The following is a 57671-nucleotide window of genomic DNA, read 5'->3' as shown; positions in this document are numbered from 1 at the left end:
CCGCGAACTGTTTGTGCGCCACGATGCGGTGTGCGTGCTGCCGTACGACCCGTTGCGCGATGAAGTGGTGCTGATCGAGCAGTTTCGCGTTGGTGCACTGGACAAGGTCGACAACCCCTGGCTGATCGAGATGGTGGCCGGGCTGATCGACAAGGACGAGCAGCCCGAGGAAGTCGCCCACCGCGAAGCTGAAGAAGAAGCAGGCCTGACGTTCAGCGCCCTGTGGCCGATGACCCGCTACTTTCCGTCGCCCGGCGGCAGTGACGAATACGTTCACCTGTTCCTCGGCCGTTGCAGCAGCGAAGGGGCAGGCGGCCTGCATGGCCTGGAAGAAGAGGGCGAGGACATCCGCGTGCGCGTGTGGTCGTTCGAGGATGCCTTGCAGGCGGTGCGCGACGGGCGCATCTGCAACGCGGCGACCATCATTGGCCTGCAATGGCTGGCGCTGAACCGTGACGAAGTACGAGGTATGTGGAAGTGAACCTGCTGCGCGAGCGTTATCGGGTCGACCTGGTCGGGCTGCAGGCAGCCTGCGAGGCCAACTACGCCCGGCTGATGCGCCTGTTGCCCGACATGCGCACCACCCAGAGCTCGCGCCGCATCGGCATGACCCAGGGCGACCAGATGCTCGGTGTGCTGGTACTCGACGTGGTGCTGGCCTGCCCGTACACCACCACCCTGCACGTGCGCCAGGAGCACAGCCTGCCGTGGTTGCCGGTGCCGCACCTGGAAGTGCAGGTGTACCACGATGCACGCATGGCCGAAGTGGTCAGTGCCGAACACACCCGGCGCCTGCGCAGCATCTACCCCTATCCCAACGAAGCCATGCACCAGCCGGACGAAAAGGCCCAGCTCAACCTGTTCCTCGGTGAATGGCTGAGCCATTGCCTGGCCTGTGGCCACGAGCTGGCAAGTGTTCGCTGAATTGTGACGTGGTTTGGGTACGGGTGTTTGCTCGCAACCTTTGTACAGCCATAATTCGCGCTGAATCCGTTCGAGGAGACGGCCGTTGCCGCAGCCAGACCAAACGCGCCCCGTGCATGTGGTGCAACTGACCGATGCCCACCTGTTCGCCGACCCGGCCGGCAGCATGCTGGGCCTCAATACCCGTGACAGCCTGCGCCATGTGGTTGCCCAGGTGCGGCGCGAGCAACCGCTTGTCGACCTGCTGCTGTGCACCGGCGACCTTTCGCAGGACGCCAGCGTGGCGTCCTATGAAGCGTTCCGCGAGCTGACCGCACCGTTTGCCGTGCCCACTCGCTGGCTGCCGGGCAACCACGACGAGGCGCGGGTCATGGTGCAAGTGGCGCCGGAACTGATGCAGGCGGTAACCGATGTTGGTGCTTGGCGCATCGTCATGCTCAACACCGCAGTGTACGGCGCGACTCACGGTTTTTTGGAGAATGACCAGCTGGCAGTGCTGGAGGCAGCCTTGAAAGGGGCGGGCGAGCGGCATTGCCTGCTGTGTTTCCACCATCAGCCGGTGGATATCGGCTGTGCCTGGATCGCGTCGATCGGCTTGCGCAATGCTCAGACGCTGTTCGATATCGTCGAGCGTTATCCACAGGTGCGAGCCTTGCTCTGGGGGCATGTGCACCAGCAATGGGATGAAGTGCGCGGCGGCCGGCGTCTGCTGGCTACGCCGTCGACCTGCATCCAGTTCGCGGCGCGTAGCGAGGACTTCAAGGTGAGCGAGGAGCAGCCTGGATACCGCTGGCTGCGCCTGCATGCCGACGGGCGGTTGGAGACCGGGGTGGAGCGGGCACTGGATTTCCAGGTGAAGCTCGACTTCGATAGCCCGGGGTATTGAAGAGTTTGGGGCTGCTGCGCAGCCCATCGCCGGCAAGCCGGCTCCCACAGGTACTGTGCAGGGCTTGAAGCCTATGCGGTCAGTGTGGGAGCTGGCTTGTCGTGGCGACGAACCGCGTCGATGGGGCGCGCTGCGCCCCCGGCTCTCTTGAAGAAACTGTTGCGAAACCCGTGACACTGCGTCAAAACCCGGCGAACGCGCTACACTGCGCGTCCCTGCGCCCGTATCACCGGGCGCGAAGCCACAGATTCCGGGGGCAGCATGTCGGGTTCCATCCTCTATATCCATGGCTTCAACAGCTCGCCGCTTTCCACCAAGGCGCGCCAACTCGAGGCCGTGATGCAGCAACTGGGTTTGTCGGCCCAACTGCGGGTGCCCGCCTTGCACCACCACCCACGGCAGGCCATCGCCCAGCTCGAGGCGGCCATCGCCGAACTCGGTGCGCCATTACTGGTGGGCAGTTCGCTCGGCGGCTACTATGCCACCTATCTGGCCGAGCGCCACGGCCTCAAGGCGCTGCTGGTGAACCCGGCGGTAACACCGCACAAGCATTTCGACGGCTACCTGGGCACCCAGCACAATCACTACACCGGTGAGGCCTGGGAGCTGACCCACGATCACGTGCAGGCCCTGGCCGAGCTGGAAGTGCCGGCCCCGGTGGACGCCAGCCGCTATCAAGTGTGGCTGCAAACCGCCGACGAAACCCTGGACTATCGCCATGCCGAGCGCTATTACCGTGCTTGCGCCCTGCGCATCCAGGCCGGTGGCGACCACAGCTTCCAGGGCTTCGCCGAGCGCCTGCCGGCACTGCTGGCCTTCGCCGGCATTGCCCGTGGGCAGTATGCAGCACTCGATTTTTCTGTATTTTGACTTTCTTGTATTCACCAGACTGACGACGAGACCCTATGGCCACTCCCAGCGCTAGCGCCTATAACGCAGACGCCATCGAAGTCCTCTCGGGCCTTGACCCGGTCCGCAAGCGGCCGGGCATGTACACCGATACCAGCCGCCCCAACCACCTGGCCCAGGAAGTCATCGACAACAGCGTCGACGAAGCCCTGGCCGGTCACGCCCGTTCGGTGCAGGTCATCCTGCATGCCGACCACTCGCTGGAAGTCAGCGACGATGGTCGCGGCATGCCGGTGGACATCCACCCGGAAGAGGGCGTGTCCGGGGTCGAGCTGATCCTCACCAAACTGCACGCCGGCGGCAAGTTTTCCAACAAGAATTACCAGTTCTCCGGCGGCCTGCATGGCGTCGGCATCTCGGTGGTCAACGCCCTGTCGACCCAGGTGCGCGTGCGCGTCAAACGTGACGGCAACGAATACCAGATGACCTTCGCCGACGGCTTCAAGGCCAGCGAGTTGGAAGTGGTCGGCTCGGTCGGCAAGCGCAACACCGGCACCAGCGTGTACTTCAGCCCCGACCCGAAGTACTTCGATTCGCCGAAGTTCTCCATCAGCCGCCTCAAGCATGTCCTCAAGGCCAAGGCCGTGCTGTGCCCGGGCCTGCTGGTCAGCTTCGAGGACAAGGCCAGCGGCGAGAAGGTCGAATGGCACTACGAGGATGGCCTGCGCTCCTACCTGGTCGATTCGGTCAACGAGTTCCAGCGCCTGCCAGACGAGCCTTTCTGCGGCAGCCTGGCCGGTAACAAGGAGGCGGTGGACTGGGCCTTGCTGTGGCTGCCCGAAGGCGGCGACAGCATCCAGGAAAGCTACGTCAACCTGATCCCTACCGCCCAGGGCGGCACCCACGTCAACGGCCTGCGCCAGGGTCTGCTGGATGCCATGCGTGAATTCTGCGAGTTCCGCAACCTGCTGCCGCGCGGCGTGAAGCTGGCACCGGAAGACGTCTGGGAACGCATCACCTTCGTGCTGTCGATGAAGATGCAGGATCCGCAGTTCTCCGGGCAGACCAAAGAGCGCCTGTCGTCGCGCGAGGCGGCGGCCTTCGTTTCCGGCGTGGTCAAGGACGCCTTCAGCCTGTGGCTCAACGCCCACCCCGAGCTGGGCATGCAACTGGCGGAGCTGGCCATCAGCAACGCCGGGCGCCGCCTCAAGGCCAGCAAGAAGGTCGAGCGCAAGCGCATCACCCAGGGCCCGGCGCTGCCCGGCAAACTGGCCGATTGTGCCGGCCAGGACCCGATGCGCGCCGAGCTGTTCCTGGTCGAGGGTGACTCGGCCGGCGGCTCGGCCAAGCAGGCACGCGACAAGGAGTTTCAGGCGATTCTGCCGCTGCGCGGCAAGATCCTCAACACCTGGGAGGTGGACGGTGGTGAAGTCCTGGCCAGCCAGGAAGTGCACAACATCGCCGTGGCCATTGGCGTCGACCCGGGGGCCACTGACCTTGCGCAACTGCGCTACGGCAAGATCTGCATCCTCGCCGACGCCGACTCCGACGGCCTGCACATCGCCACGCTGCTGTGCGCGCTGTTCGTCCAGCACTTCCGCGCGCTGGTCGAGGCCGGGCATGTGTACGTGGCCATGCCGCCGCTGTACCGCATCGACCTGGGCAAGGAAATCTACTATGCCCTCGACGAGGCCGAGCGTGACGGTATCCTCGACCGCCTGGTGGCCGAGAAGAAACGCGGCAAGCCACAGGTCACCCGCTTCAAGGGCCTGGGCGAGATGAACCCGCCACAGCTGCGCGAAACCACCATGGACCCGAACACCCGGCGCCTGGTACAGCTGACCCTGGACGATGTGCAGGCCACCTGCGAGCTGATGGACAAGCTGCTGGCCAAGAAGCGCGCGGGCGACCGCAAGAGCTGGCTGGAAACCAAGGGCAACCTGGCCGAGGTCATGGTTTGATTCGGCAGCTTCTGGCTGCCTGTCTGGCGCTGGTCGCCCTGCCGAGCCTGGCGGGCAACTGGCCAGAGCTGAAGCTGAGCGCCGAACACCCGATCGACGGCATACGCGGTGGCAACCTGTCTGGCCTGGTGGAATGCCGGGGCGGGCTGTGGGGGGTGTCCGACCGCGACGACGACCGTATCTACCGCTTCGACCGGCAAAACCCGACCTGGCGCGCGCAGCCGTTCAGCTTCACCCCGCCAGCGGTGCCGGAAAGCGGCCTGCCGTGGGGCCTGAAGTCGCGTAACTGGGCGGCGTCGTATATCCGGGGTGGCGAGCTGGATTTCGAGGGCATCAGCTGTGACCAGGCGGGCAACCTGTACCTGGTCAGCGAGGCTCATGCCGCTGTGCTGCAACTGCCGCTGGAAGGCGAGGCGGACTGGTTGAAGATCGACCCGGCCATGGTCCGCCAGGCCCGGGCCAGCGGCATGCTGCTGAACTTCAATGCCTTGTTCGAGGGCCTGACGATCAACCCGACGGGCGACCGCCTGTGGCTGGCCGCCGAGCGCGAGCGCCGTGGCCTGGTGGCCATCGAGCGTCAGCAATCGGTGTGGACCTGCGGCCGCAGCTGTGTGCTGTTGAGCGAGGCCGGGGTCGAAATGCAGCCGGCGCAGATGCCCAATGCCCAGGCGCTGTCGCGCGATTTCGCCGACCTGGCCTGGTTCGAGGGCAAACTGTTCACCCTGGAACGCAATGCCTACCGGGTCTGCCGGCGGGACACCGACAGCGGCACGGTCGAGCGCTGCTGGTCGTTCGCTGCCGATACCCTGATCGAGTCGCGCCGCTATCAACAGCCGTTCGGCCTGGCCGAGGCCCTGGTGATCGATGCCAAGGGCGCCTGGATCGGTGTGGACAACAACAACGGCGCCCGCGCCGATGGCGAGGTACGCCCGATCGTCTGGCGCTTCGACGCGCCGGAAGGCGGATGGGGCGCCAAGCCATGAGCCAGGCACCGGGCAGGCGGGCTGGCAAGGTACTGATGATCGTCGCCTGGGCGGCGGCGTTGTTCCTGGCCACGCGTTTCTTCGGCCAATGGGAAGACAGCCAGCGTAACCCCAATGCCCAGGTGCAGTCGTCGCATGGCGAAGGCTTTATCGAGGTGCGCCTGCTGGGCAACGGCCAGGGCCACTTCGTGATGGATGGCGCGATCAACGGCCAGGTGGTGCATTTCATGCTCGACACCGGTGCCACCGACGTGGCCATCCCCGAGGCGTTGGGCCGCGAGCTGGGCCTGGAGCGCGGCAGCCCGGTGCAGCTCAGTACCGCCAACGGCCGTACCGAAGGCTACCGCACGCGCCTGGCCAGCCTGCAGCTAGGGGATATCCGCCTGCAGGACGTACGCGCCATCGTGGTGCCGGGCCTGGACGGGCAGACCGTATTGCTGGGCATGAGTGCCCTCAAACAACTTGAATTTACCCAGCGCGGCGGCACTATGCTGCTGCGCCAGAACCTGAAATGACGAGGCCCGCATGAGCGACTCACTGGAACTCAGCCTGGACGGCGTGGAACGCCGCTCGCTGGCTGACTTCACCGAACAGGCCTACCTCAACTACTCCATGTACGTGATCATGGACCGCGCCCTGCCGCACATCGGCGATGGCCTGAAGCCGGTGCAGCGACGCATCGTCTACGCCATGAGCGAGTTGGGGCTCGATGCCGATGCCAAGCACAAGAAGTCGGCGCGTACCGTCGGTGACGTGCTCGGCAAGTTCCACCCCCACGGCGACTCGGCCTGCTACGAGGCCATGGTGCTGATGGCGCAGCCGTTCAGCTACCGCTATACCTTGGTCGACGGCCAGGGCAACTGGGGGGCGCCGGACGATCCGAAGTCGTTCGCCGCCATGCGTTATACCGAAGCGCGGCTGTCGCGCTACGCCGAAGTGCTGCTCAGCGAAGTCGGCCAGGGCACCGTGGACTGGGTGCCGAACTTCGACGGTACCTTGCAGGAGCCGGCCGTGCTGCCGGCGCGCCTGCCCAACATCCTGCTCAACGGCACCACCGGTATCGCCGTGGGCATGGCCACTGACGTGCCGCCGCACAACCTGCGCGAAGTGGCCACGGCCTGTGTGCGCCTGCTCGACGAACCCAAGGCCACCATCGAGCAACTGTGCGAGCACATCCAGGGGCCGGACTACCCGACCGAGGCCGAGATCGTCACGCCGCGGGCAGAAATCCTCAAGATGTACGAAAGCGGCCGTGGCTCTATCCGCATGCGCGCCGTGTACCGCGTCGAGGATGGCGACATCGTCGTCACTGCGCTGCCGCACCAGGTTTCCGGGGCCAAGGTGCTGGAGCAGATCGCCGCGCAGATGCAGGCCAAGAAGCTGCCGATGGTCGCCGACCTGCGAGACGAGTCGGACCACGAGAACCCATGCCGCATCGTCATTATCCCGCGCTCCAACCGCGTGGACGCCGACGAGCTGATGCAGCACCTGTTCGCCACCACCGACCTGGAGAACAGCTACCGGGTCAACGTCAACATCATCGGCCTGGACGGCCGGCCACAGCTGAAGAACCTGCGTGCGCTGCTGCTGGAGTGGCTGGAGTTCCGTACCAGTACCGTTCGTCGCCGCCTGCAGCACCGCCTGGACAAGGTGGAGAAGCGCCTGCACCTGCTGGAAGGTTTGCTGACCGCGTTCCTCAACCTGGATGAAGTTATCCACATCATCCGTACCGAGGACCAGCCCAAGCAGGCCCTGATCGCCCGTTTCGACCTGACCGAGATCCAGGCTGACTACATCCTCGAGACCCGCCTGCGGCAGCTGGCGCGCCTGGAAGAGATGAAGATCCGCGGCGAGCAGGACGAACTGCTGAAAGAGCAGGCCAAACTGCTCGCCCTGCTGGGCAGCGATGCCAAGCTGCGCAAACTGGTACGCAGCGAGCTGATCAAGGATGCCGAAACCTATGGCGATGAGCGCCGCTCGCCGATCGTCGAGCGTGCCGAAGCCAAGGCCCTGTCGGAAAACGAGCTGATGCCGACCGAGCCGGTCACCGTGGTGCTGTCGGAGAAGGGCTGGGTGCGCTGCGCCAAGGGCCACGACATCGATGCCACCGGCCTGTCGTACAAGGCCGGCGATGGCTTCAAGGCTGCCGCCGCCGGGCGCTCCAACCAGTTTGCCGTGCTCATCGACTCCACCGGCCGCAGCTACTCGCTGGCCGCCCATAGCCTGCCGTCGGCGCGTGGCCAGGGCGAACCGCTGACCGGCCGCCTGACGCCACCACCGGGGGCCACCTTCGAGTGCGTGCTGTTGCCGGACGATGACGCGCTGTACGTGGTGGCCTCGGACGCCGGCTATGGCTTCGTGGTCAAGGGTGAGGACCTGCAGGCCAAGAACAAGGCCGGCAAGGGCTTGCTCAGCTTGCCCAACGGTGCCAAGGTCATGACTCCGCGCCCGGTGGCCAACCGCGAGCAGGACTGGCTGGCGGCGGTGACCACCGAAGGTCGTCTGCTGGTGTTCAAGGTCAGCGATTTGCCCCAGTTGGGCAAAGGCAAGGGCAACAAGATCATCGGTGTACCGGGCGACCGGGTGGCCAGCCGTGAAGAATTTGTTACCGATCTGGCCGTGATTGCCGAAGGCGCGACACTTGTATTGCAAGCCGGCAAGCGTACCCTATCTCTGAAAGCGGACGACCTGGAGCATTACAAGGGCGAGCGCGGGCGGCGCGGCAGCAAGCTGCCACGTGGCTTCCAGCGGGTCGATGGGTTGCAGGTGGAAGTGCCGGCGTAACCGGTTGAAATGTCTGGAACGGCAATTTCAGCGTCGTTCCGGGCAGAAATGCTGGAGTCGGACGGTTATTTCGCGGATGATATGGCCCTTGCGGTGCCGGTGTGGCCGTGTGCCCGTTTGAATCTACATGTATCACTGCGGTTGGCCTGTTGGCGACCGCCTGGATGGGATGATGAAATTTCTGCGCCTTCCATTTGCGCTGTTGATGACTGGCCTGTTGGGCCTTGGCGGGTGCACCATGCACCAGCCGGTTGCCCTGTACCAGCTCGACAGTGGTGATCCTGGCCAGCCTTCGCAGAGTGCAGGCATGGCCGTGGTGCTCGGCCCGGTATCGGTAGCCGATTACCTGCAACGTGAGACGTTCCTGCAGCGTCAGGCTGACGGCAGCCTGAGTCCGGCGACCGACGGTCGCTGGGCCGGCAGCCTTTCGTCGGATATCGACCAGCTGCTGGTGCGCCAGCTCGCCTGGCGCCTGGACAGCCAGCGCGTGGTGCTGGCCCCGGCGGTGGCTGGTTTCAATCCGGATGTACAAGTGCTGCTGTCGATCACTCGCCTGGACTCGGGCAAGGACCAGCCGGCCATTCTGGATGCCCAGTGGCGCCTGCTGGACCGCCGTGGCCATGTGCGTGACAACCGCATCGTTCACCTCGAGCAGCCGCACGCGGGCAGCGAGGCGTCGCAGGTGCAGGCCCAGGGTCAATTGCTGCAGAAGCTGGCCGAACAGCTGAGCACGGCGGTCAAGCCGCTGGCCAACCAGTCGGCGATTGCCGAAGAGTCGCCTAAAAAGCCAGCTGCGCCAGTGCAGGTGAAGAAGACGCCGGAGAAATCCAAGATCCCGATGGCTGCACCGATTCGTACCGATATGGAAGTCTATCGGTTCTGATCGCGCTGCCAGATACGAAAAAGCCCGCATCGTTGCGGGCTTTTTCGTATCTGCTGTTTTTTGTACTGTCCGGGCTGGCCTTTTCGCGGGAAACCCCGCTCCCACAGGTTGGCGCAGGTCCTGTGGGAGATGGCCCAGCCCTTTGGTCTGCGCTGTCGCATAGAGAACTGAATTCGCAAGCGGTCCGTGCATCCTGNCTTTAGCCGCGAAGAATCCAACGCGGTGCATGGCACCGGCTGCGCCGGTGTTCGCGGCTAAAGCCGCTCCCACAGGGGCCCTGCTAATTCAACGAGTTATGTGCAGTTCTATGAGAGCGGGTTTACCCGCGAAAAGGCCTGCCCGGTATCAGGCCCGGCGCTCGTGCATGCGCGCCAACTGCCGTTCCAGCATCGACGGGTAGGGCTCCATCAGGCGCTCGACGCAGCAGGCGCCTTCCGGGCTGGCAATCGGGCGAATGCGGGCGCGCTGACGAATCAGCGTGTCATCGCTGATCTGCCGCTCCACCAGCAACAGGTTGCGGCTGTGCTGTGACAGTGCCAGGGCGTCCTGGGCCTTCTCGGCCATCAGCAGGTCGACCAGTTCCAGCCCTTGCAGGTCGTTGCCCAGGACCAGGCCCAGTTGCAACTGCAGGGTAATGCCGCTGTCCGCCACTTCGATCTGCAGGGCATGGCCCAGGGCGCGCAACAGCTCGCCGCAGCAGATGGCGTTGGTCAGGTAGTCCTCGCCACAGTCGCGGCTGTGGAACAGCACCAGGGTGCTGCCGTCATTGAGCGTATGGGTTTCACCGTCGTAGAGCGAGGCAGCGTGCTCCAGGCAATCGCGGTAGCGCTCGGTCAGTTCGGTCAGACGCGTGCGCGGCAGGCGGCGCAGCTGCTCCTGCGAACCCAGTTGTACGGCGAGCACGGCGCTGTACTGCGGTTCGTCGGATTCGATCACGGCGGCCTTGGGCACGCTGTCGTCGTCCAACAGGCCGGCGAAGGCTTCGTCGTCATCCTCGTCCGCCTGGGCGGCAAGCTTGGCGCGCGGTGCGGCCTTGGCTGGCGGGGCGGCGTCGTGCAGGTTGTCGTACTGCTCGTCGTCCTCCTCCTCAGGCTCTGGCTCAGGTGGCGGCGGTGGGGCCAGACGTGCATGTAGCTGGCGAGCGATGTCGCCGATCTCGTCCTGGCGGTCGGTGGCCGGGGTATAGGGTTGCGGGTCACGCAGCCACACCCGCAACTGCAGCAGCGGCAGGGTGATGAAGCGGCCCTGGCGCAGGCTCAGGGTCAACGCCAGCACCAGCAGGATGGCGGCAAGGATGCCCATGCTCTGCAGGCTGATCAGCATCGGCTGCTGGAACTGGCTCATGTCCAGGCTGATGCGCAGTTGCCCGGCGGTCACGTCCTGGAAGGTGATCTTGGTCTGGTACAGGCCTTCGGCCTCGCCCAGCAGGCTGTTGCGCGGGCGCTGGCCGGCTTCGGCGAGGATGCGGTTGTCCACGCTGTAGATCGCCGCATGGGCCACCAGCGGGTTCTTCACCAGGTTGCCGAGCAGCACGTTGAGACTGAGGATGTCGTTGGCCACCAGAAGCTCGGTCGCCGAGGTGGCGGTCTGGGTGGTCAGGCTCTGGCCCAGGGCGTCGGCCTGCTCGTGCATGGCCTGCTTGAACTGCAGGCCCATCACGCAGGCGTAGATCACCAACGCCAGCGCTACCAGGAATATGTTGGTGCAGGCGATGCGCAGTGCCAGCGGCACGCGACGTTGACTCAGGGCGCGATAGATCATCAGGAAGAAGTTGTCTGCTTTTACGGGCGTGGGCCGGTTCACTGAGCTCGGCTCTTAATGGCATGAAAGTGTGGGGCAGTATAGCGAGCCGGGTTTTGTCGGCAAAGTATCGTTGGCGCCCGACGGTCACGGAAAATCGGTAGAATGCGCATTTTTCATCGAAGTCGGAGCCAGGTTGTGCGCGAAATCGTCCTGATCAACATCACCGGTGAGGACCGTCCCGGTCTCACTGCGGCTATCACCGGCGTCCTGCTGCAGGGCGGCGTGAGCATCCTCGACATTGGCCTGGCAGTCATGCACGGCACCTTGTCGTTCGGTATTCTGGTCGACATCCCGGACAACGAAGTGGCTACCGCCCTTTTGCAAAGCGTGCAGGCCAAGGCCCACGAACTGAACCTGCAGGCCCGCTACACGCCGATTTCCGAGGCAGACTACCAGCACTGGGCCGATGGCCAGGGCGAGGCGCGCCACATCGTCACCCTGCTCAGCCGCAAGATCACCCCCGAGCAGCTGCAGCGGGTGAGTGCAGTGATCAGCCAGTACGACCTGACCATCGAGCGTATCGAGCGCCTGTCGGCCCGTGTGGCGCTGGTTGCCGAGACCCGCAAGGGCAAGGCGGCCATCGAGATCTCCGTGCGCGGCGTGCCGAGCGATGCCCAGGCTCTGCGTGCCGACTTCTTCGCCCTGGCGGAAGAGCTGAGCATCGATATCGCCTTCCAGAAGGACGACCTGTTCCGCCGCAATCGGCGCTTGGCGGTGTTCGACATGGACTCGACACTGATCGAAGCCGAAGTCATCGACGAACTGGCCAAGGCCGCTGGCGTGGGTGAGCAGGTGGCCGCGATCACCGAGCGCGCCATGCGCGGCGAACTGGACTTCCGTGCCAGCTTCAAGGAGCGCATGGCGCTGCTCAAGGGCCTGGATGTAGGTGTGCTGGACGAGATCGGTGCGTCACTGCGCCTGACCGAGGGGGCAGAGAACCTGTTTGCCGAGCTCAAGCGCCTGGGTTACAAGACTGCGATCCTGTCCGGGGGCTTTACCTACTTTGCCCGCCAGGTGCAGGCGCGCCTGGGTATCGACTATGTGTTCGCCAACGAGCTGGAAGTGGTCGATGGCAAGGTAACCGGCGTGGCTGTGGAGCCGATCGTCGATGCCCAGCGCAAGGCCGAGCTGCTGCAGAAGCTGGCCAGCGAAGAAGGCTTGCAGCTGGAGCAGACCATCGCCGTGGGTGACGGTGCCAACGACCTGCCGATGCTGTCGCTGGCCGGCCTGGGCGTGGCGTTCCGCGCCAAGCCGCTGGTACGTCAGTCGGCCAAGCAGGCGATTTCCACCCTGGGGCTGGACGGGGTGCTGTACCTGTTGGGCCTGCGGGACCGCGACGCGCGCGGCTGATCGGCACCTTGGGGCTGCACAGCGGCCCCAATGAAAAGGCCCTGCATATGCAGGGTCTTTCTCATGCTGCTGAATCAAGCCTGCACGGGCGCTGCCAATTGCTGGCCCATGCGCACAGCAGAACCAGCCCCCAGGCTTTCAGCCCACTTCACCTGCTCCGGCCCGAACAGCACGATAGCGGTCGAACCCAACTTGAAGCGGCCCAGTTCGGCACCTTTCTCCAGGTGGATCGGCGCGCGGCTGGCTTCGTCGTAACGGAAGGTCTTCAGCTCACGCTTGGGCGGCGTCACCAGCCCGGCCCACACGGTTTCGATCGAAGCGACGATCATCGCGCCAACCAGCACCACGGCCATCGGCCCGCGCTCGGTATCGAACAGGCAGACCACGCGCTCGTTGCGGGCGAACAGCTCGGGGACGTTCTCTGCGGTGGTCTGGTTGACCGAGAACAGGCGGCCCGGCACGTAGACCATTTCACGCAGGGTGCCGGCCAGTGGCATGTGCACGCGGTGGTAGTCCTTGGGCGACAGGTAGATGGTGGCGAACTCGCCGCCCATGAACGGCGCGGCCATGGCCGGGTCACCGCCTAGCAGCTCCTGCGCGCTGAAACCGTGACCCTTGGCCTGGAAGATGCGGCCGTGCTCGATCGGGCCAAGCTGGCTGACGGCGCCGTCGGCCGGGCACAGGATGGCGCCTGGGGTCTCGTCCAGCGGGCGGGCACCCGGCTTCAGGGCGCGGGTGAAGAATGCATTGAAGTGCTCGTAGGCGCTCAGGTCTTCGACCAGGGCTTCGGCCATGTTCACCTGGTAGCGCTTGGCGAACCAGGCGGTGAAGGCGTTCTTGAACCAGCGCATGCGGCACTCGGCGATGCAGCCGGCCAGCCGCGACAGCAGGTGGTGCGGCAGCAGGTACTGGCTGATGATGAACAAACGGGATTTCATGCAGGTTCCTTAGACTTCTACAGGCGTGTCCGGGTGGTTGCCCCATTCGCTCCACGAGCCGGCATAGGCCTTGACGCGTGGGTAGCCGAGGGCTTTGGCCACCAGGTAGGTAAAACCGGAGCGGCGGTGTGACTGGCAGTGGGTGATCACTTCCTTGTCTGGGGTGATCCCCAGGCTCTTCAGGACTTCGGCGATGTCGGGGCGGATGCGCAGGTGGTCGTTGAGGTCCATGCCGGCGGTCCACTCGAAGTTGATCGCGCCGGGAATATGGCCGCCCCTGGCTGCCAGCACTTTCTCGCCGCGGAATTCCTGCGGGCCACGCGCGTCCCAGATGACCAGGTCGTCGGCGCCCAGCCGGCTTTGCAGGTACTCGCGGGTGGCGGTGGGCGCACTGTCGATGCGCAGGCGCACCGGGGTGTTGCCGCTGGCGGGCACTTCGGTGGAGAGCTTGTCGGCCGGCCAGGCCTGGATGCCGCCATTGAGGTAGTGGTAACGCTTGTGGCCGATCACGTCGAGCAGCCAGATGAAGCGCCCGGCCCAGCCGCCGCCTTCATCGTCATACACCACATACACGGCGTCGTCGCGGTGGCCGAGTTCGCTGAACAGTTTTTCCAGCTCGCCCAGGGCCGGCAGCAGGCCGGGCGCGGGGGGCTGGCCGAGCTGGGTACGCTTGCCTTCGACGAAGCGTGCGCCGGGGATATGCCCGCTGACATAGCGGTTGGCGCTGCTCAGGTCGACCAGGATCAGCTGTGGCGAATCCAGACGTGGCAACAGGTCCGCGGCTTCGATCACCAGGGGCAGGCCGGAAAAGTCAGTCATCCACGGTCTCCAGTGTGGAAAGAGGGGCGATTGTAGCGCAAGGCTCAGGCCTTGCGGTTGGCAAACACCGACAGTGCCCGCTCGGTGCATTGTGCGGTCTTGCCGAAGGCTTGCACGCTGACATCGGCCAAAGGCCGGCAGCCCTGGTCGGCCACCATCAGCATCAGCACCTGGTCGTTCACCGCCAGCGAGCGCAGCAACACGTGCTCGCTACGGAACAAGGCGCGCAGCGGGGCCGGCAGCAGGGCCGAGAACTGGCTGTGGTTTTCCGGGGTTATGCGCAATTGCCCGGCCTGGGCCAGCAGCTTTTTCAGCAATTTGTTCTGCGACACCTGCAGGACCAGGGCCCCGGCCTCCTTGGGCAGGCCGGCGAGGTGCTGCACACGCAGGTGGTCGCTGGCCTTGTCCAGGCTCAACAGCAGTATGCGCTGCATGCCGCAGGCCAGCAGGGCCTCGAGGGCCTGGGTGGCCAGGTGCACGGTGTTGGTGAACGGGCTGGGCTGGGCCAGCAGGTGCTGGCACAGCTTGCGCCAGCGTGCCAGGTCGTCGCTGCTGGGCGCTGGCGGTGCCAGCATGTCCGGGTGCGGACGACGCTGGTGCCAGGGCCAGATCAATGCTTCGGCCGGGTGGAACAGGGCATGCTGGGCATGGCGGCGGGCGCTGGCTGCAGCCTGCTGGTGCACCTGCTGCTGCACGTCTTCCAGCGAGGTCTGCAGGTACAGCGCAGTCAGTAGTTGCCAGCGCAGCAGGTGCGGGTTGTCCCAACCCACCTGTGCCGCCAGGGCCAGGTTGTTGGCCAGCAGTACGGTGTTGGCCGGCTGGTTGAACCAGCGGCGCAGGCCGGGCTCGGCATCCAGGCGGTGTTGCTGGCTGAGCAGGTCCTGGTCGCGGGCGATATTGAGCACCTGGGCCAGTTGGTCGCGCTCTTCCAGCAGCAGGCGGTAACCCTGGGTCACCCATTGTGGCAGGCGCCAGTACTCCGCCATGGTCTGGCACAGCGCCATGATGCGTACGCCAAACAGCTCTTCCTCGACTTGGGCGGCATCTTCGCCCTTGTGGATAACCCGCAGCTCCCAGGTGTCGAGCAGCTTGGGGTAGGCCAGCGCCAGCGGCCAGAGTGGCGACAGGAACAGCAGGCTGCCCCAGTGGATTTCCTGCCACAGCCGTGCCAGACGGCTGGCGAACAGGCCGTTGGCCTGCTGCGAAGCGTGCTGGCTGATCAGCTGGAATTGGCACAGTACCGGCGGGATCTCTTCGACGGGCACCGCTGGCAGGCGCTTGAGCAGCTGTTCGCTGCGCTCCAGGCCCAGGCGGTTGAGGGCGACTTCCAGGCTTTCGGCGGGCTCTGCCAGGCTGGCATTGGTGGGGTGATTGGCTTCGCGCATCACCGACAGCACCAGTGCCGGGCTATCCTGCATCAGTTCGGCGATATCGCGCAGCGAGCGGCGGCTATCGTGGATGGCGGCCATGACCCGGTCGTAGCTGTGCTTCGGCACGGGGATGCGAACACTCTCGAGCAGCTTTACCCAGGCCTCTAACGTACGTGGAGCCTGAGCGGGCACCTTGGTTTCATTTGGCATTTTGACATCAGTCCGAACTGGCTTTTCGCAATGAGTGGCTATAGTCTGGCGCAGTTCTGCCGATAAGTAGAAGAAGAGTTTTAAAGCTCCCGCCTCTTCCCCTGACCACGACAGCAAGTGCTTTGAACCTATGGCTAAAATTATCGGCATCATCGTCGTATTCGCGAGCGTGCTCGGCGGATACGTGCTCTCCCACGGCAAAATCGCGGCGCTGATCCAGCCGTTCGAGGTACTGATCATCGGCGGTGCGGCCTTTGGTGCATTCCTGCAGGCCAACCCTGGCCACATGACCATGCACGTCATCAAGAAGTCGATGAAGATGTTCGGTTCGCGCTTCACTCACGCCTTCTACCTGGAAGTGCTGGGCCTGGTGTACGAGATCCTCAACAAAAGCCGTCGTGAAGGCATGATGGCCATCGAGGCCGATATCGAGGACGCCGCCGCCAGCCCGATCTTCGCCAAGTACCCGACGGTGCTGGCCGATGAGCGCATGACCGCGTTCGTCTGCGACTACCTGCGCATCATGTCCACCGGCAATATGGCCCCGCACGAGCTCGAGGGGCTGTTCGACATGGAACTGCTGAGCATGAAGGAAGAGCTGGAGCACCCCTCCCATGCGGTGACCGGCATCGCCGACGGCATGCCCGGCTTCGGTATCGTCGCGGCGGTATTGGGTATCGTGGTGACCATGGCCTCGCTCGGCGATGGTGACCAGGCCTCCATCGGCCTCCATGTGGGTGCGGCGCTGGTGGGTACCTTCTTCGGTATTCTGGCGGCCTACGGCTTCTTCGGCCCGTTGGCCAAGTGCCTGGAGCACGATGCCAAGGAAGAGCTGAACCTCTACGAATCGATCAAGGCTTCGCTGGTGGCCTCGGCCTCGGGCATGCCGCCTTCGCTGGCGGTCGAGTTCGGGCGCAAGGTGCTGTACCCCAAGCATCGCCCAAGCTTCGCCGAGCTGGAACAAGCGGTTCGCGGTCGCTGAGTCATGGAGAACAATCAGCCCATCATCGTCAAGCGCGTCAAGCGCTATGGCGGCGGCCACCACGGTGGCGCCTGGAAAATCGCCTTCGCCGACTTCGCCACGGCGATGATGGCGTTCTTCCTGGTGCTGTGGCTGTTGTCCACCGCCACGCCAGAACAGAAGATCGCCATTGCCGGTTACTTCAAGGACCCGATCGGCTTCTCGGAAAGCGGTACGCCCTACGTCATCGACCTGGGTGGCTCGCCGGAGCTGGCGCCGGAAAAGACCATCAACCCCGAAGCCAAGTCGGAGCCGACGCCTGATACCAGCATCCAGCTGGACAAGGATCAGGTGGAGACCATGGCCGAGCAGGTCGAGCGTGAGCGCCTGGAGTTGCTGCTGCAGGAACTGCAGAACAAGGTGGAAGAGAATCCGCAGCTGCAGAAGTTCAAGGACCAGATCCTGTTCGAGATCACCCAGGACGGCCTGCGCATCCAGATCATGGACGCCGAGAACCGGCCGATGTTCGACATTGGCAGCGCGCGCCTGCAGCCGTACTTCGAGGACATTCTGCTGGCCATGGCCGACACCATCAAGGCGGTGCCGAACAAGATCAGTATCAGCGGCCACACTGACGCCAAGCCCTACGCCGGCAGTGGCGAGTTCGGCAACTGGGAGCTGTCGGCCAACCGTGCCAACGCCGCGCGCCGTGCGCTGGTGGCCGGCGGCTACCCGGATGGCCAGGTGGCTCGGGTGGTGGGTTACGCCTCGTCGTCGCTGTTCGACCGCAAGAACCCGTTCAACCCGGTCAACCGCCGCATCGATATCATCGTGCTGACCAAGAAGGCCCAGCGCGACATCGAAGGTGAGCAGGGTACGCCGGACGCACCGGCTGCAGCGCCAGCCGCTGCGGCACCGGCTGTGCCAGCGGAGACCGAGCAGGCACCTATGCAGCCACGCGAGCTGCGCCAGAAGCTGAACATCTTCGAGGAAGGGGCACTGAAGATGGATGAGGCCAAGGAACAGTAAGCCCGGCACGGTCCTGGCAGTCTTCGCTTAAAAGCTGATATCTGGGGCCGCGTTGCGGCCCATCGCCGGCAAGCCAGCTCCCACAGGTACAGCGCAGACCTCGAGAATTACGCGGTCCCTGTGGGAGCTGGCTTGCCGGCGATGGGCTGCAAGGCAGCCCCGGTAAAGCTTAGGGTAAACCCGCTCCTGCAGGATATGCACTGCCCTTGAAGAGATGTCAGTAACTGTCTTCCGGCAGGCTGGCGATGATCGAGCGATAGCTGTTCATGCGCTGCGGTTTGATGCGCCCTTCATCCAGCGCCTTGAGCAGCGCACAGCCCGGTTCGCGATCATGCTTGCAGTCGCGGAAGCGGCAGGTGCCGAACAGGTCGCGGAACTCGATGAAGCCATCCTCCACATCACTGCGGCTGACGTGACCCAGGCCGAACTCGCGGATGCCCGGTGAGTCGATCAGGTCGCCACCATTGGGGAAGTGGTACAACCGCGCGGTGGTGGTGGTGTGGGTGCCCTGGCCAGACCATTCCGACAGGTCGCCGACGCGGGTGTCGGCGTCGGGCAGCAGGCTGTTGACCAGCGACGACTTGCCCACCCCCGACTGGCCGACGAACACGCTGATGTGGCCGTCGAGCATCTGTTGCAGGCGTTGCATGCCGTCACCGTGGTGCGCCGAGACCTCCAGCAGCGGGTAACCCAGCTCGCGGTAAACCTCCAGCAGCGCATGCAGGCCAGGGCCGTTCTCGTCGTTGACCAGGTCGGCCTTGTTCAGCAGCAGCAGCGGGCGAATGCCGGCGTGCTCCGCCGCCACCAGGTAACGGTCGATCAGGTTGGGGTGCGGTTCGGGCGCGGGGGCGAAGACGATCACGATCAGGTCGACGTTGGCCGCCACCGGCTTCAGCTGGCCGTGGTTGTTCGGCCGGCACAGCTCGGTGCTGCGCGGCATCTGCGCGACGATCACGCCAATGCCCTGGTTGCCCGCGCGCCATACCACGCGGTCGCCGGTAACCAGCGCTGGCAGGTTGGCGCGCAAGTGGCAGCGGAACACCTGGCCCGCGGCTTCGCCGTCCTGGGCTTCCACTTCCACCTGCACACCGAAGTGCGCAATCACCAGGCCCAGCTGCTCCGGCCCCAGGTCGCCACCTTCCAGTTCCTGCAGTGCGTGCTGTTCGCGTTTGGCCGCACGCGCGGCGCGCTCGTTCTGGATTTTTTCGATGCGCCAGTTCTGGCGACGATTGAGCTGGCGTTTGGCCATGAAGGTTCCGTGCGTGTGGGCAGGTTGAAAACGGCAGGCAGTTTAGCACGCCAGCCGCCGGACCATTTCGCTTACCTTCGTGGCGTGAATGGGCGTGCCTTGGCCACTACGCTACTATGACGGCCTACACGAGGAGCCCCCGCATGCAAAACCCACAGAACCTGATCTGGATCGACCTGGAAATGACCGGCCTGGATCCGGACAGCGACGTCATCATCGAGATGGCCACCATCGTCACCGACAGCGAGCTGAACACCCTGGCCGAAGGGCCGGTGATCGCTATCCACCACAGTGACGAAGTGCTGGCGCGCATGGACGAGTGGAACACCCGCACCCATGGCGCTTCTGGCCTGACCCAGCGCGTACGCGAAAGCAAGGTCGACATGGCCGAAGCCGAGGCGCAGACCATTGCGTTTCTCGAGCAGTGGGTGCCGAAAGGCAAATCGCCGATCTGCGGCAACAGCATTTGCCAGGACCGCCGCTTCCTCTACCGCCACATGCGCAACCTGGAAAACTACTTCCACTACCGCAACCTGGATGTCTCGACCCTCAAGGAGCTGGCTGCACGCTGGGCGCCTGACGTGCGTGACAGCTTCAAGAAGGGCAACACCCACCTGGCACTGGACGACATCCGCGAATCGATCGCCGAGCTGCGCCACTATCGCGAGCACTTCATCAAGGTGTGAGCCGAAAGGGCGCAGATATTGTATCTGCGCCCCCTTTTGGTGCCAGGGGCAACTGGTTAGACTGCGCGCCTTTCTCGCACGCCCGAACGGACCCCGCACCATGTTGTTGATGCTCTACCTCATCGCCATCACCGCCGAAGCCATGACCGGTGCGTTGTCTGCCGGCCGCCGCGGCATGGATTGGTTCGGCGTGGTGCTGATTGCCTGCGTCACCGCCCTGGGTGGCGGCTCGGTGCGCGACGTGCTGCTCGGGCATTACCCACTGACCTGGGTGAAGCACCCGGAGTATCTGGTACTGACCAGCTGTGCGGCGCTGCTGACCATTTTCATCGCGCCGATGATGCGCCGCCTGCGCTCGCTGTTCCTGGTGCTCGATGCCCTGGGGCTGGTGGCCTTTACCCTGATTGGCTGCATGACCGCGCTGGAGATGGGGCAGGGCATGCTGGTGGCGTCGATCAGCGGGGTGATCACCGGGGTATTTGGCGGGATCTTGCGGGATATCTTCTGTAACGACATTCCCCTGGTGTTCCGCCGCGAGCTGTACGCCAGCGTGTCCTTCGCCGCGGCGTGGTTCTATCTGGGGTGTGTGTACTTCAAGGTGCCGGCGGAGCAGGCGATGCTGCTGACCTTGTTTGGCGGGTTTCTGTTGCGGTTGCTGGCGATCCGGTTCCACTGGGAAATGCCCAAGTTCCATTACAACGACCAGCAATAGCCTTGATGCAATCCCTGTGGGAGCTGGCCCAGCCCTTTGGGCTGCGCTGTCGCATAGAGAACTGAATTCGCAAGCGGTCCGTGCATCCTGTGGGAGCGGCTTTAGCCGCGAAGAATCCAACGCGGTGCATGGCACCGGCTGCGCCGGTGTTCGCGGCTAAAGCCGCTCCCACAGGGGCCCTGCTAATTCAACGAGTTATGTGCAGTTCTATGAGAGCGGGTTCACTCGCGAACACGGGCGTAGCCCGTGCCATCCACCGCGGTGGCTTCTTCGCGGGTAAACCCGCTCCCACAGAGGCTTGTGGCTACGAAATGCCGTGCTGCCTCAGCGCCCACTCCACATGCTCCCTCACCAGCTCTGACGCATCCTCGCGTCGCGCCTTCAGCGCTTCGATCACCGGGATCGTCGAAGGCGCATTGCCCAACCCTACCGCCAGGTTGCGCAACCAGCGCTCATACCCGGCCCGGCGCAACGGCCCGCCTTCGGTCTTGCGCAGGAAGGTCCTTTCATCCCACAGGAACATCTCCGCCAACTCGGCATTCTCCAGCCCGTGCCGTGGCTGGAAGTCCTGTTCCTGGCTGTGCCTGGCAAAGCGGTTCCATGGGCAGACGATCTGGCAGTCATCGCAACCGAACACCCGGTTGCCCATCTTCGAACGCAACTCGACAGGGATCGGCCCGCGCAGTTCGATAGTCAGGTACGAGATGCAACGCCGCGCATCCAGCACATAAGGCCCGACGAACGCCTGGGTCGGGCAGATGTCCAGACAAGCCTGGCAACGCCCGCAATGTTCGCTGGTGGTGGCTGCGTCCACCGGCAGCGGCAGGTCGACGAACAGCTCGGCGAGGAAGAAGTAGCTGCCCGCCTTGCGGTTGAGCAGCAGGGTGTTCTTGCCGATCCAGCCCAGCCCGGCCTGCTCGGCCAGGGCCTTTTCCAGCACCGGAGCGCTGTCGACGAAGGCGCGGTAACCGAACGGGCCGATGGCTTCCTGAATGCGATCGGCCAGGAACTGCACGCGTTTGCGCACCAGTTTGTGGTAATCCCGGCCCAGGGCGTAGCGTGACACGTAGGCCTTTTCCGGTTGTGCCAGGCGCTGCGCCATCTGCGTGTCGCCTGGCAGGTAGTCCATGCGCAGCGATACCACGCGCACCGTGCCGGGGATCAACTGCTCTGGGTGCGCGCGCTTGCTGCCGTGGGCGCCCAGGTAATCCATCTCGCCCTGATAGCCAGCCTCGAGCCAGCGCTGCAGGTGGTGTTCGTGTTCGCCAAGGTCGACCCCGGCGATGCCGACGTGGGCAAAACCGAGTTCTTGGCCCCAAATCTTGATCGATTGGGCCAGTTGGGCGAGGTCAGGCGTACAGGTGGACATTGATGGGCAAGGCAATACGGGCTCAGGTGCGTATAATTCTGCCAGACATTGGAGCCTTTGACCCCATGCCGCAGACCAAACAACCCAGCCATACCCCACAACTGCTCAGCAGCGTGACTGTCGCGCACCTGCCGGCGCGGCATGCGCATGCCCATAAAGGCGACTTCGGCCATGTGCTGGTGGTCGGTGGCGACCTCGGTACCGGTGGTGCCGTGCTGCTTAGTGCCGAAGCCGCCCTGCGCTGTGGCGCCGGGCTGGTCAGCGTGGCGACCCGGCCCGAGCATGTGGCCGCCAGCCTGGCACGGCTGCCCGAGGTCATGTGCCTGGGCGCCAGTTCGGCCAACCAGCTGATGGGCGTGCTGGAGCGCGCATCGGTGCTGGTGGTCGGCCCCGGTCTGGGCCAGGCAGCCTGGGGCCGCAGCCTGCTGTCGGCGGTGGCCAATGCCGAGCGCCCGCAGGTGTGGGACGCCGATGCCCTGAACTTGCTGGCGCGCACCCCGCTGGCCCTGCCCAGTGGCAGCATCCTGACCCCGCACCCGGGGGAGGCGGCGCGGCTGCTGGGTGTTTCCACCGAGGCGGTGCAGGCTGACCGCCCGGGCGCCGCGCGCAAGCTGGCGCGCCGTTACAACAGCGTCTGCGTGCTCAAAGGGGCCGGCACTCTGGTAGCCGACCCGGCCGGGCAACTGCTGCTGTGCGAACGTGGCCACCCGGCCATGGCCGGTGCCGGCCTGGGCGATGTGCTGACTGGCGTGCTGGCGGCGCTGCTGGCCCAGGGCCTGGATGCCTGGCATGCCGCGGGTCTGGGGGTATGGCTGCACGCCTGTGCCGGCGAGCGCCTCGGCGTTAAAGGTAGAGGCCTGGCCGCCAGCGATCTGGCACCGGTCATTCGTGAGTTGTTGGAGGAGCATTCTGCGTGTCTGGCTTAAACCTGTTTCTGGCCGATGAAGCGGCCACGGTCAAATTCGGCGCACGACTGGCCGAGGTGACCGGCGGTCATGGCGTGATTTTTCTGGAAGGTGACCTGGGCGCGGGTAAAACCACCCTGTCGCGTGGCCTGATTCGTGGCCTGGGCCATACTGGTGCAGTGAAAAGCCCGACCTTCACCGTGGTCGAGCCTTACGAAATCGGTGAGGTGCGGGCGTTCCATTTCGACCTGTATCGCCTGGTCGATCCGGAAGAGCTGGAGTTCATGGGCATTCGTGACTATTTCGAGGGCGACCCGCTGTGCCTGTTCGAGTGGCCAGAAAAGGGTGCGGGCGTTTTGCCAAAGCCCGACCTGACCATTACCATACGCCCCCAAGCGGGCGGACGCTCGCTGATCCTTTCGCCGCAGGGGGCTCGCGGCGAGGCCTGGTGCGTGGCACTGGCCGAACACTATAAACAGTAAGTGGGGTAGGTATGCGCATACGCGCACTGGTCGCCATCGTTGGGCTGCTGCTGACAACGGTGACCGTTGACGCTCTGGCCGTCACTCAAGTCAAGAGCATGCGCCTGTGGCGCGCGCCCGATAACACGCGGCTGGTCTTCGACCTGTCTGGCCCCGTGCAGCACAGCGTCTTCACCCTGAGTGCACCTGATCGCCTGGTGATCGACATCAATGGCGCGACCTTGGCTGCACCACTGAACGTGGCTACCGCCAATACGCCGATCAGCAGCGTGCGTTCGGCCCAGCGCACCCCGACCGACCTGCGCGTGGTGGTCGACCTGAAAAAGTCGGTCACCCCCAAGAGCTTCACCCTGGCGCCCAATGCCCAGTATGGCAACCGCCTGGTGGTCGATCTGTACGACCAGGAAGCCGACGCCATCGCGGCCAGCGCGCCGCCCCCGACACCGGCTCCGGTACCAACGCCTGCAACCACTCCGGCAGTGCCGGTGACCCCGGCCCAGCCCGCCATCAAGCTGCCGCCGGTACCCAACGGCAAGCGTGACATCGTGGTTGCCATCGACGCCGGCCACGGCGGCGAAGACCCGGGTGCGTCCGGTTCGCGTGGCCAGCACGAAAAAGACATCGTGTTGCAGATCGCCAAGGAACTGCAGCGCCAGATCAACAGCGAAAAAGGCTTCCGGGCCGAGCTGACCCGTACCGGCGACTACTTCATCCCGCTGCGCAAGCGCACGGAAATCGCCCGCAAGAAGGGCGCCGACCTGTTCATCTCGATCCATGCCGACGCCGCGCCGTCCCGCGCCGCCTTTGGCGCTTCGGTGTTCGCGCTGTCCGACCGCGGCGCCACCTCCGAGACCGCGCGCTGGCTGGCCGACACGGAAAACCGTTCCGACCTGATCGGTGGTGCCGGTAACGTCAGCCTCGACGACAAGGACCGCATGCTGGCCGGCGTGTTGCTCGACCTGTCGATGACGGCCACGCTCAGCTCCAGCCTCAATGTCGGGCAGAAGGTGCTGGGCAACATGGGCCGCATTACCTCGCTGCACAAACAACGGGTGGAGCAGGCCGGTTTCATGGTGCTGAAGTCGCCGGATATTCCATCGATCCTCGTTGAAACCGGGTTCATCTCGAACAACAACGAAGCCGCCAAGCTGGCCACCGCCAGCCATCAGCAGGCCTTGGCACGTTCTATCCACACCGGTGTGCGCCAGTACTTCCAGCAGAACCCGCCGCCTGGCACCTACATCGCCTGGCTGCGCGACACCGGCAAGATCGCCGCTGGCCCGCGTGAGCACACGGTACGCCCTGGCGAGACCCTGGCGATGCTCGCTGTGCGCTATCAGGTCAGCGTGACCAGCCTGCGCAGCACCAACAGCCTCAAGACCGATGAGCTGAAGGTCGGCCAGCGCCTCGATATCCCTGCTACCACATTGGCCTCGCAATGAGTGGTGGTTCGCGCATCCAGTTGCTCAGCCCGCGGCTGGCCAACCAGATTGCCGCCGGCGAGGTTGTCGAGCGGCCGGCCTCTGTCGCCAAGGAGTTGCTGGAGAACAGCCTGGACTCCGGCGCCCGGCGTATCGACGTGGAAGTGGAGCAGGGCGGCGTCAAGCTGCTGCGGGTGCGTGACGATGGCAGCGGCATTTCCGCCGACGACCTGCCGCTGGCCCTGGCCCGTCACGCCACCAGCAAGATCCGCGAGCTGGAAGACCTCGAAGGGGTATTGAGCCTGGGCTTCCGGGGTGAGGCCCTGGCCTCGATCAGCTCGGTGGCACGCCTGACCCTGACCTCGCGTACCGCCAGCGCAAGCGAGGCCTGGCAGGTGGAAACCGAAGGCCGCGACATGACCCCGCGGGTACAGCCGGCGGCGCACCCGGTGGGTACTTCGGTGGAAGTGCGCGATCTGTTCTTCAACACCCCGGCCCGGCGCAAGTTCCTCAAGGCCGAGAAAACCGAATTCGATCACCTGCAGGAAGTGATCCGGCGCCTGGCGCTGGCGCGCTTCGATGTCGGCTTCCACCTGCGCCACAACGGCAAGAGCATCCTCAGCCTGCACGAGGCCCACGATGAAACTGCCCGTGCGCGGCGAGTGGGCGCCATCTGTGGCCCGGGCTTCATGGAGCAGGCGCTGCCGATCGACGTGGAGCGCAACGGCCTGCGCCTGTGGGGCTGGGTCGGCCTGCCTACCTTCTCGCGCAGCCAGGCAGACCTGCAGTACTTCTTCGTCAACGGCCGTGCGGTGCGCGACAAGCTGGTCGCCCACGCCGTGCGCCAGGCCTACCGCGACGTGCTGTTCAATGGCCGGCACCCGACCTTCGTGCTGTTCCTGGAGCTGGAGCCCAACGGCGTCGACGTCAACGTGCACCCTACTAAGCACGAAGTGCGTTTCCGTGAGGGGCGCTCGGTGCACGATTTCCTGTATGGCACCTTGCATCGCGCCTTGGCCGATGTGCGCCCGGAAGACCAGGTGGCTGCGCCTGCCGCAGTGCCCGAGATGGTCCGCGCCACGGGCCAGCAGGCCGGCGAGTTCGGCCCCCAGGGCGAGATGCGCCTGGCCTCGCCGGTGCTTGAGCAGCCGCGTGCCCCGCAACAGTCGTTTTCCAATGGCGGCAGTGGCGCGGGTTACCAATACCAGTACACCCCGCGTCCCTCGCAGGCGCTGCCGGCTGCCGAGGCGCAAGCGGTGTATCGCGAGTTTTACAAGCCGCTGGATGAAGGTGCGGCGCCGACGACAGCGTTGCCCGAAAGCCAGGGTGACATCCCCCCGCTGGGCTACGCGCTGGCGCAGCTCAAGGGTATCTACATCCTGGCCGAGAACGCTATCGGCCTGGTGTTGGTAGACATGCACGCCGCTCACGAGCGCATCATGTACGAGCGCTTGAAGGTGGCCATGGCCAGCGAAGGCCTCAGCGGCCAGCCGCTGCTGGTGCCCGAGACCCTGGCCTTGAGCCAGCGTGAAGCAGACTGCGCCGAAGAGCACGCGCAGTGGTTCCAGCGGCTGGGCTTCGAACTGCAGCGCCTGGGCCCCGAGACCCTGGCGATCCGCCAGATCCCTGCCTTGCTCAAGCAGGCCGAGGCCAACCGCCTGGTGCAGGATGTGCTCGCCGACCTGATGGAATACGGTACCAGCGACCGTATCCAGGCGCACCTCAACGAGTTGCTCGGCACCATGGCCTGCCACGGCGCCGTGCGCGCCAACCGGCGCTTGGCGATCCCCGAGATGAACGCCCTGCTGCGTGACATGGAGAACACCGAGCGCAGCGGTCAGTGCAACCATGGTCGCCCCACCTGGACCCAGATGGGCCTGGACGATCTGGACAAACTCTTCCTGCGCGGTCGATGAAATGAGCGGCAAGCCCCCTGCAATATTCCTGATGGGCCCGACGGCGGCCGGTAAAACCGACCTGGCCATCGAACTGACCAAGGTTTTGCCGTGCGAGCTGATCAGCGTCGACTCGGCGCTGGTCTACCGCGGCATGGACATTGGTTCGGCCAAACCGTCAAAAGAAATCCTCGCTGCCCACCCGCACCGGTTGATCGATATTCGCGACCCGGCCGAAAGCTATTCGGCTGCGCAGTTCCGTGCCGATGCCCTGGAGGCCATGGCCGAGATCACCGCGCGCGGCAAGATCCCGCTGCTGGTAGGCGGCACCATGCTCTACTACAAGGCGTTGATCGATGGCCTGGCCGACATGCCGGCGGCCGATGCCGCGGTGCGTGCCGAACTGGAGGCCCAGGCCGAAGCGCTGGGCCTGGCCGAGTTGCACCGCCAGTTGGCCGAGGTTGACCCCGAGTCGGCGGCACGTATCCACCCCAACGACCCGCAGCGACTGATCCGGGCACTGGAAGTGTACCGGGTGAGTGGCGAGAGCATGACAGCACATCGGCAACGTCAATTCGCGGAAAGTCGCGGCGCAGACGCAGGCGCTGGCGGACATTTGCCCTATACTGTCGCGAGTTTGGCGATTGCTCCTACAGATCGTCACATTTTGCATCAGCGAATTGCGTTACGATTTTCACAGATGCTGGAACAGGGCTTCGTCGACGAGGTCCGATCGCTGCGAGCCAGAAGTGACTTGCACGCCGGGCTGCCGTCTATACGGGCAGTGGGGTATCGGCAGGTCTGGGACTACCTGGACGGCAGGCTGAATGAGAATGAGATGCGTGAGCGCGGTATCATTGCCACCAGGCAGCTGGCCAAACGGCAGTTCACCTGGTTGCGTGGCTGGCCTGAAGTACACTGGCTCGACAGCCTGGCCTGCGACAATCTGTCCCGCACCTTGAAATACCTTGGGGCCATCTCCATATTGAGCTGAGTCCCTGCTGATTGCCGTCTATTCTTGCGAAGGGGCGGCCTAATTTATCGATTTTCTTGATTTTCTATTATTTATCCTTACAGGAGTGCGGCATATGTCAAAAGGGCATTCGCTACAAGACCCTTACTTGAACACCTTGAGAAAAGAAAAGGTCCCGGTATCCATTTACCTGGTCAACGGCATCAAGCTGCAGGGGTCGATCGAGTCCTTCGACCAGTTCGTGGTACTGCTGAAGAACACCGTCAGCCAGATGGTCTACAAGCACGCCATTTCGACCGTGGTTCCTGCCCGTCCGGTTCGCCTGCCAAGCCCGTCCGATGCCGAGCACGGCGACAGCGAGCCAGGCAACGCCTGATAGGAGCCTGCATTGTTCTTTGAGCGCCACGGTGGTGGTGAGCGGGCGTTGCTCGTTCACTTGGAAGGTCAGAACCCTGAGGCGCGCGAAGACCCGCAGGAGTTCCAGGAGTTGGCATTGTCGGCCGGTGCCGACATCGTCTCGCTGGTCACGGTGACAAGGCATCAGCCTTCCGCCAAATACCTGATTGGCAGTGGCAAGGTCGAAGAGTTGCACGACCTGGTCCATGCCGAACAGGTAGATCTGGTGATTTTCAATCACACCCTCACGCCCAGTCAGGAGCGCAACCTCGAACGCGTGTTCGAATGTCGTGTGCTCGACCGTACCGGGCTGATCCTCGATATCTTCGCCCAACGGGCGCGTACCCATGAAGGCAAGCTGCAGGTCGAACTGGCCCAGCTCGAGCACATGAGCACGCGGCTGGTGCGCGGCTGGACCCACCTTGAGCGACAGAAGGGTGGTATCGGCCTGCGCGGCCCGGGTGAAACCCAGCTGGAAACCGACCGCCGCCTGTTGCGGGTGCGCATTCGCCAGATCAAGTCACGTCTGGAGAAGGTGCGCAGCCAGCGCGAGCAGGCGCGCCGTGGGCGCAAACGCGCGGATATCCCGTCGGTGTCGCTGGTGGGTTATACCAACGCCGGCAAGTCCACGCTGTTCAACGCCCTGACCGAATCCGAGGTATATGCCGCGGATCAGTTGTTCGCCACCCTCGACCCGACCCTGCGCCGGCTCGAACTGAACGACCTGGGGCCGATCGTGCTGGCCGACACCGTGGGCTTCATTCGCCACCTGCCGCACAAGCTGGTCGAGGCATTTCGGGCTACGCTCGAAGAGTCGAGCAACTCCGACTTGTTGCTGCATGTGATCGATGCCCATGAGCCAGAGCGTATGGAGCAGATCGAGCAGGTGCTGGCGGTGTTGGGCGAGATTGGTGCCGAAGGGTTGCCGATCCTCGAGGTGTATAACAAACTCGACCTGCTCGAAGATGTCGAGCCGCAGATCCAGCGCAATGCCGATGGCAAGCCGGAACGGGTCTGGGTGTCGGCACGCGATGGGCGTGGCCTGGAGCTGGTCGGCCAGGCGATTGCCGAGTTGCTGGGGGATGATCTGTTTGTCGGTACCCTGTGTCTGGAGCAGCGTTTTGCCCGCTTGCGCGCGCAATTCTTTGCCTTGGGTGCCGTGCAGAGTGAAGAGCATGATGAAGAAGGGCGCAGCCTGCTGAGCGTGCGACTGCCCATGGTCGAACTGAATCGCCTAGTCAGCCGCGAAGGCATGGAGCCGCAAGTGTTTGTCGAGCAACACACTTTGCAATAAATGCTCGTCGAGGTCGCCGGGCAGCAGTGACAGGCATTCTGTAGCATTGGACGGCGCGCCGTGGGCGCGTCTTTGCTTTATCAGATGGAGAGCGCTATGGCTTGGAACGAGCCGGGTGGCAACTCGAACAATCAGGATCCCTGGGGCGGTCGCCGGAATGGCGGTGGCGGCGGTGGGGACAAGAAAGGTCCACCAGACCTGGACGAGGCCTTCCGCAAATTGCAGGACAGCCTGAACGGCATGTTCGGCAGTGGCAAGAAACGTGGCGGCGGTGACCGCAATGTCGGCAAGGGCGGTGGCCTGGGCCTGCTGGGCATCGGCCTGGCGGTACTGGCTGCGATCTGGCTGTACAGCGCCGTGTACGTGGTCGACGAGCAGGAGCAGGCGGTGGTGCTGCGCTTCGGCAAGTACTATGAGACGGTCGGTCCCGGCCTGAACATCTACTTCCCGCCGATCGATCGCAAGTACATGGAGAACGTCACGCGCGAGCGTGCCTATACCAAACAGGGCCAGATGCTGACCGAAGACGAGAACATCGTCGAGGTACCGCTGACCGTCCAGTACAAGATCAGCAACCTGCAGGACTTCGTGCTCAACGTCGACCAACCTGAGGTCAGCCTGCAGCACGCAACCGACAGTGCCCTGCGCCACGTGGTGGGTTCCACCTCGATGGACCAGGTGCTGACCGAAGGCCGCGAGCAGATGGCCGTGGATATCCGCGAACGCCTGCAGCGCTTCCTCGACACCTACCGCACCGGTATCAGCGTTACCCAGGTCAACGTGCAGAGCGCGGCAGCCCCGCGTGAAGTGCAGGAAGCCTTCGACGACGTGATCCGTGCCCGCGAAGACGAGCAGCGTGCCCGCAACCAGGCCGAGTCCTACGCCAATGGCGTGGTGCCGGAAGCCCGTGGTCAGGCCCAGCGCATCATCGAGGACGCCAACGGTTACCGCGACGAAGTCATCGCCCGCGCCAAGGGTGAGGCCGACCGCTTCACCAAGCTGGTCGCCGAGTATCGCAAGGCACCTGACATAACCCGACAGCGCCTGTACCTGGAGACCATGCAAGAGGTCTACAGCAATTCGAGCAAGGTCATGGTGGCGACCAAGGACGGGCAGAACAACCTGCTCTACCTGCCGCTGGACAAGATGGTCGAAGGCAGCCGCAACCCGGCCGCGCCGACCAGCGTGTCGCCATCGGTCAACGATGCGGCCGCCCGTGCGGCGCAGGACCTGCAACAGCAACAGCAGCCGCTGCGCACTAGGGAGAGCCGCTGATGAGCAACAGATCGCTGATCGCCCTGATCGCCGCCGTGGTCCTGGCCATCGTGGCCTGGAACAGCTTCTACATCGTGTCCCAGACCGAGCGTGCGGTATTGCTGCGCTTCGGTAAGGTAGTCCAGGCGGATGTCCAGCCGGGCATGCACGTGAAGATTCCGTACGTGAACCAGGTGCGCAAGTTCGACGCCCGCCTGATGACCCTCGACGCCCCGACCCAGCGGTTCCTGACCCTGGAGAAGAAAGCGGTGATGGTCGACGCCTACGCCAAGTGGCGCGTCAAGGACGCCGAACGCTTCTACACCGCCACGTCCGGCATGAAGCAGATCGCCGACGAGCGCCTGTCGCGTCGTCTGGAAAGCGGCCTGCGTGACCAGTTCGGTAAACGTACCCTGCACGAAGTGGTTTCCGGTGAACGTGACGCGCTGATGGCTGACATCACTGCATCGCTGAACCGCATGGCCGCCAAGGAGCTGGGCATCGAGGTGGTCGACGTGCGCGTCAAGGCCATCGACCTGCCGAAGGAAGTCAACCGCAGCGTGTTCGACCGCATGAGTACCGAGCGTGAGCGTGAAGCCCGCGAGCATCGCGCCAAGGGTAACGAGCTGGCTGAAGGTATCCGTGCCGATGCCGACCGTCAGCGCCGCGTATTGCTGGCTGAGGCCTATCGCGAAGCAGAGGAAACCCGCGGTGACGGCGACGCCCAGGCGGCCGCCATCTACGCCAAGGCCTACACCCAGGACGCTGATTTCTACGCGTTCCACCGTAGCCTGCAGGCGTACCGCGAGAGCTTCTCGAGCAAGAGCGACGTGCTGGTCCTGGACCCGAAGAACGAGTTCTTCCGCTTCCTGGACAAGAGCAAACCGTGATGCTCAGGCCCTGATTTCCATGCAGCGGCGCCCCGCCTGGCAGCTAAAACACCAGGCGGGGTGCATCCTGAATGAAAAGGGGTGTATGATGAGGCAGCCGGGAAATTTCCCGGCTTTTTTGCGTCTGCAGGTTGATTGGCAAGCCGCCAGTTGACGATTTGCTCAGGTCGCAAGGCAATTCGAGGGTGTCGTGTACGGTGGCTGCGCTGGGATCAGTGCTGCCCGCTGCTGTGCGCGATACCGGCTTTACTGACGGCTCGCCTGCTGGCAAGCCGCCCGGACCAGAGGGGAAATGGCGTAATGGCAACGGTAGACCGCTGGCTGCTGCCAGATGGCATCGAGGAAGTACTGCCACCTGAGGCTGCGCGCATCGAGATCGCGCGCCGCCAGGTGTTGGACCTGTTCCAGAGTTGGGGCTACGAACTGGTCGTCACCCCGCATATCGAGTACCTGGAGTCGCTGCTTACCGGCGCCGGCCAGGACCTGGATCAGCGCACCTTCAAGGTTGTGGACCCGCAGTCCGGCCGCCTGATGGGCTTCCGTGCCGACTTCACCCCGCAGGTGGCGCGCATCGACGCCCACACCCTGCGCCGTGAAGGCCCGAGCCGCCTGTGCTATGCCGGTAGCGTGCTGCACGCCCAGCCGCGGGCCCTGTCCACCTCGCGCAGCCCGATCCAGCTGGGCGCCGAACTGTACGGCGACGCCAGCCCCACCAGTGATGTCGAGGTCATCAGCCTGATGCTCGCCACGCTGCAACTGACCGATGTGCCCGATGTGCACATGGACCTTGGCCATGTCGGTATCTACCGCGGTCTGGCCCGTGCTGCCGGCCTGTCCGGTGCGGTCGAGCAGCAGCTGTTCGACGCCCTGCAGCGCAAGGCCGTGGATGAAGTACAGGCGCTGACCGCCGACCTGCCGAAGGACCTGGGCAACATGCTGCGCGCGCTGGTCGAGCTGTGCGGCGGCCGCGAAGTCCTGGCCGAAGCCCGCGTGCGCCTGGGTCGTGCCCCGGCCAGCGTGCTGGCGGCGCTGGACGACCTGCTGGCGATCGCCGATCGCCTGGCGTCGCGCTTCCCGGACCTGCCGCTGTACTTCGACCTCGGCGAGCTGCGCGGTTACCACTATCACACGGGTGTGGTGTTCGCCGTGTTCGTGCCGGGCGAAGGTCAGTCGATCGCCCAGGGCGGGCGCTATGACGACATCGGCGCCGACTTTGGCCGGGCCCGCCCGGCCACCGGTTTCTCCACGGATTTGAAGACCCTGGTCACACTGGGGCGAGCGGAGGTCGTATTGCCAACTGGCGGCATCTGGATGCCGGACAGTGGTGACGCGGCCCTCTGGCAGCAAGTCTGCCAGTTGCGCAACGAGGGCCAGCGTGTGGTCCAGGCCCTGCCTGGCCAGCCGTTGAGTGCTGCTCTCGAGGCGGATTGTGATCGGCAATTGATTCAGCAAGACGGGCGCTGGCAGGTTCTGCCGCTGGCCCAGTGAGTTTCTGCGCCGGCAGTAGGCCGGCAACCAAGTTTGCGTGAATGAGGACCAATGTAATGGGTAAGAATGTCGTCGTCCTGGGCACCCAGTGGGGTGATGAGGGCAAAGGCAAGATCGTCGATCTGCTGACCGAACATGCTGCCGCCGTAGTGCGCTACCAGGGTGGCCACAACGCGGGTCACACCCTGGTGATCAACGGTGAAAAGACCGTTCTGCACCTGATTCCGTCCGGTATCCTGCGTGAAGGCGTACAGTGCCTGATCGGCAACGGCGTGGTCGTTGCCCCGGATGCCCTGATGCGTGAAATCACCAAGCTGGAAGAGAAGGGCGTACCGGTGCGCGAGCGCCTGCGCATCAGCCCGGCTGCGCCGCTGATCCTGTCGTACCACGTTGCCCTGGACCAGGCCCGCGAAAAAGCTCGTGGCGAAGCCAAGATCGGCACCACTGGCCGTGGTATCGGCCCAGCCTACGAAGACAAGGTCGCACGCCGCGGCCTGCGCGTGGGCGACCTGTTCCACCGCGAGCGTTTCGCCGCCAAGCTGGGTGAGCTGCTGGACTACCACAACTTCCAGCTGGTGAACTACTACAAAGAACCGGCCATCGACTTCCAGCAGACCCTGGACGAATGCATGGCCTACGCCGAACAGCTCAAGCCGATGATGCTCGACGTCACCGCCGAGCTGCACAACCTGCGTCGTGCCGGCAAGGACATCATGTTCGAAGGTGCCCAGGGCTCGCTGCTGGACATCGACCACGGTACCTACCCGTACGTCACCAGCTCCAACACCACCGCTGGCGGTATCTCCACCGGTTCCGGCGTTGGCCCGATGTACCTGGACTACATCCTGGGTATCACCAAGGCCTACACCACTCGTGTGGGGTCCGGTCCATTCCCGACCGAACTGTTCGACGAGACTGGTGCCACCCTGGCCAAGCGCGGCCATGAGTTCGGCTCCACCACCGGCCGTGCGCGCCGTTGCGGCTGGTTCGACGCCGTCATCCTGCGCCGCGCCATCGACGTCAACAGCATCTCCGGCATCTGCCTGACCAAGCTGGACGTACTGGACGGCCTGGAAACCATCAACATCTGCGTTGGCTACAAGAACGAGAACGGTGCCGTCATCGACGCGCCTTCCGATGCCGACAGCTACATCGGCCTGGAGCCGGTGTACGAAGAGATGCCAGGCTGGAGCGAATCGACCCTGGGCGTGAAGACCCTGGAAGAACTGCCAGCCAACGCTCGCGCCTACATCAAGCGCATCGAAGCGCTGATCGGCGCGCCGATCGACATCATCTCCACCGGCCCGGACCGCAACGAGACCATCGTGCTGCGCCATCCGTTCGCCTGATCTGCCTTCCAGGCTGATCTGACGCCGTGGCCCTGAAAGGGGCTGCGGCGTTTTCATTTGTGGGGTATGCCTGTCCCGGCCCTTTCGCGGGTAAACCCGCTCCCACAGGTACTGCACAGTCCTCAGAACCTGCGCGGTCCATGTGGGAGCGGGTTCACCCGCGAAGAGGCCCGTGCGGGCAACCTCATTGCTAGACCTTGGCGCATTTCCCTGCTGCCTCCGGCACAACCCTTGCTGTAAGAAGTTTCTGACGATGCCATCAAAGTAGTGGCGCCAGAAAACACGAGGGTTACACCGTGTCTGCAATCCTTTCACTGTTACGAAGCCGCCTTTTGCGGCCTGTGTTTGTTGCCCTTGGTATCGCGCTTTTGGTGCAGGTACTGGTCGCCGTTGCGCTCACTCGCAGCACGGTCACCGCCCTGGAGGCCGACCTGGGCGAACGCCTGGGCAATGACAGCCGCCAACTTGCCGGTGAACTGGAGCAGGCCGGGCAGGATGTGCGCTCGGGCCTCGATGGTCTCTCCAGCAGCACCCGCCAGCGCCTGAGCGCAGGCTTGTCGGCACGCCTGCAAAGCGAGCAGCAGCAACTGCGTAGCACGCTGGAAAAGAACCTCAAGGACTCTGCCAACGACATGGCCCAGTTGCTGGCTTCGGTCGCCCCACGGGCGATCTGGGATAACGACGTGCCGGTGCTCTCCGACTTCGCCCGCCGTGCCCAGCGCAACCCCAACGTGCTGTTCGTGGTCTACGACGACGCTCAGGGTCAGCACCTGACCCGCTACCTGAACCGGCAAAACCCGATCAACCAGGCATTGATGGACAAGGGCCAGGGCGAGCGTGCGCTCGACAAGGTGATCGACGCGGCCCGGCGCGACCCGGCGGTGTACTTCGTCGAGGCTTCGATCAACCCCAATGGCGCGGAAATCGGCAAGGTGGTGATGGGCGTTTCCACGGCCGGCATCGACCAGGAACTCAAGGCCCTCGACCAGCGCTTCGCGGCCCTGATCGCCAGCGGCGAGCAACTGGTCGGCGACAGCCTGGTCGGTGCTGCAGCCGATAGTGGCAAGACTTTGCGCGAGCGCCTGGAAAAGGCGCAGGGCAGCGCTGCTGCGATGCAGGCCAATACCGCGCAGACCGTGCGCGATGCGGCTGGCGAGCTGCGTTGGCGCATCGGCCTGGGCCTGGTGCTGGTTGGCCTCGGTGTACTGCTGGTGGTGGCCGTGGTGCTTGGTCGTCGGGTGCTGAGCAAGCTGCGCCTGCTGATTGCCGCCCTCGACGACCTGGCGGCCGGCGAAGGCGACCTGACCAAACGCGTGCCTCTCGACAGCCGCGACGAAATTGGCGACATGGCTTCGGCGGTGAACCGTTTTGTCGACAAGCTGCAACCCATCGTGCGCGAGGCGGGCGAGGTGGCGCAGCGCACCGGCGTGGAGATTGGCGCGATGGCCCAGCGTAATGCCGGTGCCGATGCTGCCGCCGCGCTGCAGCGCGATGAAGTGGCGGCCAGCCTGCGCGATCTGTCGAGCATGGCCGACGAGGCCCAGGCTGAAAGCCACGCGATGCAGGCAGCCCTGCAGCAGGTGGTGGATATCCGCCAGGCGACCGACGAAAACAGCCGCACCTCGACCCAGCTCGCCGGTTTGATCGAGAACCTGGCCGGGCAGGTGGATGCCGGCTCCCAGGTGATCGAGCGTCTGGCCAAGCAGAGCGAGCAGATCGAAGTGGTGCTGACGGTCATTCATGGCATTGCCGAGCAGACCAACCTGCTGGCCTTGAACGCGGCCATCGAGGCGGCCCGGGCCGGTGAGACCGGGCGCGGGTTTGCCGTGGTGGCCGATGAGGTGCGGGCGCTGGCGAGCAAGACGCAAAGCTCCACCGGGGATATCCAGGCGCATATCGCTGCGTTGCAGAAAGGCGCGAAAGAAGCTGTAGCGACCATTAGCCAGGCCGGGCTCAAGGCCAGCGAAGGGCTGCTGGTGCTGCGTGACAACGAGCGCCGCCAGCAGTCGGTGCAGGCAGCGGTGGAGCAGGTGCATGCGGCCATCGGCCTGGCTACCCGTGCCGCCGAGCAGCAGGCGAGCGGGGCGCAAGCGGTACGTGGGCGGGTGGAAACCATCCATGCCCAGGCCGAACGCTCGGCTGAAGTGGTGATGCAGACCACGGCCAGCAGCAAGGTGCTGGATGAGCTGGCGGCGCAGCTACGGGCGAGCCTGGGCCAATTCAGGGCATAGAAATTCGCAAGCGAATCGCAATCCCTGTGGGGGCGGGTTCACCCGCGAAGAAGACGGCGCGGTGGATGGCACCGGCTCCGCCGGTGTTCGCGGGTTAACCCGCTCCCACAGGACAAGTGCAAGCTTCTGCACTTGTGCAAGGCCATCGAGTTTTGGCGGGACAGTATTGCTATGATGGCAGCGACACATGGCAAACGGAGTTGTTCATGTCAGCCCAACTGGTCGCCGTCCCAGCCGCCCTGGATTCCGCCGGATGCTGCGTAACATCTGATGGCCTCATCGTCGGCGAGCCAGCTCCCACAGGTACGGCACAGGCCTTAGGGCGGCGCGGTACCTGTGGGAGCTGGCTTGCCGGCGCTGAAGGCGACGCGGATCAAGCCTTGTTCAGATACATCCGCGTAGTCAGCAGATACACCGGCAACCCCGACACCACGATCAGCAACGCCGCGTAAGGTGCCGCCGCCGCGAACTCGACGTTGGCCGTGTGCGCCCATACCTCGGTCGCCAGGGTAGTCATGCCGGTCGGGCTGAGCAGCAAGGTAGCTGTAAGTTCCTTCATGGCATCCAGGAACACCAGGGCAAAGGCTGCCGCCATGGCCGGGAAGATGATCGGCAGGGTCACCCGGCAGAACGCGGCAAAGCTGCCCGCGCCCAAGGTCCGTGCGGCCTCCTCCAGAGTAGGTGACGCCTTGTTCAGCGCGGTACGTACCGGCGATTGCGCCAGCGGCAGGAACAGCAGCGCATAGGCCAGCAGCAACAGCGCCGTGGTCTGGTACAGCGCCGGCACGTAATGCAGGGCGAAGAACACCAGGGTCAGGGCAATCACCAGGCCGGGCAGGGCGTGCAGGAGGTACGGCAGGCGCTCGGCCCAGATTGCCAGGCGGCCTTTGTAGCGCACCACCAGGAAGCTGATCGGCAGGGCCAGTAGCACGCAGAAACCGGCACCACCCAGCGACACCGACAACGAGGTGAACAGCGCCTTGGAAATTGCTGCCACAGGGAATGCCGCCGATGAACCCACGCTCAGCCAGTAGCCGAGCATGGCCAGCGGAATACCGCTGCCCAACACCGCCAGGCCCACGCAGAACAATTGCGCCGGCACTGCCCAGCCACGCAGCCGCACCGGTTGCGCACGACGCGCCACACCCTGGCCGATGCGCACATGGCGGGCCTTGCCACGTACCCACAGTTCAAGCCACAGCATCACCAGGCACATTGCCAACAGTACGGCGGACAGCATGGCCGCGTTGGCATTGCTGAATTCCAGTTCGAACTGCTGGTAGATCGCCGTGGTGAAGGTTTGCAGGCCGAGGATCGACAGGGCGCCGAACTCCACCAGCATGTGCAGGGCGATCAGCAGCGCGCCGCCCAGCATCGACGGCCACAGCAGCGGCAGGGTGACCTTGACGAATACGCCCCAGCGGCTGCAACCCAGCGTACGTGCCGACTCCTCCAGCGAGGTATCGAGGTTGCGCAGGGTCGCGGCCACCGGCAGGAACACCAGTGGGTACTTGGACAGGGCCATGACCATGATCGCTCCGCCCAGCCCTTCGAAGTCCGAGCTCAGTGACACCCAGGTAAAGCTGCTGACGAACGACGGCACGGCGAAGGGCAGGCATAGCACCACGCCCCACAACCGACGGCCGGCCAGGTTACTGCGCTCCAGCAGCCAGGCCAGGGCCAGGCCGACTACCATGCAGGTCAGCGTCACCCCGACCATCAGCATCAGGGTGTTGCGCATCAGCCCCCAGACAAACGGCCGCCACAGCAGGTGCAAGGCTTCGCGCCAGCCGGCTTCCCAGGCTTTCATGGCAACGTACAGCAATGGCAGCAAGCTCATTGCTACCAGGAACAGCACGGGCAGCACCACCCAGATCGAGGGGCGCTTGCGGCGCGGTACGAAGCGTACCGGCACCGGCTCGGACAGGGTGGCAGTCATCAGAGCAGGCCGACCTCGCGCTCAAGCTCGATCGCTTCCTCGGCATTGCCCAGGTCAGCTGGCGAGATCTTCGGCGGGCGCAGGTCTTCGAACGGCTTCAGGCCACGGTCGGAGACCATGCCTTTGTGCAGCGGGTACTCGGCGGTGGTCTGGGTGATCACGCGCTGGCCCTCTTCGCTGGCCATCCAGTTAAGCAGGGCCTGGGCTTCTTTCGGGTGTTTGCTGGCCTTGACCACGGCTGCGCCGGAGATGGTGACCAGGTTGCCGGCATCGCCGTCGGCCAGGTAGTAGAGCTTGGTGTCCAGCTTGCCGCGCTCGCGTTCCAGCGCATACCAGTAATAGTTGTTCACCAGTACCGCAGCCACTTCGCCTTTTTCCACGGCTTTGAGCGCGACCATGTTGTTGGTGTAGGGCTTGCCGAATGCCTTCAGGCCGGTCAGCCATTCTTCGGTGGCTTCTCGCCCGTGCATCTTCAGGATGGCCACGGCCTGCTCCTGGAAGGCGCCGCTGGTGGGCACATAGCCGACGCGCCCTTCCCACTCGGGGTTGGCGAAGTCCATCACTGTGGTCGGCAAGTCTTTCTCGTCGACCTTCTTCGGGTTGAACACGACGATGCGCGTACGGGCGGTGATGCCCATCCAGGTGCCGTTGGCGCCAACGTACTCCTTGGGCATCATGTTCGCGGTGGCGTCGTCGATCTTCGCCAGCAGGCCCAGTTCGCCCAGGTTGTTCAGGGGAGGGGACTCTTCGGTGTAGATGATGTCGGCCGGCGAGCGCTCGCCTTCCTCGATGATCTGGCTGGCCAGCTGGTTGCTGCTGCCCTTGCGGATATCGATGTGAATGCCGGTCTTGGCCTCGTAGGCCTGGGCGATGGCTTCGCCGATTTCCTTGTGCTGACCGTTGTACATGGTCAGGGTGACCGGTGCGTCTGCCATGGCGGCCGGAGCGCCGATGGCCAGGCTCAGCACGGCGGCGGCCAGGGTACGCATCAGCGGGTGCGGGCGGATCGTCATGCGGGTACTTCCTCGCTTACGGCTACATATTTGGAAACAATGGTAAACGAAATCGTTTCTCAAGTGGCCGGGTGAGGAGAAATTCATGGGGCAGACCAAGGTGTAACAGTCTTGGAGGTGTATTGGCTTTGCTGGCCTCTTCGCGGCTAAAGCCGCTCCCACAGGATCGCCACAGGTCTTGAGTGTTTTAGCCGCGAAGGGGCCGGTGCAGGTTTGCACCTATGACCGAAAGAGGAGGGATACAAAAATCGCAGGCAAGAAAAAACCCACTAGCAAGCTAGTGGGTTTTTGTATGGTGCCCAGGAGAAGACTCGAACTTCCACGACCGTTAAGTCACTGATACCTGAAACCAGCGCGTCTACCAATTCCGCCACCTGGGCAAAGCTTTACATCATCTGGAGAAGGCGACTATCGTTCGCTTTCACACAGTAGTAACAGATCCTTGGTCATCTGTTACTTGAAAAATTTGGTGCCCAGGAGAAGACTCGAACTTCCACGGCCGTTAAGCCACTGATACCTGAAACCAGCGCGTCTACCAATTCCGCCACCTGGGCACACATTCGAGATTACCTGATGCTTTACAGCGCCGCTCATCTCTACTACAACTTCGGGGTTGTCCGTCGTTGTGGTGCGCACTATACGGACGGTCCGGGAGGCTGTAAACCCCCCAGGCGAAAAAAATTTCAAAAAATTCAACTTGTTGATTCCGCAGGCCTATTCCTGCCCGCCACAGGTGCCGGTGGGGCTGTCCAAGGCTGACATTTCCGGTTTCAATACGCCTATGCCAGAATTCATATCTATATACCCCAAGGTGAACCCCTTCTGATGGCCGATTGGCAATCCCTCGATCCCGAGGCCGCTCGCGAAGCGGAAAAATACGACAACCCCATTCCCAGCCGTGAGCTGATCCTGCAGCGCCTCGCCGACCGTGGCGAACCGGCCGCACGCGAGGAACTGGCGGCCGAATTCGGTCTGTACGACGAAGACCAGATCGAAGCCCTGCGCCGCCGCCTGCGCGCCATGGAGCGCGATGGCCAGCTTATCTATACCCGGCGCGGCACTTATGCCCCGGTAGACAAGCTGGACCTGATCTGCGGCCGCGTTTCCGGTCACCGCGACGGCTTCGGCTTCCTTATTCCGGACGACGGCAGCGAAGACCTGTTCCTCAGCCCGTCGCAGATGCGCCTGGTGTTCGACGGCGACCGTGGCCTTGCCCGTGTCTCTGGTGTCGACCGCCGTGGCCGCCGCGAAGGCGTGCTGGTCGAGGTCATCTCCCGTGCCCACGAAAGCGTGGTCGGCCGCTACTTCGAAGAAGGCGGCATCGGCTACGTGACCCCGGACAACCCGAAGATCCAGCAGGAAGTGCTGGTCACTGCCGGGCGCAACGGCGGCGCCAAGATCGGCCAGTTCGTCGAGATCAAGATCACCCACTGGCCGACCCCGCGCTTCCAGCCGCAAGGCGACGTGGTCGAGGTCATCGGCAACTACATGGCGCCGGGCATGGAAATCGACGTTGCCCTGCGCAGCTACGATATCCCGCACGTCTGGCCCAAGGACGTGATCAAGGAAGCGCGCAAGTTCCGCTCCGAAGTCGAAGAGAAGGACAAGGAGAAGCGCGTCGACCTGCGCCACCTGCCGTTCGTCACCATCGACGGCGAGGACGCCCGCGACTTCGACGACGCCGTCTATTGCGAGCCGCTGGGCAAACTGCGGCTGTTCTCCGGTGGCTGGCGCCTGTATGTGGCCATTGCCGATGTGTCCAGTTACGTGCGCCTGGGCTCGGCGCTGGACGTAGAGGCCCAGCAGCGTGGCAACTCGGTGTACTTCCCCGAGCGCGTGGTGCCGATGCTCCCCGAAGAGCTGTCCAACGGCCTGTGCTCGCTGAACCCGCATGTCGATCGCCTGGCCATGGTCTGCGAAATGACCATGAACAAAGCCGGCCAGATGGTCGACTACCAGTTCTACGAAGGCGTCATCCACTCCCACGCCCGCCTGACCTACAACAAGGTCAGCAGCATGCTCGAGCACTCCCGTACCCGTGAGGGCAAGGCGCTGCGCGAGGAGTACAAGGCAGTCGTGCCGGACCTGAAGAACCTGTACAACCTGTACAAGGTGCTGGTGGATGCGCGTCACACCCGTGGTGCCATCGACTTCGAGACCCAGGAAACCCGCATCATCTTCGGTGACGAGCGCAAGATCGCGGAAATTCGCCCGACCGTGCGCAACGACGCCCACAAGCTGATCGAGGAATGCATGCTGGCGGCCAACGTTGCCACTGCCGAGTTCCTGCAGAAGCACGGCGTACCAGCCCTTTACCGCGTGCACGACGGCCCGCCGCCGGAGCGCCTGGAAAAACTGCGCGCCTTCCTAGGTGAGCTGGGCCTGAGCCTGCACAAGGGCAAGGACCCATCGCCAAAGGACTACCAGGCCCTGCTGGCGAGCATCGCCGGGCGCCCGGATTTCCACCTGATCCAGACGGTCATGCTGCGCTCGCTGAGCCAGGCGGTGTACAGCACCGACAACAACGGCCACTTCGGTCTGAACTACGAGGCGTACACTCACTTTACCTCGCCGATCCGTCGTTACCCGGACCTGCTGGTGCACCGCGCCATCCGCAGCATCATCCGCTCGAAGGTCGATACCCCGCACGTCAAGCGTGCCGGCGCCATGAGCATCCCCAAGGCGCGCATCTACCCGTACGACGAGAACACTCTCGAGCAACTCGGCGAGCAGTGCTCGATGACCGAGCGCCGGGCCGATGAAGCCACCCGCGACGTGGTCAACTGGCTCAAGTGCGAGTTCATGAAGGACCGCGTGGGCGAGACCTTCCCGGGTGTGATCACTGCGGTGACCGGTTTCGGCCTGTTCGTCGAGCTGACCGACATCTACGTAGAGGGCCTGGTGCACGTCAGTGCGCTGCCGGGCGACTACTACCACTTCGACCCGGTGCACCACCGCCTGTCTGGTGAGCGCACCGGGCGCAGCTTCCGCCTGGGCGACACCATCGAAGTCAAGGTCATGCGCGTCGATCTGGACGAGCGCAAGATCGACTTCGAAGTGTCGGAGAAGACCCTTGCCGCACCGATCGGCCGCAAGCAGCGCGGCGCTGCGCCAGTTGCGGACAAGGTTGAGCAGCAGCCGGTAACCGAAGCGAAAGCCTCGCCTAAACCGCGCAGCCGCAAGAGCGAAACGTCTGAAGCGTACTTCCCGAAAGACGCCGTACAGCGTAACGCCGAAGTGCGCAAGAGCCGCGAAATGAAGAAGGCGCTGATGAGCGAGGCGCGCACTGGCGGCCATGCCAGCAGCAAGTCGGACAAAGGTGGCAAGACCACCGGCAAGCCGACCAAGCACCGTAAAGGCCCGCCGAAGTCCGGTGCGCCACGCAAGAGCAAGAGCAAGTCATGAGTCAGCTGGAAAAGATCTACGGCGTGCACGCTGTGCAAGCGTTGCTGCAGCACCATCCGAAGCGGGTCAAGCAGATCTGGCTGTCGGAAGGGCGCAGCGAGCCACGCCTGCAGGCGCTGCTGGCGCTGGCCGCGGAAAACCGCGTGGCGGTTGGCCAGGCCGAGCGCCGTGAGATGGATGCCTGGGTCGAGGGCGTGCACCAGGGCGTGGTCGCCGAGGTCAGCCCGAGCCAGGTGTGGGGCGAACTGATGCTCGAGGAGTTGCTTGAGCGCACTGAAACACCACCGCTGATCCTGGTGCTGGACGGTGTGACCGACCCGCACAACCTCGGCGCCTGTCTGCGTACCGCCGATGCCGCGGGTGCCACGGCAGTGATCGTGCCCAAGGACAAGTCGGCCACCCTTACCCCGGTTGTACGCAAGGTGGCTTGTGGCGCAGCCGAGGTGATCCCGCTGGTGGCCGTGACCAACCTGGCGCGTACGCTGGAAAAGTTGCAGCAGCGTGGCCTGTGGGTGGTCGGTACCGCCGGCGAGGCCGAGCAGGAGATCTACCAGCAGGACCTGACCGGACCGCTGGTGATGATCATGGGCGCGGAAGGCAAGGGCATGCGCCGGCTGACCCGCGAACATTGCGATTTCCTGGTGAAGTTGCCGATGGGCGGTAGCGTCAGCAGCCTGAACGTGTCGGTGGCGACTGGCGTGTGCCTGTTCGAGGCTGTGCGTCAGCGTCAGGCCAAGCGCTGATCTATAACCTGCACCGGCCTCTTCGCGGGTGAACCCGCTCCCACAGGGACTGCGCAGGGCTCAGGCGTTGTGCGATCCCGGTGGGAGCGGGTTTACCCGCGAAAGGGCCGGCAGTCTGTAATATGTTTCTGGCTGTTCAAATAATCGCCAATTGCCTTGCTTGTGCCTGCCACCTTCTCTACAATTGCGCCCCTTGCCGAGCTGGCAGGCGCTTATGTGCCTCCCCTCCGCGCAAGACATACAGTGTCATTCACTCCTTGTCTGACCAGATTCACTGGCAGACTACTAACCCGTAAGGAGCATTCATGCGTCATTACGAAATCATCTTCCTGGTTCACCCGGACCAGAGCGAACAAGTCGGCGGCATGGTTGAGCGTTACACCAAGCTGATCGAAGAAGATGGTGGCAAGATCCACCGCCTGGAAGACTGGGGCCGTCGTCAACTGGCCTACGCAATCAACAATGTTCACAAGGCTCACTACGTGATGCTGAACGTTGAGTGCACCGGCAAGGCCCTGGCCGAGCTGGAAGACAACTTCCGCTACAACGATGCCGTTATCCGTAACCTGGTCATCCGTCGCGACGAAGCCGTTACCGGCCAGTCCGAGATGCTGAAGGCTGAAGAGAACCGCAGCGAGCGCCGTGAGCGTCGCGAGCGTCCTGAGCATGCTGACTCCGCCGAAGGCGACGACAGCAATGACAGCGACTCCAGCGATAACGCTGACGAGTAATCCACGGACCTTTAGAGGAGCCTATTAAATGGCACGTTTCTTCCGTCGTCGTAAATTCTGCCGCTTCACTGCTGAAGACGTGAAAGAGATCGACTTCAAAGATCTCAACACCCTGAAAGCTTACGTATCCGAAACCGGCAAGATCGTTCCAAGCCGTATCACCGGTACCAAAGCTCGTTATCAGCGTCAGCTGGCTACCGCTATCAAGCGCGCCCGCTTCCTGGCCCTGCTGCCCTACACCGACAGCCACGGCCGCTGAGACCGGGTCGTCGACAAGCAGTAAGGGATTAGCATGCGAGCGTTAGCAAGTTTCATCATGCGCGGTCGTGTGCAGGCCACCCTGGTGGTGGTCATCAGCGCGGTACTGCCGCTGCTGTTCTGGTTGAGTGCCGCTGCCGGCAGCCTTGTGCTGCTGCGGCGTGGGTTCAAGGATGCTACATCGGTCATCGCCGGCGGCCTGCTGGCCGGGCTGGCCGTGTGGGTCATGGGCGATCCCATCACCTTTCTGGTGATCGCGGGTGCCCTGGCCCTGGCCGCCATGTTGCGTGCCGAGCATCCCTGGAGCCGGGTGTTGCTGGCCAGTGCCGTGTTCGCCGTGGCGTTTAGCCTCGTGCTTGATCTGGCACTGGCGCAAACCTTCGATGTGCTGGCCAAGGCGTTTGCCGAAGCCATGCCGAAAATCGAAGGGCAACCGGTGCTCTCCGGTGAGCTGATCCGCCCTGTGCTGGTCGCTTCCACAGCAGTGACGGTGCAATTGTTCAGTGTGCTGGCCCTGGTGCTGGCGCGCTACTGGCAGGCAGCGTTGTACAACCCTGGAGGCTTCGGTCGCGAATTTCGCGCGCTGAAGTTGCCGAAACAGACCATGGCGGTCTTGGTGGCAGTGATGGTGGTGGCGCCGTTTATCGGCCCGCAGTTCATTATCCTGGCATCGGCTTCCAGCCTGGTACTGGTGCTGGCCGGCATCGCTTTGATGCACGGGCTGGTGGCACAGGGCCGACTGGCCGGTTTCTGGCTGGTGGGCATGTACGTGACGCTACCGCTGATCATGCAGCTGATTTATCCGTTGCTGGTGGTTTTGGCCATTGTCGACAGCCTGATTGATTTTCGCGGTCGCAAGTCCCCCAAGGGGAATGACTCCGCGAACGGTGAAGGTTAAAAGTTAAGAGGTTTTACCAAATGGAACTGATCCTGCTGGAAAAAGTCGCTAACCTGGGCAACCTGGGCGACAAAGTAAAAGTTAAGGCTGGTTACGGCCGTAACTTCCTGCTGCCGTTCGGCAAGGCCACCGTTGCCAACGCCGCCAACCTGGCTGCGTTCGAAGAACGTCGCGCCGAGCTGGAAAAAGCAGCCGCTGACAAGAAAGCTTCGGCTGAAAGCCGCGCTGCCCAACTGGCCGAGCTGGAAGTGACCATCACTGCCACCGCTGGCGACGAAGGCAAGCTGTTCGGTTCGATCGGCACCCACGACATCGCTGACGCCCTGACCGCCTCTGGCGTTGAAGTGGCCAAGGCTGAAGTTCGTCTGCCGAACGGCACCATCCGTCAGGTTGGCGAATACGACGTAGCCGTGCACCTGCACAGCGATGTTGAAGCCACCGTACGTGTGGTCGTCGTAGCTGCCTAAGCTGCGCTGACTGGCTGGCTCCTTGTGGGTCAGGCGGTTAACATCGGGCACGGTCCTGTTTTCGACAGGCCGTGCCCTTTGTGTTTTTCATCCTCCAGAATTCTTTCGTGGCCATGAACGAGATCACCACCTCCGAACAGCTAGACCTGCAAACCGCAGCCCTGAAGGTGCCGCCGCATTCCATCGAGGCCGAACAGGCCGTGCTCGGTGGCCTGATGCTGGACAACAACGCTTGGGAGCGGGTACTGGACCAGGTGTCGGATGGCGACTTCTACCGGCATGACCACCGCCTGATCTTCCGTGCCGTGCACAAGTTGGCCGACGCCAACCAGCCATTCGACGTGGTGACCCTGCACGAGCAGTTGGACAAGGAAGGCCTTTCTTCGCAAGTCGGTGGGTTGGCGTACCTGGCCGAGTTGGCCAAAAACACCCCGTCGGTAGCCAACATCAAGGCCTACGCCGCGATCATTCGCGAGCGCGCCACGTTGCGCCAACTGATCAGCATCAGTACCGATATCGCCGATAACGCCTTCAACCCGCAAGGGCGCAACGCCGAAGAAATCCTCGACGACGCCGAGCGGCAGATCTTCCAGATCGCCGAGGCGCGGCCGAAGACCGGTGGCCCGGTGGGGGTCAACGAACTGTTGACCATGGCCATCGACCGCATCGACACGCTGTTCAACTCCGACAGCGACATCACCGGCGTATCCACCGGCTTCACCGACCTCGACGAGAAGACCAGCGGCCTGCAGCCGGCCGACCTGGTCATCGTCGCCGGCCGACCGTCGATGGGTAAGACCACCTTCGCCATGAACCTGGTGGAGAACGCCGTACTGCGTACCGACAAGGCGGTACTGGTGTTCTCCCTCGAGATGCCAGGTGAATCGCTGATCATGCGTATGCTGTCGTCCCTTGGCCGCATCGACCAGACCAAGGTGCGTTCCGGCCAGCTGGACGACGACGACTGGCCGCGCCTGACCTCGGCGGTGAACCTGCTCAACGACCGCAAGCTGTTCATCGACGATACCGCCGGCATCAGCCCCTCGGAAATGCGCGCACGTACCCGCCGCCTGGCCCGTGAGCACGGCGAAATCGCCATGATCATGGTCGACTACCTGCAGCTGATGCAGATCCCGGGTTCGGCCGGTGATAACCGGACCAACGAAATTTCCGAGATCTCCCGCTCGCTCAAGGCCCTGGCCAAGGAGTTCAACTGCCCGGTCATCGCCTTGTCGCAGCTGAACCGCTCCCTGGAACAGCGCCCGAACAAACGCCCGGTGAACTCCGACTTGCGTGAATCCGGTGCAATCGAGCAGGACGCCGACGTGATCATGTTCGTCTACCGCGACGAGGTGTATCACCCCGAGACCGAGCACAAGGGCGTGGCGGAAATCATCATCGGTAAGCAGCGTAACGGCCCGATCGGCTTCGTGCGTTTGGCGTTTATCGGCAAGTACACCCGCTTCGAGAACCTTGCGCCGGGTATGTACAACTTTGATGATGATGAGTGACGACTGCTGAGCTTAATCAAAGTGGTCGGCCAGGTGGCGGGGTACTGCAAATACATTATAGGTGCTGAGCCTGACACTACCAGTGTCTGCCGCCTGGCCCTATATTTTGCGCTTTGTACGGGTTTCGAATGTTGCCCCGCCTGACTTTGGTTGCTGTGGTCAGTCCAAGAAAATTAAGTAATGGATTGCTGAGGCGGTGGCCGAGAAATTTTCCGCTTTTGTCGATTTCATCGATGACGCTGACGGGGCCATCGTAACCTGAGGACTGTGCGCCGGTCAGCTTGGCCATTTCATCAGCGATTGAATAGCCCCCGTAAGACACAGGTGTAGCAGAGTAGCAAGCTAAGAAATGTGTTTGTCTGCCCTGCATTTTAATACCCTTTTGTTCAAGTCTGATGAAAATGTCCAGCGCCGAATGGTTGAATTCATTTCCCTTTAACACGCCTGCGTCGCCGTGACTCAGGATGTAAAGAGTGTCGAGATTGCCGTCTGCTCGACGCTTTTCAGCGAATGCAGTTATCCCATCGTGTTGCCACAGTATATCGCCACGATACGTTTTCTTAGGGTTAAGGGCCTTGGCAGCAAATCGACTTATAAATTGCGTGAACAGGCCGGTGGGGTCAATGCCGTTAATAGGGTTGCTCAGGGTGAATACGTAGTAGTTAAGACCACCTTTGGAGAATGGACTTAAGGGGTCTGGGCTGGTAAATCGCATGATGGACGGGTTGTAGAGTCTGCGACCATTTCCGAGTAGGTAACCGTTACTGATAGGGTCTTTTCGCTCACCTTTAAAACCCCATTCGTTGTTAGAGGGGCTGCTGAATCCAAAAGCGCTGTAGCGGTAAGTCACAACTTGGTTTGGCGCGGTGGCGAGGAATGGAGTGTTAAAAAGATCAATGCTCAGAAGTCGCTGGGTGTTCTGCTGGTCTTTTAGCGAGAGATTGTATCTGCCGTGCCTGAAAATTGATTCACTCGTGGAAGTATGTGCAATATGTGATAATGTATCTTCGCAATAAAAGTATCGCATATTTCATCCTCGCCGCTAGTAACTTTAGATTTTCAACTGTACTTCTGGAGATGGCTTCGCGGTACTGACAAAAATGCTAGGCGCAGAATTGTCTATCAATTCTGGATGCGCGCTCAGGGGGCATGTCGTCGTAAACGCTGATAAACAGAGAGCTCCGCTTGCGAAGCGCCGCACAGGCGGCACTCAATCTGACAGGCGCAGCAAACCTGCCGGTGTACGCCCGGCAGCCCTTGGCAGGCCTCAAGGCGAAAGTCTTGCGGAGCGCGCTACGATTCTTGACCTGTTCGCCAGGCAATAATCAGTTTTTTCCCGTTGCGCGTAGGCCGTTTCTGAAATAGCTTCCTACCGCCCTTGCGCCATTGTGGTGGTTTTCTGGGCGGCCTAGTCTGGCTCTGTCGTTGCCTAAGCAGCGACCGGGCCTGCAAGCCCGCAGACGATTAGTACCGCTTCCAAATTGCTGCCAGTCGGCAATTTCGGTCAATGGTGGCTGCGTACGGGAGATCCTCGGATCTGCCGGTTTTATCGTCTGTCCGGTCTTGCAGACCCGTACGTAGCCGCCACCCATCAAATGCAAGTGATGTCGTGGCGGTCCTTTCTGAATCAGACGAGATTACGCCATGCTCAAGATTGTCCCCGATCCACCCCGTGATCCCCCTTTTCTTGAAGACAACCCGATGCAGGGGCAGATGCCTGCTGTAAGGCTTCGTTGATATGTCGCCTGGGTTGGCCCTTTCGCGGGTTTACCCGCGAAAGGGCCAGCCCAGACAGTCGAGAAATTCCAGGGGATTGAACAATGACAACAGAAGACACCCAGTTCACTGTCGGCAAGACCACGTTCTATCAGGGCGAGAATGGCACCCACCCGTTGTTCCGCATCGAGCCGGGTATCCCGTGCCGGGACGCCCGAGAGCAGTCTTCGGAGCTGATGGGTTATGTGCGCGAATTGACCATCACGGGGTTGATGGATGAGAAGCCGATGATGATCTGGGCTGCCCATTACCTGAGTGCGATGGCCAAGGCGCTGATGGATGATGCTGAGTTGGGGATGAAGCAGTGAGGGGTTGGCTTCAGATGGCGTGAGGGCCGCCATGTGTTCGCCGCAGCAGTTTCAGCGCCTGTGAGATCGAGCGCCGCGCGGGCGGCGCTCGATCTTATCGGTACTGCAAATCTTGTGGAGAACACTTGGCACCCGCACCACAAACTCCAAGCCCACCCCCTGACGATCCGCCGCTCCCAACCGTCGCCCCACCCACCAATCCCCACGAATCCAGTCGGATTTGGTCAAAATTTGTGCTATATTCCGCGCCCGCGATTTCCCTGCACACCAGAACCGGTCACTGACATGCAAGCAGCCAAACCACTCTACGACTATCCCAAGTACTGGGCCGAATGCTTCGGGCCAGCACCTTTCCTGCCGATGAGCAGGGAGGAGATGGATCTGCTCGGCTGGGATTCCTGCGACATCATCATCGTGACCGGTGATGCCTACGTCGACCACCCGTCGTTCGGTATGGCCATCATCGGCCGCCTGCTGGAAGCCCAGGGCTTCCGCGTGGGCATCATCGCCCAGCCGAACTGGCAGTCGAAAGACGACTTCATGAAGCTCGGCGAGCCGAACCTGTTCTTCGGCGTGGCCGCCGGCAACATGGACTCGATGATCAACCGCTACACCGCGGACAAGAAAATCCGTTCCGACGACGCCTACACTCCAGGCGGCCTGGCCGGCAAGCGCCCGGACCGTGCCAGCCTGGTGTACAGCCAGCGCTGCAAGGAAGCCTACAAGCATGTGCCGATCGTATTGGGTGGCATCGAGGCCTCGTTGCGCCGCATCGCCCACTACGACTACTGGCAGGACAAGGTCCGCCACTCGATCCTGATCGACGCCAGCGCCGACATCCTGCTGTTCGGCAACGCCGAGCGCGCGGTGGTCGAGGTGGCCCAGCGCCTGTCCAACGGCGAGAAGATCGAGACTATCACTGACGTGCGTGGTACCGCCTTCGTGCGCCGCGATACCCCGGAGGGCTGGTACGAGATCGACTCCACCCGCATCGACCGCCCAGGCCGTGTGGACAAGATCATCAACCCGTACGTGAACACCCAGGACACCCAGGCCTGTGCCATCGAGCAGGCCAAGGGCGAGGTGGAAGACCCGAACGAAGCCAAGGTCGTACAGATTCTCGACAGCCCGCGCATGACCCGCGACAAGTCGGTGATCCGCCTGCCATCTTTCGAAAAGGTGCGTAACGACCCGGTGCTGTACGCTCACGCCAACCGCGTGCTGCACCTGGAGACCAACCCGGGCAACGCCCGCGCCCTGGTGCAGAAGCATGGTGAAGTGGATGTGTGGTTCAACCCGCCACCCATCCCCATGAGCACCGAGGAAATGGACTACGTGTTCGGCATGCCCTACGCCCGTGTGCCGCACCCGGCCTACGGCAAGGAGCGCATCCCGGCTTACGAGATGATCCGCTTCTCGGTGAACATCATGCGTGGTTGCTTTGGTGGCTGCACCTTCTGCTCGATCACCGAGCACGAAGGCCGCATCATCCAGAACCGCTCGCACGAGTCGATCCTGCACGAAATCGAAGAGATGCGTGACAAGGTACCGGGCTTCACCGGCGTGGTCTCCGACCTTGGCGGCCCGACCGCCAACATGTACCGCATCGCCTGCAAGAGCCACGAGATCGAGAAGCACTGCCGCAAGCCGTCGTGCGTGTTCCCGGGCATCTGCGAAAACCTCAACACCGACCACAGCTCGCTGATCGAGTTGTACCGTAAAGCGCGTGCCTTGCCGGGTGTGAAGAAGATCCTGATCGCCTCGGGCCTGCGCTACGACCTGGCGGTGGAATCGCCGGAGTACGTCAAGGAGTTGGTCACCCACCACGTCGGCGGTTACCTGAAGATTGCCCCGGAGCACACCGAGCGTGGCCCGCTGGACAAGATGATGAAACCGGGCATCGGTACCTACGACCGCTTCAAGCGCATGTTCGAGAAGTTCTCGAAAGAAGCGGGCAAGGAGCAGTACCTGATCCCGTATTTCATCGCCGCGCACCCGGGCACCACCGACGAAGACATGATGAACCTGGCCCTGTGGCTGAAGGGCAACGGCTTCCGCGCCGACCAGGTGCAGGCGTTCTACCCGTCGCCGATGGCCTCGGCCACGGCCATGTACCATTCGGGCAAGAACCCGCTGCGCAAGGTGACCTACAAGAGCGAAGGGGTGGAGATCGTCAAGAGCGAGGAGCAGCGCCGCCTGCACAAGGCGTTCTTGCGTTACCACGACCCGAAGGGCTGGCCGATGCTGCGTGAAGCGCTGCAACGCATGGGTCGTGCCGACCTGATCGGGCCGGGCAAGCACCAGCTGATTCCGGCGCAGCAGCCGCAGACCGACAGCTACCAGAGCGCGCGTCGCAAGAACTCGACCCCGGCCGGTAGCCACAAGGTGGGCAAGGATCAGAAGATCCTCACCCAGCACACCGGCCTGCCACCGCGTGCAAGCGATGGCAGCAAGCCGTGGGACAAGCGTGAAAAGGCCAAGGCCGAAGCGTTTGCGCGTAACCAGCAGGCGGCCAAGGAGCGCAAGGAAGCGGCCAAGGGTGGCAAGGGCAACAAGAAGCCGCGCCAGCCAGTGATCCCGCGTTGATCGAGAGCCTGGCATAGAACCCTGTGGGAGCGGGTTTACCCGCGAATGCGATGGTGGATTTACCGACGTATTCGCGGGTGAACCCGCTCCCACAGGTTAGGTGCCAGCCCCAATAATCCAGATCAATCAGGCTTCTTGTCGACCCACTTCGGCGCCACCGGCGCGACAAAATTGTCCATGCCGTCCAGCAGTTCATCCGGCTGCTGCCCCAGCAGCAACATCGCCCGATGCTGCGGCCGCACGAAGCCTTCTTCGACGATATGGTCGAGGAACCCGCCGAGCTTTTCATAGAAGCCATTCACGTCGAGCAGCCCCAGCGGCTTGGCGTGATAGCCCAATTGCCCCCAGGTCCACACCTCGAACAACTCTTCCAGCGTACCCAGCCCACCCGGCAGGGCGATGAAGGCATCGCTCAGCTCGGCCATGCGTGCCTTGCGCGCGTGCATGCCGTCGACCACTTCCAGGCGGCTCAGCCCTTTGTGGCCGATTTCGGCATTCATCAGGCTTTCGGGAATGATCCCGATCACTTCGCCGCCGGCTGCCATGGCCGCGTCGGCGACAGTGCCCATCAGGCCGACCGCGCCACCGCCATAGACCAGGGTCAGGCCGCGACGGGCAATCGCCTGGCCCAGCGCGATGGCCGCTTCACGGTAGGCAGGGTTGGCGCCGATGCTGGCGCCGCAGAACACACAAACGCAACGTACGGGCATTGCTCATCTCCTGTCACTCAGGCTGACAGGGTAAGGTCCATGTCCTACAGTTCCAAGGCCGGTTTCACTCCGGCCGGGAGAATTCGCAGATGGCGCCAGTCGCTCCATGGGCGTAGGCCGCCAGCAGGCTGTTCATCAGGCTACCCAGGGTCATTTCGTATTGCTCCTAAATGAGAGGTTGTCCCATCCTCCAATAAAAGGGCATGATGTGCTCTTGAATTGGTTGTATACAATCGATTGAACAATTCTACTGGCTGGCCACTTGACACCCCCTTGACCCATATCAGCAAGGGGCTGAACGGTTTCAGGCAGTCTCGCAATTGATAAAACCCTGCCAAGGAGATTCATGATGTTTGCGAAAGCTGTAGCGGTATCCCTGCTGACCCTCGCCAGCGCCTCTGTCTTCGCAGCCGAGTGCAAAGTCACCGTCGACTCGACCGACCAGATGTCGTTCAACACCAAGGAATTCACTGTCGACAAGAGCTGCAAGACCGTTGAAATCGAACTGACCCATGGTGGCAGCCTGCCGAAGAACGTCATGGGCCATAACCTGGTGATCAGCAAGACTGCCGATATGCAGGCAATCGCCACTGAGGGTATGTCGCAAGGTCTGGACAAGGACTACATCAAGGCGGATAACGCAGCGATCATCGGCCACACCAAAATGATCGGTGCCGGTGAAAAAGCCAGCATCAGCCTGGACACTTCCAAGCTGGAAGCCGGTGGCGACTACAGCTTCTTCTGCACCTTCCCGGGCCACATCTCGATGATGAAGGGCAAGGTTGTAGTCAAGTAATCAAAGGCTGACGGTGAACCCTGTGGGAGCGGGTTCACCCGCGAATGCGTCGGTGGATTCACCATTGTATTTGCGGGTGAACCCGCTCCCACAGGTCCTTCTATAGCCTTATCAAGGGGCGAACGGCAGTTCGCGCTTGTGCTGGGTCTTGCGGTAGGTGGCGACGATGATGTCGAACGCTTCCTGGTCAACCGGCTGCCCATGCAGGAAGGCATCGATCTGCTGGTAGGTCACACCATGTGACGCTTCGTCCGGCTTGCCCGGCGCGAGGTCTTCCAGGTCCGCAGTCGGCACCTTCTCCACCAGTGACTCCGGCGCACCGAAGCTGCGCGCAATCGCCCGCACCTGGTTCTTCACCAGCCCGCTCAGCGGCGCCAGGTCGCAGGCACCATCACCGAACTTGGTAAAGAAGCCCATCACCGCCTCGGCGGCATGGTCGGTACCGATCACCAGGCCCGCGCGGGCGCCGGCGATGGTGTACTGGGCAACCATGCGGGTGCGCGCCTTGACGTTGCCGACCACGAAATCCACCAGTGTTGGCGAACCATTTTTCAGTTCCTGAACTTCAGCTGCCAATGCCCGAACGGCTGGGGCGATATCCACGGTGTGCACTTCATCGGCCTTGATCACTTCCAGGCACGCCTGGGCGTCATGCTCGTCATGCTGTACCTGATACGGCAGGCGCACGGCGATGAAGCGGTAGGCCGGGTCGCCGTTCTCGGCGCGCAGCTCGTTGATGGCGCGCTGGGCGAGCAGGGCGGCGGTCAGCGAGTCGACGCCGCCGCTGATGCCCAGCACCAGGGTCTTGAGCCGGGCGTTGGCCAGGCAATCCTTGATGAACGTCACGCGCCGGGCGACTTCGGCCTCGAGCGCGGCGGCGTCGGCGAACGGCGGCTGTACCTTCAGCGCCTGGGCAATCTCTTGCTGAACCGCTTGCATGGGTTACTCCTTGCTGGGGACTTTGAATACATGGCGCATGTAGGCGACGAAGTTCTCGTCGCGGCACTGGGTCTTGGCAGCTTCGTCCGAGATCTTCGCCACCGGCGCGCCGTTGCAGTCGGTCATTTTAAGGACGATGCTCATCGGGGCCACACCCGGGATGTCACAGGTCAGGTTGGTACCGATGCCAAAGCTGACGTTGATGCGACCACGCAGGGCACGGAAGATTTCCAGCGAGCGGGTCAGGTTGAGGCCGTCGGAAAACACCAGGGTCTTGGTCATCGGGTCGATACCCAGTTTCTGGTAATGGGCAATGGCCTTTTCCGCCCAGGCCACCGGCTCGCCCGAGTCGTGGCGCAGGCCGTCGAACAGCTTGGCGAAGTACAGGTCGAAATCGCCGAGGAAGGCATCCATGGTGATGCAGTCGGTCAGGGCGATGCCGAGCAGGCCGCGGTACTCGCGCACCCAGCAGTCCAGCGCGGCGATCTGGCTGTCGATCAGTCGCGGGCCGAGTTGCTGGTGGGCCATGATCCATTCATGGGCCATGGTGCCCAGCGGCTTGATATCCAGTTTCCATGCCAGGTCGACGTTGCTGGTGCCGACGAAGCGGCCCGGGAAGTCGTCGCGCAGCACGCGCACCACGTCTTCCTGCACGCGGCTGGAAAAGCGCCGGCGGGTACCGAAGTCGGCCACCTGCAGTTCGGCCAGTTCGTCGTCGCTGGCATGCGCGCGCAGCCAGTCGAACTTGCGGTACAGCTGGTCGCGGGCCTCGGCCAGGCGCATGCGCGGGTGTAGCTGGCGGTTACGCACTTCGCTGATGATCGCCAGCAGCGGCACTTCGAACAGGATCACATGCAGCCACGGGCCTTTCAGGCGCAGGAACAGCTGGTCGTTTTCTATCCCTAGGCGCACGTAGCGCAGGTTGAAGCGGAACAGGCGCAGAAAGCGCAGGAAGTCGGGCTTGAGGAAGCTGATGCGTTCGAGGAAGGCCGGTTGGCCGTCATCCAGGGTGAGGTCGCTGAGCCGTTCGAGCTGGTTGCGGATCTCGCCGAGGTAGGGGCGCAGGTCCTCGCCGTTGCGGCAGCGGAATTCCCATTCGACGTCGGCGTCCGGGTAGTTGTGCAGCACGCCCTGCATCATGGTCAGTTTGTAGAAGTCGGTGTCGAGCAGGTTGTGCACGATGCGCTCGGCGAATGCGCTTTCGCTCATCAAGGGGGCTCCGGAAGCGGCGAATGGCGGACATTGTGCCAGCCTTTAGCGGCTTGTTGGGCCTGTTCCGGCCTCTTCGCGGGTAAACCCGCTCTCACAGGTAATGCACCTCCCTTGAGCTCGCTGGCGCCGTGCGGGAGCGGGCGAGCCCGCGAAGAGGCCGGAACTGCCAAAACCGCGTGTTTTTTCGTGCACCAGCTAGCCTTGAAACGGTGCCGCCTGTAGCAGTCGCGCACCAGTGGTGTGCAGTTCGGTGACGTCCGCTGTTACACGGCGGTTGCACGTAAACACTTGCCAGGGTTGCAATGATGGCGCTCGACGGTTGCTCCTTGTCTGTACGTGTGGTGGCGCCTGCCGCGTGGCAGACGGTTGCACGCTCAATAAAGAAAAGGCCGTCGGTCGCCTGCTGGCAACCTGCACAGTGTGTTTTCCCGGAAGACAAAACCTATGGCACGGCCCTTGCTCGGAGCACAGGGCTGAGAAGTTGTAGTGCCAACCAAAAAAAAACTCTAGGAGCACCACCTCATGTCGCAGACGTTTTACAAGAAAGGTTTCCTGGCTCTGGCCGTAGCTACGGCACTGGGTGTTTCTTCGTATGTCCAGGCCGACGTCAAGATCGGTGTAGCGGGCCCGATGACCGGGGCTAACGCAGCGTTTGGCGAGCAGTACATGAAAGGTGCGCAGGCAGCGGCCGACAAGATCAACGCCGCCGGTGGCGTGAACGGCGAGAAAATCGTCCTGGTCAAGGGCGATGACGCCTGCGAGCCGAAGCAGGCCGTGGCCGTGGCCAACCGCCTGGTCGATCAGGATAAGGTGATCGGTGTGGTCGGCCACTTCTGTTCCTCCAACACCATCCCGGCCTCCGAGGTGTATGACGAGGCTGGCGTCATCGCCATTACCCCGGGCTCTACCAACCCACAGGTCACCGAGCGCGGCCTGGCGGCCATGTTCCGCATGTGCGGCCGTGACGACCAGCAGGGCATCGTCGCCGGCGACTACATCGTCGACGTGCTCAAGGGCAAGAAAGTCGCGGTGTTGCACGACAAGGACACCTACGGCCAGGGCCTGGCCGACGCGACCAAGGCACAGCTGGAGAAACGCGGTGTCAAGCCGGTGCTGTACGAAGGCCTGACCCGTGGCGAGAAGGACTTCAGCGCCGTGGTCACCAAGATCCGCTCCACCGGTGCCGATGTGGTCTACTTCGGCGGCCTGCACCCGGAAGCCGGCCCACTGGTACGCCAGCTGCGCGAGCAGGGCCTGAAGGACGTCAAGTTCATGTCCGATGACGGCATCGTTACCGACGAACTGGTGGCCACCGCCGGCGGCGCGCAGTACGTCGATGGCGTGTACATGACCTTCGGCGCCGACCCGCGCCTGCTGCCGGACAGCAAGGCGGTGGTGGAGGAGTTCCGCAAGGCCGGTACCGAACCTGAGGGCTACACCCTGTACGCCTATGCCTCGCTGCAGGCGCTGGCCGCCGCGTTCAACGGCGCCAAGTCGAACAAGGGCGAAGCGGCTGCCGAGTGGCTCAAGGCCAACCCGGTGCAGACTGTCATGGGCGAGAAAAAGTGGGACAAGAAGGGCGACCTGACCGTGTCCGACTACGTGGTCTACCAGTGGGATGCCCAAGGCAAGTACCACCAGCTGGAAAAACAAAAATAACAACGGCCCATGGCCCGGGCGCGTCTGCCCCGGGCCAAAGCCCCGCGGTACCTGTCTTTATCCGTAGATCTGCACAGTACTGCGCTGCGAGGGCCGCCTTGTTCCAGGCCCGCCGTGGTCGGCGCTCGTGCAATCTCAATCAGGTGAGATTGCGTTATGGATGGTATTTTCCTGCAGCAACTGGTCAACGGCCTGACCCTCGGGTCGGTCTATGGCCTGATCGCCATCGGCTACACAATGGTCTATGGCATCATCGGCATGATCAACTTCGCGCACGGCGAGGTGTACATGATCTCCGCGTACCTCGCGGCAATCAGCCTGGCATTGCTGGCTTATTTCGGTATCGAGTCGTTCCCCCTGTTGATGCTGGGCACCT

50 protein-coding genes and 2 tRNA genes (2 of these 52 cut by a window edge) are annotated in these 57671 nt (G+C 63.2%); 38 read left to right on the top strand and 14 right to left on the bottom strand.

Translation table 11 applies throughout. From position 1 onward, the window contains the following. The 9 genes from FQ664_RS23380 to FQ664_RS23340 all read left to right on the top strand — a co-directional run. Positions 1-481, top strand: the 3' portion of a protein-coding gene (locus FQ664_RS23380) for an NUDIX domain-containing protein (RefSeq protein WP_144175199.1). The gene continues 137 nt to the left of window position 1, outside the view; the window shows 481 of its 618 coding nt (coding positions 138-618); the start codon falls outside the window, past its left edge; it ends in the stop codon at positions 479-481. After that, a complete protein-coding gene (locus FQ664_RS23375; protein WP_016501905.1) occupies positions 472-924 on the top strand; it encodes a DUF1249 domain-containing protein in 453 nt (150 codons plus the stop codon). Before FQ664_RS23380 ends, FQ664_RS23375 begins: the two co-directional genes overlap by 10 nt. Positions 925-1009: 85 nt before the next feature. Further along, positions 1010-1810 (top strand): 3',5'-cyclic-AMP phosphodiesterase, encoded by an 801-nt coding sequence (cpdA, locus tag FQ664_RS23370; protein ID WP_144175197.1) that lies wholly within the window; start codon positions 1010-1012, stop codon positions 1808-1810. 261 nt (positions 1811-2071) lie between these two features. Beyond that, positions 2072-2680, top strand: coding sequence for a YqiA/YcfP family alpha/beta fold hydrolase (locus FQ664_RS23365; RefSeq protein WP_003258136.1), 609 nt, complete (start codon positions 2072-2074; stop codon positions 2678-2680). 35 nt (positions 2681-2715) lie between these two features. Continuing rightward, entirely contained in the window at positions 2716-4620 is a 1905-nt protein-coding gene (gene parE, locus FQ664_RS23360) for a DNA topoisomerase IV subunit B (RefSeq protein ID WP_015272020.1), read from the top strand. Then, positions 4617-5603, top strand: a complete 987-nt coding sequence (locus FQ664_RS23355; protein WP_144175195.1) for an esterase-like activity of phytase family protein — start codon at positions 4617-4619, stop codon at positions 5601-5603. Before parE ends, FQ664_RS23355 begins: the two co-directional genes overlap by 4 nt. Next, complete coding sequence (locus tag FQ664_RS23350) at positions 5600-6118, top strand: retropepsin-like aspartic protease family protein (RefSeq protein WP_144175193.1); 519 nt, start codon at positions 5600-5602, stop codon at positions 6116-6118. Before FQ664_RS23355 ends, FQ664_RS23350 begins: the two co-directional genes overlap by 4 nt. 10 nt (positions 6119-6128) lie before the next feature. Then, positions 6129-8387 carry a DNA topoisomerase IV subunit A gene (gene parC, locus FQ664_RS23345; protein WP_144175191.1) on the top strand — a complete coding sequence of 753 codons (2259 nt, stop codon included), beginning with the start codon at positions 6129-6131 and terminating at the stop codon, positions 8385-8387. A 172-nt stretch (positions 8388-8559) separates the two neighbouring features. Then, positions 8560-9270 carry a PqiC family protein gene (locus FQ664_RS23340; protein ID WP_144175190.1) on the top strand — a complete coding sequence of 237 codons (711 nt, stop codon included), beginning with the start codon at positions 8560-8562 and terminating at the stop codon, positions 9268-9270. 345 nt (positions 9271-9615) lie between these two features. Here the strand turns inward: FQ664_RS23340 and FQ664_RS23335 are convergent, their stop codons facing one another. Beyond that, entirely contained in the window at positions 9616-11073 is a 1458-nt protein-coding gene (locus FQ664_RS23335; protein ID WP_144175188.1) for an AhpA/YtjB family protein, read from the bottom strand. 135 nt (positions 11074-11208) lie between these two features. Between FQ664_RS23335 and serB the strand changes: the two genes are divergently transcribed. Next, positions 11209-12423 (top strand): phosphoserine phosphatase SerB, encoded by a 1215-nt coding sequence (serB, locus tag FQ664_RS23330; RefSeq protein WP_178091041.1) that lies wholly within the window; start codon positions 11209-11211, stop codon positions 12421-12423. A 74-nt stretch (positions 12424-12497) separates the two neighbouring features. On the opposite strand, the gene asd is transcribed toward serB, so the two are convergent. Genes asd through FQ664_RS23315 form a run of 3 tightly spaced genes read right to left on the bottom strand, consistent with a single transcriptional unit; the run spans position 12498 to position 15760 of the window. Beyond that, complete coding sequence (gene asd, locus FQ664_RS23325; RefSeq protein ID WP_144175184.1) at positions 12498-13361, bottom strand: archaetidylserine decarboxylase; 864 nt, start codon at positions 13359-13361, stop codon at positions 12498-12500. 9 nt (positions 13362-13370) lie between these two features. Further along, positions 13371-14180, bottom strand: coding sequence for a rhodanese-like domain-containing protein (locus tag FQ664_RS23320; RefSeq protein ID WP_144175182.1), 810 nt, complete (start codon positions 14178-14180; stop codon positions 13371-13373). A 44-nt stretch (positions 14181-14224) separates the two neighbouring features. Continuing rightward, positions 14225-15760, bottom strand: coding sequence for an HDOD domain-containing protein (locus FQ664_RS23315; protein WP_144175180.1), 1536 nt, complete (start codon positions 15758-15760; stop codon positions 14225-14227). Between the two features lie 130 nt (positions 15761-15890). Between FQ664_RS23315 and motA the strand changes: the two genes are divergently transcribed. Both motA and motB read left to right on the top strand, forming a co-directional pair. Further along, positions 15891-16742, top strand: a complete 852-nt coding sequence (gene motA / locus FQ664_RS23310) for a flagellar motor stator protein MotA (protein WP_015272014.1) — start codon at positions 15891-15893, stop codon at positions 16740-16742. Between the two features lie 3 nt (positions 16743-16745). Further along, positions 16746-17750 carry a flagellar motor protein MotB gene (motB, locus tag FQ664_RS23305; RefSeq protein WP_144175178.1) on the top strand — a complete coding sequence of 335 codons (1005 nt, stop codon included), beginning with the start codon at positions 16746-16748 and terminating at the stop codon, positions 17748-17750. Between the two features lie 217 nt (positions 17751-17967). Here the strand turns inward: motB and rsgA are convergent, their stop codons facing one another. Further along, positions 17968-18999, bottom strand: coding sequence for a small ribosomal subunit biogenesis GTPase RsgA (rsgA, locus tag FQ664_RS23300; RefSeq protein ID WP_144175177.1), 1032 nt, complete (start codon positions 18997-18999; stop codon positions 17968-17970). A gap of 143 nt (positions 19000-19142) precedes the next feature. Between rsgA and orn the strand changes: the two genes are divergently transcribed. Both orn and FQ664_RS23290 read left to right on the top strand, forming a co-directional pair. After that, on the top strand, positions 19143-19685 hold the full coding sequence (orn, locus tag FQ664_RS23295; RefSeq protein ID WP_013974443.1) for an oligoribonuclease: 543 nt from the start codon (positions 19143-19145) through the stop codon (positions 19683-19685). Positions 19686-19785: 100 nt separating this feature from the next. Then, positions 19786-20397 (top strand): trimeric intracellular cation channel family protein, encoded by a 612-nt coding sequence (locus tag FQ664_RS23290; protein ID WP_063911932.1) that lies wholly within the window; start codon positions 19786-19788, stop codon positions 20395-20397. A 304-nt stretch (positions 20398-20701) separates the two neighbouring features. On the opposite strand, the gene queG is transcribed toward FQ664_RS23290, so the two are convergent. After that, positions 20702-21766, bottom strand: a complete 1065-nt coding sequence (gene queG / locus FQ664_RS23280) for a tRNA epoxyqueuosine(34) reductase QueG (RefSeq protein WP_144175176.1) — start codon at positions 21764-21766, stop codon at positions 20702-20704. A 65-nt stretch (positions 21767-21831) separates the two neighbouring features. Here queG and FQ664_RS23275 point away from each other — a divergent pair, with 65 nt between their 5' ends. From FQ664_RS23275 to FQ664_RS23220, 12 genes are all read left to right on the top strand, one after another. Further along, a complete protein-coding gene (locus FQ664_RS23275) occupies positions 21832-22692 on the top strand; it encodes an NAD(P)H-hydrate dehydratase (protein WP_144175175.1) in 861 nt (286 codons plus the stop codon). Then, a complete protein-coding gene (gene tsaE / locus FQ664_RS23270) occupies positions 22680-23153 on the top strand; it encodes a tRNA (adenosine(37)-N6)-threonylcarbamoyltransferase complex ATPase subunit type 1 TsaE (RefSeq protein ID WP_144175174.1) in 474 nt (157 codons plus the stop codon). The genes FQ664_RS23275 and tsaE overlap by 13 nt, the downstream gene beginning before the upstream one ends. Before the next feature lie 11 nt (positions 23154-23164). After that, on the top strand, positions 23165-24595 hold the full coding sequence (locus tag FQ664_RS23265) for an N-acetylmuramoyl-L-alanine amidase (protein WP_144175173.1): 1431 nt from the start codon (positions 23165-23167) through the stop codon (positions 24593-24595). Then, the gene (gene mutL, locus FQ664_RS23260) at positions 24592-26490 is read left to right on the top strand and encodes a DNA mismatch repair endonuclease MutL (RefSeq protein ID WP_144175172.1); all 1899 of its coding nucleotides are present in this window, start codon (positions 24592-24594) and stop codon (positions 26488-26490) included. The genes FQ664_RS23265 and mutL overlap by 4 nt, the downstream gene beginning before the upstream one ends. Before the next feature lies 1 nt (position 26491). Continuing rightward, on the top strand, positions 26492-27463 hold the full coding sequence (miaA, locus tag FQ664_RS23255; protein ID WP_144175170.1) for a tRNA (adenosine(37)-N6)-dimethylallyltransferase MiaA: 972 nt from the start codon (positions 26492-26494) through the stop codon (positions 27461-27463). Positions 27464-27557: 94 nt separating this feature from the next. Then, positions 27558-27818 carry an RNA chaperone Hfq gene (gene hfq / locus FQ664_RS23250; RefSeq protein ID WP_114170563.1) on the top strand — a complete coding sequence of 87 codons (261 nt, stop codon included), beginning with the start codon at positions 27558-27560 and terminating at the stop codon, positions 27816-27818. A gap of 12 nt (positions 27819-27830) precedes the next feature. Then, on the top strand, positions 27831-29132 hold the full coding sequence (hflX, locus tag FQ664_RS23245; RefSeq protein WP_144175168.1) for a ribosome rescue GTPase HflX: 1302 nt from the start codon (positions 27831-27833) through the stop codon (positions 29130-29132). A gap of 96 nt (positions 29133-29228) precedes the next feature. Next, a complete protein-coding gene (hflK, locus tag FQ664_RS23240) occupies positions 29229-30407 on the top strand; it encodes an FtsH protease activity modulator HflK (RefSeq protein ID WP_144175166.1) in 1179 nt (392 codons plus the stop codon). Beyond that, positions 30407-31276, top strand: coding sequence for a protease modulator HflC (hflC, locus tag FQ664_RS23235; RefSeq protein ID WP_144175165.1), 870 nt, complete (start codon positions 30407-30409; stop codon positions 31274-31276). The genes hflK and hflC overlap by 1 nt, the downstream gene beginning before the upstream one ends. A 300-nt stretch (positions 31277-31576) precedes the next feature. Beyond that, complete coding sequence (locus FQ664_RS23230) at positions 31577-32764, top strand: ATP phosphoribosyltransferase regulatory subunit (RefSeq protein ID WP_144175163.1); 1188 nt, start codon at positions 31577-31579, stop codon at positions 32762-32764. A gap of 56 nt (positions 32765-32820) precedes the next feature. Then, complete coding sequence (locus tag FQ664_RS23225; protein WP_063911922.1) at positions 32821-34113, top strand: adenylosuccinate synthase; 1293 nt, start codon at positions 32821-32823, stop codon at positions 34111-34113. Between the two features lie 296 nt (positions 34114-34409). Beyond that, positions 34410-36344, top strand: a complete 1935-nt coding sequence (locus FQ664_RS23220; RefSeq protein WP_144175161.1) for a methyl-accepting chemotaxis protein — start codon at positions 34410-34412, stop codon at positions 36342-36344. Between the two features lie 373 nt (positions 36345-36717). On the opposite strand, the gene FQ664_RS23210 is transcribed toward FQ664_RS23220, so the two are convergent. From FQ664_RS23210 to FQ664_RS23195, 4 genes are all read right to left on the bottom strand, one after another. Next, positions 36718-38283 carry an ABC transporter permease gene (locus FQ664_RS23210; protein WP_144175160.1) on the bottom strand — a complete coding sequence of 522 codons (1566 nt, stop codon included), beginning with the start codon at positions 38281-38283 and terminating at the stop codon, positions 36718-36720. Further along, complete coding sequence (locus tag FQ664_RS23205; protein ID WP_144175158.1) at positions 38283-39296, bottom strand: extracellular solute-binding protein; 1014 nt, start codon at positions 39294-39296, stop codon at positions 38283-38285. Before FQ664_RS23205 ends, FQ664_RS23210 begins: the two co-directional genes overlap by 1 nt. A gap of 293 nt (positions 39297-39589) precedes the next feature. Continuing rightward, positions 39590-39676, bottom strand: a tRNA-Leu gene (locus FQ664_RS23200). Between the two features lie 87 nt (positions 39677-39763). Further along, positions 39764-39850 (bottom strand) — tRNA-Leu (locus FQ664_RS23195). A gap of 271 nt (positions 39851-40121) precedes the next feature. On the opposite strand from FQ664_RS23195, the gene rnr reads away from it, so the two are divergent. From rnr to dnaB, 7 genes are all read left to right on the top strand, one after another. After that, on the top strand, positions 40122-42701 hold the full coding sequence (rnr, locus tag FQ664_RS23190) for a ribonuclease R (protein WP_144175156.1): 2580 nt from the start codon (positions 40122-40124) through the stop codon (positions 42699-42701). After that, entirely contained in the window at positions 42698-43444 is a 747-nt protein-coding gene (gene rlmB, locus FQ664_RS23185) for a 23S rRNA (guanosine(2251)-2'-O)-methyltransferase RlmB (RefSeq protein WP_110745923.1), read from the top strand. Before rnr ends, rlmB begins: the two co-directional genes overlap by 4 nt. 305 nt (positions 43445-43749) lie before the next feature. Then, positions 43750-44175 carry a 30S ribosomal protein S6 gene (gene rpsF / locus FQ664_RS23175; RefSeq protein WP_003249557.1) on the top strand — a complete coding sequence of 142 codons (426 nt, stop codon included), beginning with the start codon at positions 43750-43752 and terminating at the stop codon, positions 44173-44175. Between the two features lie 28 nt (positions 44176-44203). After that, entirely contained in the window at positions 44204-44434 is a 231-nt protein-coding gene (gene rpsR / locus FQ664_RS23170) for a 30S ribosomal protein S18 (protein WP_003249563.1), read from the top strand. A gap of 33 nt (positions 44435-44467) precedes the next feature. Further along, positions 44468-45331 carry a hypothetical protein gene (locus FQ664_RS23165; protein WP_144175154.1) on the top strand — a complete coding sequence of 288 codons (864 nt, stop codon included), beginning with the start codon at positions 44468-44470 and terminating at the stop codon, positions 45329-45331. Between the two features lie 20 nt (positions 45332-45351). Next, the gene (gene rplI / locus FQ664_RS23160; protein WP_003249568.1) at positions 45352-45798 is read left to right on the top strand and encodes a 50S ribosomal protein L9; all 447 of its coding nucleotides are present in this window, start codon (positions 45352-45354) and stop codon (positions 45796-45798) included. Positions 45799-45911: 113 nt separating this feature from the next. Further along, entirely contained in the window at positions 45912-47309 is a 1398-nt protein-coding gene (dnaB, locus tag FQ664_RS23155) for a replicative DNA helicase (RefSeq protein WP_144175152.1), read from the top strand. Positions 47310-47385: 76 nt separating this feature from the next. Here dnaB and FQ664_RS23150 read toward each other — a convergent pair whose 3' ends face one another. After that, on the bottom strand, positions 47386-48336 hold the full coding sequence (locus FQ664_RS23150) for an RHS repeat-associated core domain-containing protein (protein WP_144175150.1): 951 nt from the start codon (positions 48334-48336) through the stop codon (positions 47386-47388). Positions 48337-49129: 793 nt separating this feature from the next. Here FQ664_RS23150 and FQ664_RS23145 point away from each other — a divergent pair. Together FQ664_RS23145 and FQ664_RS23140 are read left to right on the top strand one after the other, a co-directional pair. Beyond that, a complete protein-coding gene (locus FQ664_RS23145; protein ID WP_019473937.1) occupies positions 49130-49393 on the top strand; it encodes a DUF3077 domain-containing protein in 264 nt (87 codons plus the stop codon). 285 nt (positions 49394-49678) lie between these two features. Next, complete coding sequence (locus tag FQ664_RS23140) at positions 49679-51979, top strand: YgiQ family radical SAM protein (protein WP_144175149.1); 2301 nt, start codon at positions 49679-49681, stop codon at positions 51977-51979. A gap of 122 nt (positions 51980-52101) precedes the next feature. On the opposite strand, the gene FQ664_RS23135 is transcribed toward FQ664_RS23140, so the two are convergent. Beyond that, the gene (locus FQ664_RS23135; protein WP_144175147.1) at positions 52102-52689 is read right to left on the bottom strand and encodes an LOG family protein; all 588 of its coding nucleotides are present in this window, start codon (positions 52687-52689) and stop codon (positions 52102-52104) included. A 349-nt stretch (positions 52690-53038) separates the two neighbouring features. On the opposite strand from FQ664_RS23135, the gene azu reads away from it, so the two are divergent. After that, a complete protein-coding gene (gene azu / locus FQ664_RS23130) occupies positions 53039-53485 on the top strand; it encodes an azurin (RefSeq protein WP_025340818.1) in 447 nt (148 codons plus the stop codon). Between the two features lie 111 nt (positions 53486-53596). Here the strand turns inward: azu and nadE are convergent, their stop codons facing one another. Both nadE and pncB read right to left on the bottom strand, forming a co-directional pair. After that, complete coding sequence (gene nadE, locus FQ664_RS23120) at positions 53597-54424, bottom strand: ammonia-dependent NAD(+) synthetase (protein ID WP_144175143.1); 828 nt, start codon at positions 54422-54424, stop codon at positions 53597-53599. 3 nt (positions 54425-54427) lie between these two features. After that, entirely contained in the window at positions 54428-55633 is a 1206-nt protein-coding gene (pncB, locus tag FQ664_RS23115) for a nicotinate phosphoribosyltransferase (RefSeq protein WP_144175141.1), read from the bottom strand. Positions 55634-56158: 525 nt separating this feature from the next. Here pncB and FQ664_RS23110 point away from each other — a divergent pair. Together FQ664_RS23110 and FQ664_RS23105 are read left to right on the top strand one after the other, a co-directional pair. Then, positions 56159-57295, top strand: coding sequence for a branched-chain amino acid ABC transporter substrate-binding protein (locus tag FQ664_RS23110; protein WP_144175139.1), 1137 nt, complete (start codon positions 56159-56161; stop codon positions 57293-57295). Positions 57296-57451: 156 nt separating this feature from the next. Further along, positions 57452-57671 carry the start of an ABC transporter permease subunit gene (locus FQ664_RS23105; RefSeq protein ID WP_019098910.1) on the top strand. It continues 695 nt past the right edge of the window, so only the first 220 of its 915 coding nucleotides appear in the window; the start codon lies at positions 57452-57454; its stop codon lies off the right edge, out of view.

The organism is Pseudomonas persica (assembly GCF_900291015.1).
In the GTDB taxonomy this organism is placed as follows: Bacteria; Pseudomonadota; Gammaproteobacteria; order Pseudomonadales; family Pseudomonadaceae; genus Aquipseudomonas.
The sequence above is the reverse complement of the archived record's forward strand: the minus strand, read 5'-3'. Positions and strand labels throughout refer to the sequence as shown.

Excerpts from the sequence above, each read along its gene's own strand:
- nadE (WP_144175143.1), bottom strand. The coding sequence starts at position 54,424 with ATGCAAGCGGTTCAGCAAGAGATTGCCCAGGCGCTGAAGGTACAGCCG.
- FQ664_RS23110 (WP_144175139.1), top strand. The coding sequence starts at position 56,159 with ATGTCGCAGACGTTTTACAAGAAAGGTTTCCTGGCTCTGGCCGTAGCT.
- FQ664_RS23315 (WP_144175180.1), bottom strand. The coding sequence starts at position 15,760 with ATGCCAAATGAAACCAAGGTGCCCGCTCAGGCTCCACGTACGTTAGAG.
- miaA (WP_144175170.1), top strand. The coding sequence starts at position 26,492 with ATGAGCGGCAAGCCCCCTGCAATATTCCTGATGGGCCCGACGGCGGCC.
- FQ664_RS23205 (WP_144175158.1), bottom strand. The coding sequence starts at position 39,296 with ATGACGATCCGCCCGCACCCGCTGATGCGTACCCTGGCCGCCGCCGTG.
- rlmB (WP_110745923.1), top strand. The coding sequence starts at position 42,698 with ATGAGTCAGCTGGAAAAGATCTACGGCGTGCACGCTGTGCAAGCGTTG.
- FQ664_RS23290 (WP_063911932.1), top strand. The coding sequence starts at position 19,786 with ATGTTGTTGATGCTCTACCTCATCGCCATCACCGCCGAAGCCATGACC.
- FQ664_RS23135 (WP_144175147.1), bottom strand. The coding sequence starts at position 52,689 with ATGCCCGTACGTTGCGTTTGTGTGTTCTGCGGCGCCAGCATCGGCGCC.
- pncB (WP_144175141.1), bottom strand. The coding sequence starts at position 55,633 with ATGAGCGAAAGCGCATTCGCCGAGCGCATCGTGCACAACCTGCTCGAC.
- mutL (WP_144175172.1), top strand. The coding sequence starts at position 24,592 with ATGAGTGGTGGTTCGCGCATCCAGTTGCTCAGCCCGCGGCTGGCCAAC.
- motB (WP_144175178.1), top strand. The coding sequence starts at position 16,746 with ATGGAGAACAATCAGCCCATCATCGTCAAGCGCGTCAAGCGCTATGGC.
- asd (WP_144175184.1), bottom strand. The coding sequence starts at position 13,361 with ATGAAATCCCGTTTGTTCATCATCAGCCAGTACCTGCTGCCGCACCAC.
- hflK (WP_144175166.1), top strand. The coding sequence starts at position 29,229 with ATGGCTTGGAACGAGCCGGGTGGCAACTCGAACAATCAGGATCCCTGG.
- FQ664_RS23265 (WP_144175173.1), top strand. The coding sequence starts at position 23,165 with ATGCGCATACGCGCACTGGTCGCCATCGTTGGGCTGCTGCTGACAACG.
- motA (WP_015272014.1), top strand. The coding sequence starts at position 15,891 with ATGGCTAAAATTATCGGCATCATCGTCGTATTCGCGAGCGTGCTCGGC.
- FQ664_RS23150 (WP_144175150.1), bottom strand. The coding sequence starts at position 48,336 with ATGCGATACTTTTATTGCGAAGATACATTATCACATATTGCACATACT.
- parC (WP_144175191.1), top strand. The coding sequence starts at position 6,129 with ATGAGCGACTCACTGGAACTCAGCCTGGACGGCGTGGAACGCCGCTCG.
- rsgA (WP_144175177.1), bottom strand. The coding sequence starts at position 18,999 with ATGGCCAAACGCCAGCTCAATCGTCGCCAGAACTGGCGCATCGAAAAA.
- FQ664_RS23230 (WP_144175163.1), top strand. The coding sequence starts at position 31,577 with ATGGCAACGGTAGACCGCTGGCTGCTGCCAGATGGCATCGAGGAAGTA.
- hfq (WP_114170563.1), top strand. The coding sequence starts at position 27,558 with ATGTCAAAAGGGCATTCGCTACAAGACCCTTACTTGAACACCTTGAGA.
- FQ664_RS23365 (WP_003258136.1), top strand. The coding sequence starts at position 2,072 with ATGTCGGGTTCCATCCTCTATATCCATGGCTTCAACAGCTCGCCGCTT.
- parE (WP_015272020.1), top strand. The coding sequence starts at position 2,716 with ATGGCCACTCCCAGCGCTAGCGCCTATAACGCAGACGCCATCGAAGTC.
- rnr (WP_144175156.1), top strand. The coding sequence starts at position 40,122 with ATGGCCGATTGGCAATCCCTCGATCCCGAGGCCGCTCGCGAAGCGGAA.
- FQ664_RS23350 (WP_144175193.1), top strand. The coding sequence starts at position 5,600 with ATGAGCCAGGCACCGGGCAGGCGGGCTGGCAAGGTACTGATGATCGTC.
- hflC (WP_144175165.1), top strand. The coding sequence starts at position 30,407 with ATGAGCAACAGATCGCTGATCGCCCTGATCGCCGCCGTGGTCCTGGCC.
- FQ664_RS23275 (WP_144175175.1), top strand. The coding sequence starts at position 21,832 with ATGCCGCAGACCAAACAACCCAGCCATACCCCACAACTGCTCAGCAGC.
- FQ664_RS23210 (WP_144175160.1), bottom strand. The coding sequence starts at position 38,283 with ATGACTGCCACCCTGTCCGAGCCGGTGCCGGTACGCTTCGTACCGCGC.
- azu (WP_025340818.1), top strand. The coding sequence starts at position 53,039 with ATGTTTGCGAAAGCTGTAGCGGTATCCCTGCTGACCCTCGCCAGCGCC.
- FQ664_RS23165 (WP_144175154.1), top strand. The coding sequence starts at position 44,468 with ATGCGAGCGTTAGCAAGTTTCATCATGCGCGGTCGTGTGCAGGCCACC.
- FQ664_RS23320 (WP_144175182.1), bottom strand. The coding sequence starts at position 14,180 with ATGACTGACTTTTCCGGCCTGCCCCTGGTGATCGAAGCCGCGGACCTG.
- dnaB (WP_144175152.1), top strand. The coding sequence starts at position 45,912 with ATGAACGAGATCACCACCTCCGAACAGCTAGACCTGCAAACCGCAGCC.
- FQ664_RS23140 (WP_144175149.1), top strand. The coding sequence starts at position 49,679 with ATGCAAGCAGCCAAACCACTCTACGACTATCCCAAGTACTGGGCCGAA.
- orn (WP_013974443.1), top strand. The coding sequence starts at position 19,143 with ATGCAAAACCCACAGAACCTGATCTGGATCGACCTGGAAATGACCGGC.
- rpsR (WP_003249563.1), top strand. The coding sequence starts at position 44,204 with ATGGCACGTTTCTTCCGTCGTCGTAAATTCTGCCGCTTCACTGCTGAA.
- FQ664_RS23340 (WP_144175190.1), top strand. The coding sequence starts at position 8,560 with ATGAAATTTCTGCGCCTTCCATTTGCGCTGTTGATGACTGGCCTGTTG.
- queG (WP_144175176.1), bottom strand. The coding sequence starts at position 21,766 with ATGTCCACCTGTACGCCTGACCTCGCCCAACTGGCCCAATCGATCAAG.
- rpsF (WP_003249557.1), top strand. The coding sequence starts at position 43,750 with ATGCGTCATTACGAAATCATCTTCCTGGTTCACCCGGACCAGAGCGAA.
- FQ664_RS23225 (WP_063911922.1), top strand. The coding sequence starts at position 32,821 with ATGGGTAAGAATGTCGTCGTCCTGGGCACCCAGTGGGGTGATGAGGGC.
- rplI (WP_003249568.1), top strand. The coding sequence starts at position 45,352 with ATGGAACTGATCCTGCTGGAAAAAGTCGCTAACCTGGGCAACCTGGGC.
- FQ664_RS23145 (WP_019473937.1), top strand. The coding sequence starts at position 49,130 with ATGACAACAGAAGACACCCAGTTCACTGTCGGCAAGACCACGTTCTAT.